This window comes from Methylophaga thalassica (assembly GCF_030159795.1).
GTDB classification, from domain to species: domain Bacteria; phylum Pseudomonadota; class Gammaproteobacteria; order Nitrosococcales; family Methylophagaceae; genus Methylophaga; species Methylophaga thalassica.
Window position 1 is genome coordinate 230,687 of sequence record NZ_BSND01000004.1, and the last position, 57,671, is coordinate 288,357.

55 protein-coding genes (2 of these 55 running past the window's edge) are annotated in these 57,671 nt (G+C 42.6%); 15 read left to right on the top strand and 40 right to left on the bottom strand.

Annotated elements, in window-relative coordinates; translation table 11 throughout:
- Positions 1 to 3,179, top strand: partial view of an ATP-dependent RNA helicase HrpA gene (gene hrpA, locus QQL60_RS05960; protein ID WP_431356897.1) — the 3' portion only. The gene continues 664 nt to the left of window position 1, outside the view; the window shows 3,179 of its 3,843 coding nt (coding positions 665-3,843); the start codon falls outside the window, past its left edge; it ends in the stop codon at positions 3,177 to 3,179.
- 7 nt (positions 3,180 to 3,186) lie between these two features.
- Here the strand turns inward: hrpA and QQL60_RS05965 are convergent, their stop codons facing one another.
- Positions 3,187 to 5,526, bottom strand: coding sequence for a putative bifunctional diguanylate cyclase/phosphodiesterase (locus QQL60_RS05965; RefSeq protein ID WP_284722738.1), 2,340 nt, complete (start codon positions 5,524 to 5,526; stop codon positions 3,187 to 3,189).
- A 494-nt stretch (positions 5,527 to 6,020) separates the two neighbouring features.
- Between QQL60_RS05965 and QQL60_RS05970 the strand changes: the two genes are divergently transcribed.
- From QQL60_RS05970 to QQL60_RS05985, 4 genes are all read left to right on the top strand, one after another.
- Positions 6,021 to 6,413 (top strand): c-type cytochrome, encoded by a 393-nt coding sequence (locus tag QQL60_RS05970; RefSeq protein WP_007144999.1) that lies wholly within the window; start codon positions 6,021 to 6,023, stop codon positions 6,411 to 6,413.
- 78 nt (positions 6,414 to 6,491) lie between these two features.
- Positions 6,492 to 6,782: a PepSY domain-containing protein gene (locus QQL60_RS05975; RefSeq protein ID WP_007144998.1), complete on the top strand. Its 291-nt coding sequence runs from the start codon at positions 6,492 to 6,494 to the stop codon at positions 6,780 to 6,782.
- 6 nt (positions 6,783 to 6,788) lie between these two features.
- Positions 6,789 to 7,472, top strand: a complete 684-nt coding sequence (locus QQL60_RS05980) for a response regulator transcription factor (protein ID WP_007144997.1) — start codon at positions 6,789 to 6,791, stop codon at positions 7,470 to 7,472.
- The gene (locus QQL60_RS05985; protein ID WP_273180515.1) at positions 7,429 to 8,811 is read left to right on the top strand and encodes an ATP-binding protein; all 1,383 of its coding nucleotides are present in this window, start codon (positions 7,429 to 7,431) and stop codon (positions 8,809 to 8,811) included. Before QQL60_RS05980 ends, QQL60_RS05985 begins: the two co-directional genes overlap by 44 nt.
- On the opposite strand, the gene yjgA is transcribed toward QQL60_RS05985, so the two are convergent.
- Genes yjgA through QQL60_RS06010 form a run of 5 tightly spaced genes read right to left on the bottom strand, consistent with a single transcriptional unit; the run spans position 8,808 to position 13,620 of the window.
- On the bottom strand, positions 8,808 to 9,332 hold the full coding sequence (yjgA, locus tag QQL60_RS05990; RefSeq protein WP_007144995.1) for a ribosome biogenesis factor YjgA: 525 nt from the start codon (positions 9,330 to 9,332) through the stop codon (positions 8,808 to 8,810). The two genes, QQL60_RS05985 and yjgA, sit on opposite strands and share 4 nt — an antisense overlap.
- 5 nt (positions 9,333 to 9,337) lie before the next feature.
- Positions 9,338 to 9,754, bottom strand: coding sequence for a secondary thiamine-phosphate synthase enzyme YjbQ (locus tag QQL60_RS05995; protein ID WP_007144994.1), 417 nt, complete (start codon positions 9,752 to 9,754; stop codon positions 9,338 to 9,340).
- Entirely contained in the window at positions 9,754 to 10,797 is a 1,044-nt protein-coding gene (locus QQL60_RS06000; RefSeq protein WP_284722739.1) for an anthranilate phosphoribosyltransferase, read from the bottom strand. Before QQL60_RS06000 ends, QQL60_RS05995 begins: the two co-directional genes overlap by 1 nt.
- A gap of 2 nt (positions 10,798 to 10,799) precedes the next feature.
- Positions 10,800 to 12,818 (bottom strand): NAD-dependent DNA ligase LigA, encoded by a 2,019-nt coding sequence (ligA, locus tag QQL60_RS06005; RefSeq protein ID WP_284722740.1) that lies wholly within the window; start codon positions 12,816 to 12,818, stop codon positions 10,800 to 10,802.
- Complete coding sequence (locus tag QQL60_RS06010; protein WP_273180520.1) at positions 12,802 to 13,620, bottom strand: cell division protein ZipA; 819 nt, start codon at positions 13,618 to 13,620, stop codon at positions 12,802 to 12,804. Before QQL60_RS06010 ends, ligA begins: the two co-directional genes overlap by 17 nt.
- Before the next feature lie 62 nt (positions 13,621 to 13,682).
- On the opposite strand from QQL60_RS06010, the gene queF reads away from it, so the two are divergent.
- Positions 13,683 to 14,072, top strand: coding sequence for a preQ(1) synthase (gene queF, locus QQL60_RS06015; RefSeq protein ID WP_007144990.1), 390 nt, complete (start codon positions 13,683 to 13,685; stop codon positions 14,070 to 14,072).
- 97 nt (positions 14,073 to 14,169) lie between these two features.
- Entirely contained in the window at positions 14,170 to 14,901 is a 732-nt protein-coding gene (gene cysZ, locus QQL60_RS06020; RefSeq protein WP_284722741.1) for a sulfate transporter CysZ, read from the top strand.
- Here cysZ and QQL60_RS06025 read toward each other — a convergent pair whose 3' ends face one another.
- The 5 genes from QQL60_RS06025 to QQL60_RS06045 form a co-directional block, all read right to left on the bottom strand.
- A complete protein-coding gene (locus QQL60_RS06025) occupies positions 14,902 to 15,105 on the bottom strand; it encodes a (2Fe-2S)-binding protein (protein ID WP_284722742.1) in 204 nt (67 codons plus the stop codon).
- Between the two features lie 15 nt (positions 15,106 to 15,120).
- On the bottom strand, positions 15,121 to 15,741 hold the full coding sequence (locus QQL60_RS06030) for a LysE family translocator (protein WP_284722743.1): 621 nt from the start codon (positions 15,739 to 15,741) through the stop codon (positions 15,121 to 15,123).
- A gap of 78 nt (positions 15,742 to 15,819) precedes the next feature.
- A complete protein-coding gene (locus tag QQL60_RS06035) occupies positions 15,820 to 15,969 on the bottom strand; it encodes a DUF3096 domain-containing protein (RefSeq protein WP_007144986.1) in 150 nt (49 codons plus the stop codon).
- A gap of 44 nt (positions 15,970 to 16,013) precedes the next feature.
- Complete coding sequence (locus QQL60_RS06040) at positions 16,014 to 16,619, bottom strand: HD domain-containing protein (protein WP_284722744.1); 606 nt, start codon at positions 16,617 to 16,619, stop codon at positions 16,014 to 16,016.
- Positions 16,620 to 16,658: 39 nt separating this feature from the next.
- On the bottom strand, positions 16,659 to 20,102 hold the full coding sequence (locus QQL60_RS06045) for an acyl-[ACP]--phospholipid O-acyltransferase (RefSeq protein WP_284722745.1): 3,444 nt from the start codon (positions 20,100 to 20,102) through the stop codon (positions 16,659 to 16,661).
- A gap of 810 nt (positions 20,103 to 20,912) precedes the next feature.
- On the opposite strand from QQL60_RS06045, the gene QQL60_RS06050 reads away from it, so the two are divergent.
- Positions 20,913 to 22,184: a cation:proton antiporter gene (locus tag QQL60_RS06050; protein WP_284722746.1), complete on the top strand. Its 1,272-nt coding sequence runs from the start codon at positions 20,913 to 20,915 to the stop codon at positions 22,182 to 22,184.
- 54 nt (positions 22,185 to 22,238) lie between these two features.
- Here QQL60_RS06050 and QQL60_RS06055 read toward each other — a convergent pair whose 3' ends face one another.
- Positions 22,239 to 23,126 carry a LysR family transcriptional regulator gene (locus QQL60_RS06055; RefSeq protein WP_007144979.1) on the bottom strand — a complete coding sequence of 296 codons (888 nt, stop codon included), beginning with the start codon at positions 23,124 to 23,126 and terminating at the stop codon, positions 22,239 to 22,241.
- 101 nt (positions 23,127 to 23,227) lie between these two features.
- Here QQL60_RS06055 and QQL60_RS06060 point away from each other — a divergent pair, with 101 nt between their 5' ends.
- Positions 23,228 to 24,157, top strand: a complete 930-nt coding sequence (locus tag QQL60_RS06060) for a DMT family transporter (protein ID WP_284722747.1) — start codon at positions 23,228 to 23,230, stop codon at positions 24,155 to 24,157.
- Here the strand turns inward: QQL60_RS06060 and QQL60_RS06065 are convergent.
- The 5 genes from QQL60_RS06065 to QQL60_RS06085 form a co-directional block, all read right to left on the bottom strand.
- Positions 24,154 to 24,465 (bottom strand): DUF3861 family protein, encoded by a 312-nt coding sequence (locus tag QQL60_RS06065; RefSeq protein ID WP_284722748.1) that lies wholly within the window; start codon positions 24,463 to 24,465, stop codon positions 24,154 to 24,156. The genes QQL60_RS06060 and QQL60_RS06065 overlap by 4 nt on opposite strands.
- A 195-nt stretch (positions 24,466 to 24,660) precedes the next feature.
- A complete protein-coding gene (locus QQL60_RS06070) occupies positions 24,661 to 25,125 on the bottom strand; it encodes a DUF2059 domain-containing protein (protein ID WP_007144976.1) in 465 nt (154 codons plus the stop codon).
- 35 nt (positions 25,126 to 25,160) lie between these two features.
- Positions 25,161 to 25,790, bottom strand: a complete 630-nt coding sequence (locus QQL60_RS06075; protein ID WP_284722749.1) for an NUDIX hydrolase — start codon at positions 25,788 to 25,790, stop codon at positions 25,161 to 25,163.
- Positions 25,791 to 25,841: 51 nt separating this feature from the next.
- Positions 25,842 to 27,053, bottom strand: a complete 1,212-nt coding sequence (locus QQL60_RS06080; protein WP_273180536.1) for a hypothetical protein — start codon at positions 27,051 to 27,053, stop codon at positions 25,842 to 25,844.
- The gene (locus QQL60_RS06085) at positions 27,054 to 27,449 is read right to left on the bottom strand and encodes a GFA family protein (protein WP_273180538.1); all 396 of its coding nucleotides are present in this window, start codon (positions 27,447 to 27,449) and stop codon (positions 27,054 to 27,056) included.
- 208 nt (positions 27,450 to 27,657) lie between these two features.
- On the opposite strand from QQL60_RS06085, the gene QQL60_RS06090 reads away from it, so the two are divergent.
- Positions 27,658 to 29,346, top strand: a complete 1,689-nt coding sequence (locus tag QQL60_RS06090) for a glycoside hydrolase family 76 protein (protein ID WP_284722750.1) — start codon at positions 27,658 to 27,660, stop codon at positions 29,344 to 29,346.
- Positions 29,347 to 29,453: 107 nt separating this feature from the next.
- On the opposite strand, the gene QQL60_RS06095 is transcribed toward QQL60_RS06090, so the two are convergent.
- The 5 genes from QQL60_RS06095 to QQL60_RS06115 all read right to left on the bottom strand — a co-directional run bounded on the left by QQL60_RS06095 (position 29,454) and on the right by QQL60_RS06115 (position 34,377).
- A complete protein-coding gene (locus QQL60_RS06095; RefSeq protein ID WP_284722751.1) occupies positions 29,454 to 31,103 on the bottom strand; it encodes an OpgD/OpgG family glucan biosynthesis protein in 1,650 nt (549 codons plus the stop codon).
- 61 nt (positions 31,104 to 31,164) lie between these two features.
- Entirely contained in the window at positions 31,165 to 31,560 is a 396-nt protein-coding gene (locus QQL60_RS06100) for a VOC family protein (RefSeq protein WP_284722752.1), read from the bottom strand.
- A 77-nt stretch (positions 31,561 to 31,637) separates the two neighbouring features.
- Positions 31,638 to 32,072, bottom strand: coding sequence for an OsmC family peroxiredoxin (locus QQL60_RS06105; protein WP_007144969.1), 435 nt, complete (start codon positions 32,070 to 32,072; stop codon positions 31,638 to 31,640).
- 123 nt (positions 32,073 to 32,195) lie between these two features.
- The gene (locus QQL60_RS06110) at positions 32,196 to 33,842 is read right to left on the bottom strand and encodes a GGDEF domain-containing protein (RefSeq protein ID WP_284722753.1); all 1,647 of its coding nucleotides are present in this window, start codon (positions 33,840 to 33,842) and stop codon (positions 32,196 to 32,198) included.
- Between the two features lie 82 nt (positions 33,843 to 33,924).
- The gene (locus tag QQL60_RS06115; RefSeq protein ID WP_284722754.1) at positions 33,925 to 34,377 is read right to left on the bottom strand and encodes a DUF2127 domain-containing protein; all 453 of its coding nucleotides are present in this window, start codon (positions 34,375 to 34,377) and stop codon (positions 33,925 to 33,927) included.
- 119 nt (positions 34,378 to 34,496) lie between these two features.
- Between QQL60_RS06115 and QQL60_RS06120 the strand changes: the two genes are divergently transcribed.
- Both QQL60_RS06120 and QQL60_RS06125 read left to right on the top strand, forming a co-directional pair.
- Positions 34,497 to 35,516 carry a TIGR03790 family protein gene (locus QQL60_RS06120; RefSeq protein WP_284722899.1) on the top strand — a complete coding sequence of 340 codons (1,020 nt, stop codon included), beginning with the start codon at positions 34,497 to 34,499 and terminating at the stop codon, positions 35,514 to 35,516.
- Positions 35,517 to 35,867: 351 nt separating this feature from the next.
- Complete coding sequence (locus tag QQL60_RS06125) at positions 35,868 to 36,926, top strand: 3-deoxy-7-phosphoheptulonate synthase (protein WP_284451237.1); 1,059 nt, start codon at positions 35,868 to 35,870, stop codon at positions 36,924 to 36,926.
- 19 nt (positions 36,927 to 36,945) lie between these two features.
- Here QQL60_RS06125 and QQL60_RS06130 read toward each other — a convergent pair whose 3' ends face one another.
- From QQL60_RS06130 to QQL60_RS06140, 3 genes are read right to left on the bottom strand one after another with little or no spacing between them, the layout of a single operon-like run.
- The gene (locus tag QQL60_RS06130; protein WP_284722755.1) at positions 36,946 to 37,443 is read right to left on the bottom strand and encodes a GDYXXLXY domain-containing protein; all 498 of its coding nucleotides are present in this window, start codon (positions 37,441 to 37,443) and stop codon (positions 36,946 to 36,948) included.
- A complete protein-coding gene (locus QQL60_RS06135; RefSeq protein ID WP_284722756.1) occupies positions 37,430 to 38,485 on the bottom strand; it encodes a DUF4401 domain-containing protein in 1,056 nt (351 codons plus the stop codon). The genes QQL60_RS06130 and QQL60_RS06135 overlap by 14 nt, the downstream gene beginning before the upstream one ends.
- The gene (locus QQL60_RS06140) at positions 38,482 to 39,456 is read right to left on the bottom strand and encodes a DUF2157 domain-containing protein (RefSeq protein ID WP_284722757.1); all 975 of its coding nucleotides are present in this window, start codon (positions 39,454 to 39,456) and stop codon (positions 38,482 to 38,484) included. Before QQL60_RS06140 ends, QQL60_RS06135 begins: the two co-directional genes overlap by 4 nt.
- Before the next feature lie 635 nt (positions 39,457 to 40,091).
- Between QQL60_RS06140 and rnk the strand changes: the two genes are divergently transcribed.
- Positions 40,092 to 40,508 carry a nucleoside diphosphate kinase regulator gene (gene rnk, locus QQL60_RS06145; RefSeq protein WP_273180558.1) on the top strand — a complete coding sequence of 139 codons (417 nt, stop codon included), beginning with the start codon at positions 40,092 to 40,094 and terminating at the stop codon, positions 40,506 to 40,508.
- Between the two features lie 41 nt (positions 40,509 to 40,549).
- Here rnk and QQL60_RS06150 read toward each other — a convergent pair whose 3' ends face one another.
- Positions 40,550 to 41,173 carry an esterase/lipase family protein gene (locus QQL60_RS06150; protein WP_284722758.1) on the bottom strand — a complete coding sequence of 208 codons (624 nt, stop codon included), beginning with the start codon at positions 41,171 to 41,173 and terminating at the stop codon, positions 40,550 to 40,552.
- A 36-nt stretch (positions 41,174 to 41,209) separates the two neighbouring features.
- The gene (locus QQL60_RS06155) at positions 41,210 to 41,464 is read right to left on the bottom strand and encodes a hypothetical protein (RefSeq protein ID WP_273180562.1); all 255 of its coding nucleotides are present in this window, start codon (positions 41,462 to 41,464) and stop codon (positions 41,210 to 41,212) included.
- Between the two features lie 150 nt (positions 41,465 to 41,614).
- On the opposite strand from QQL60_RS06155, the gene QQL60_RS06160 reads away from it, so the two are divergent.
- Positions 41,615 to 42,985, top strand: coding sequence for a GGDEF domain-containing protein (locus tag QQL60_RS06160; RefSeq protein ID WP_284722759.1), 1,371 nt, complete (start codon positions 41,615 to 41,617; stop codon positions 42,983 to 42,985).
- Between the two features lie 40 nt (positions 42,986 to 43,025).
- Here the strand turns inward: QQL60_RS06160 and QQL60_RS06165 are convergent, their stop codons facing one another.
- The 12 genes from QQL60_RS06165 to QQL60_RS06220 form a co-directional block, all read right to left on the bottom strand.
- Positions 43,026 to 43,829 carry a potassium channel family protein gene (locus QQL60_RS06165; RefSeq protein ID WP_284451245.1) on the bottom strand — a complete coding sequence of 268 codons (804 nt, stop codon included), beginning with the start codon at positions 43,827 to 43,829 and terminating at the stop codon, positions 43,026 to 43,028.
- Positions 43,830 to 43,897: 68 nt separating this feature from the next.
- Positions 43,898 to 44,932 carry a mechanosensitive ion channel family protein gene (locus tag QQL60_RS06170; RefSeq protein WP_284722760.1) on the bottom strand — a complete coding sequence of 345 codons (1,035 nt, stop codon included), beginning with the start codon at positions 44,930 to 44,932 and terminating at the stop codon, positions 43,898 to 43,900.
- A gap of 109 nt (positions 44,933 to 45,041) precedes the next feature.
- Positions 45,042 to 45,509: a DUF2721 domain-containing protein gene (locus tag QQL60_RS06175; protein ID WP_007144953.1), complete on the bottom strand. Its 468-nt coding sequence runs from the start codon at positions 45,507 to 45,509 to the stop codon at positions 45,042 to 45,044.
- Between the two features lie 163 nt (positions 45,510 to 45,672).
- Positions 45,673 to 46,437, bottom strand: a complete 765-nt coding sequence (locus QQL60_RS06180) for an EAL domain-containing protein (RefSeq protein WP_284451247.1) — start codon at positions 46,435 to 46,437, stop codon at positions 45,673 to 45,675.
- A 203-nt stretch (positions 46,438 to 46,640) separates the two neighbouring features.
- A complete protein-coding gene (locus QQL60_RS06185) occupies positions 46,641 to 47,762 on the bottom strand; it encodes an ABC transporter permease (RefSeq protein WP_007144951.1) in 1,122 nt (373 codons plus the stop codon).
- Position 47,763: 1 nt separating this feature from the next.
- On the bottom strand, positions 47,764 to 50,487 hold the full coding sequence (rbbA, locus tag QQL60_RS06190; protein WP_284722761.1) for a ribosome-associated ATPase/putative transporter RbbA: 2,724 nt from the start codon (positions 50,485 to 50,487) through the stop codon (positions 47,764 to 47,766).
- Between the two features lie 7 nt (positions 50,488 to 50,494).
- Positions 50,495 to 51,475 carry an HlyD family secretion protein gene (locus tag QQL60_RS06195; protein ID WP_284722762.1) on the bottom strand — a complete coding sequence of 327 codons (981 nt, stop codon included), beginning with the start codon at positions 51,473 to 51,475 and terminating at the stop codon, positions 50,495 to 50,497.
- Between the two features lie 88 nt (positions 51,476 to 51,563).
- On the bottom strand, positions 51,564 to 52,250 hold the full coding sequence (locus QQL60_RS06200; protein WP_284722763.1) for a phosphatase PAP2 family protein: 687 nt from the start codon (positions 52,248 to 52,250) through the stop codon (positions 51,564 to 51,566).
- A 7-nt stretch (positions 52,251 to 52,257) separates the two neighbouring features.
- Complete coding sequence (locus tag QQL60_RS06205) at positions 52,258 to 53,880, bottom strand: phosphoethanolamine transferase (protein WP_284722764.1); 1,623 nt, start codon at positions 53,878 to 53,880, stop codon at positions 52,258 to 52,260.
- Between the two features lie 115 nt (positions 53,881 to 53,995).
- On the bottom strand, positions 53,996 to 54,838 hold the full coding sequence (locus QQL60_RS06210) for a pirin family protein (protein WP_007144946.1): 843 nt from the start codon (positions 54,836 to 54,838) through the stop codon (positions 53,996 to 53,998).
- A 19-nt stretch (positions 54,839 to 54,857) separates the two neighbouring features.
- Positions 54,858 to 55,436, bottom strand: a complete 579-nt coding sequence (locus QQL60_RS06215) for an FMN-dependent NADH-azoreductase (RefSeq protein ID WP_284722765.1) — start codon at positions 55,434 to 55,436, stop codon at positions 54,858 to 54,860.
- A 25-nt stretch (positions 55,437 to 55,461) separates the two neighbouring features.
- Positions 55,462 to 55,845 (bottom strand): DoxX family protein, encoded by a 384-nt coding sequence (locus tag QQL60_RS06220; protein ID WP_284722766.1) that lies wholly within the window; start codon positions 55,843 to 55,845, stop codon positions 55,462 to 55,464.
- Positions 55,846 to 55,956: 111 nt separating this feature from the next.
- Here QQL60_RS06220 and QQL60_RS06225 point away from each other — a divergent pair, with 111 nt between their 5' ends.
- Positions 55,957 to 56,871, top strand: coding sequence for a LysR family transcriptional regulator (locus QQL60_RS06225; protein WP_284722767.1), 915 nt, complete (start codon positions 55,957 to 55,959; stop codon positions 56,869 to 56,871).
- Here QQL60_RS06225 and QQL60_RS06230 read toward each other — a convergent pair whose 3' ends face one another.
- Positions 56,872 to 57,671 carry the 3' portion of a patatin-like phospholipase family protein gene (locus QQL60_RS06230; RefSeq protein ID WP_284722768.1) on the bottom strand. It continues 133 nt past the right edge of the window, so only the last 800 of its 933 coding nucleotides appear in the window; its start codon lies off the right edge, out of view — the gene reads right to left on this strand; its stop codon occupies positions 56,872 to 56,874.

Below are 57,671 nucleotides of genomic sequence, written 5' to 3' on the forward strand. Positions count from 1 at the left end.
ATGCGCCGGTCATCGAAGTCAGTGGTCGCACCTATCCGGTAGAAGTGCGTTATCGCCCTCTTCTCACCACCGATGAAGACTCACCTGATTACGATATGGTGTCAGGTATTGTTGCCGCCGTAGATGAACTTTGTCGTGAAGGCCCTGGTGATATTCTGATTTTCCTCGCCGGTGAACGGGATATACGAGATGTGTCCGAAGCATTACGCAAGCACCATCCGCCTCAAACGGAAATTCTGCCTCTATTTGCCAGACAGTCAGCCGCAGAGCAAAATCGTGTGTTTAAAACGGGTGGTCAACGACGCATTATTTTGTCTACCAATGTCGCGGAAACATCATTGACCGTGCCCGGCATACGCTATGTGGTTGATCCGGGCAATGCCCGCATCAGTCGCTATAGTGTGCGTAACAAAGTGCAGCGACTGCCAATAGAAAAAATTTCTCAGTCCAGCGCTAATCAGCGTTCAGGTCGCTGTGGTCGAGTTGCGGCGGGTATTTGTATTCGTCTATATGACGAAGATGATTTTAATAATCGTCCGGCCTTTACCGATCCTGAAGTGTTGAGGACCAACCTCGCCTCCGTCATTTTACAGATGTCGGCCCTGAAATTAGGTAATCCGGCGAAATTCCCCTTCATTAATCCACCGCCACAAAAAATGATTAATGATGGTTACCGCCTGTTAGATGAACTCGGTGCTGTTGATAAACAACGCAATATTACTGAGGTGGGTAGACAGCTATCCAAACTTCCGATTGATCCTAAAATTGCCAGAATGTTACTGGCTGGTGCAGAGCAAAACAGTCTCACCGAAGTACTGATTATTGCCAGTGCTTTAAGTATTCAGGATCCACGTGAAAGACCGATGGATAAACAGCAGGCGGCTGATGAGGCACATTCTAAATATAAAGATGAACGTTCTGATTTTATTGCCTTTATTAAGCTATGGAATCATTATCACGATAAGAAAAAACACCTCAGTCAGAATAAGCTGAGAAAGTATTGCAAAGAACAGTTTCTATCATTTTTAAGGTTACGTGAATGGCATGACATTCATCAGCAGTTACATGTTCAACTCGCTGAGCTTGGTCTCAAGTTTAACCAGCAGGAAGCCAGCTATGACAGTATCCATCGTGCGCTGCTTGCTGGTTTGCTGAGTCATGTAGCAACAAAAACCGATAAGTTTGAATATACCGGTGGTCGCAATTTAAAGTTACAAATATTCCCAGGTTCAGCCTTACATAAAAAAGGACCAAAATGGATTATGGCGGCTGAGTTGGTTGAAACCGGTAAGCTCTACGCCAGGATTGTGGCCAAAATAGAACCGGAATGGATTGAACCTATTGCTGGGGACTTAGTTAGACGACAATATTCAGATCCGCACTGGGAGAAAAAGCCTGCCCAAGTTGTTGCTTTCGAATCAGTCTCTCTCAATGGCCTGCCAATTGTCAGCCGTCGCCGTATTCATTACGGCCCTATCGATCCGCCTGTAGCCAATGAGATTTTTATTCGCTCGGCGCTAGTGGAAGGTGACTGGCACTGTCAGGCGAAGTTTTTCCAGCATAACCGTCGTCTGATTGAAGAAATTGAGCTGCTTGAACAAAAATCGCGACGCCGTGACGTACTGGTCGATGACGATACGTTGTTTGATTTTTATCGAAAAAAAGTACCCGATAACATTGTTAACGGTGCCAGTTTCGAGAAATGGCGGAAACAGTCAGAAAAGAAAGATCCCAATTTATTGATGCTCAGCAAAGAAGTGCTTATGCAGCATCAGGCCGAGCAAGTTACTGCGGATCAGTTCCCTGATCAAATATTAATCAACAGAGTCCCGCTGCCGCTTGAGTATCATTTTGAGCCGGGAAAAGCTGAAGACGGCATAACACAAACCATTCCATTATCACTACTGAATCAAACCAGCAGTGAACGTTATGAATGGTTAGTGCCGGGATTATTACGCGAAAAAGTCATTTTCCTGATTAAAGCTTTACCGAAATCATTACGTCGTCATTTTATTCCAGTGCCTCAGTATGCTGATCAATGCATAAAAGCCATGTCGAGTACATCTGGGGCTTTATTACCTGCCCTGAGTGAACAATTACGAAAACTCACTGGCGTTGAAATTGATATGTCAGACTGGCGGACAGAAGAACTACCGCTTTATCTACAAATGAATTTTAAGCTGGTGGATGATCAGGGAGAGTTGCTCGATGAAAGTCGTGATCTGGATAAGCTGAAGGAAAACTGGGCTCGTGAAGCCGCAGCCAGTTTCAGACAAATTCCAGATAGTGACTATGAAAAGAGAGGACTCACGTCATGGTCATTTGATACGTTACCAGAGCAAATCACACTGGAACAGAATGGTTTAGAAGTTACAGCCTATCCGGCGCTTGTCGACAAAAAAGAGTGTGTCGATTTAACCTTGATGGATACAAAAGCGCAGGCTGCAGAACTAACACGTTATGGGCTGCGTCGTCTGTTTATGCTGAACCAGGCTGATGCCGTTAAGTATTTACATAAAAACCTGCCTGACATCAAACAGATGTGCCTGCATTATGCCAATGTGCCGCCTTCACCCTACGCTGATAATAAGCAGACAGATATTAGTCCTTGCGAGCAGCTGAAAAGCGATCTGATTCATGTGGCGTTTGACCGCTGTTTTATTCTTGATCAGCCCACCATCACTGATAAAACAGTATTTGAAAAGCGCATTACAGAAAGAAAAAGTGATCTGATTAACTTGGCTGCCAAACTGGCTCAGAATATTGCCAAACCACTTGCCGAATATCATGCCATTGCCAAACGTTTAACAGGGAATATTCCACTGGCAGCTATCAATTCTGTAAACGATATAAAACAACAACTGGGCTTTCTGATTTATCAAGGCTTTGTTCACGATACGCCAGATGAGGCGTTAAAACGTTTGCCTGTATATTGCCAAGCCGCCGGTATCAGACTGGATCGTTTATTAACCGATCCAAATAAAGACAAACAACGTATGGCTGAAGTCATGCCACATTGGCAAAAGTTTATTAATAAGGTCAATAAAATCGAAACGGTTGATTTTAAAGAGTACCGCTGGATGCTTGAGGAATTTCGTATTTCCGTCTTTGCTCAGGAACTCAAAACGGCCTACCCCATTTCAGCTAAGCGTTTGGAAAAACAATGGCAACAATGCTGATGTGTGCCTAAACCACCCAGGCTTCAGGGCGACCAATGTTATATCCTTGCACAAAATCAACGCCTATATGTTGTAAGCTGATTAGTGTCACATCATCTTCAACAAACTCAGCCACGGTTTTGAGTCCCAACACCTGACCGATGCCATTGATAGAGTTAACAATTTCAAGGTTCACTGAATTTTCCACACAGTCTTTGACAAACATTCCGTCAATCTTGAGAAAGTCAATCGGCAGTTGCTTCAAATAAGCAAATGAAGACAGACCACTACCAAAATCATCCAGTGCAAATAAGCAGCCGACTTTTCTCAGCTCATTAATAAAGTAAAGCGCGCTATGCATATTCGAGATGGCTGCTGTTTCAGTAATTTCGAAACAAATAACGGCACCTGAATCAACTAAATCAGCGGAGATAATTAGCTTGATGATTTTGTCATAAAATCGGGTATCCCCAAGCGATTGACCGGATAAATTGATCCCATATACACCACTGATATCACGCCCGGCTTTTCTCGCCTCTTCCAGACGTGACAACACATGGCTAACTGTCCACATATCAATAGAAGCAGCAAGGTTATACCGCTCTGCTGCGGGCAGAAAATGACCTGGAGGAATAATTGAGCCATCTTCATCCAACATTCTTATCAGTAGTTCACAATGCGGTTTCGTACTGTTTTTCTTATGTGTAGCCACAATAGGCTGGCTGAACAAAACCAGTTTGTTATTACTCAGTGCTTGCTGAATTCTAGATACCCAACGCATTTCGCCACTGCGCTGTACAAGTTCTTCATCGCTGTCACTAAACACATGCAGTCGATCCCTGCCTGATTCTTTTGCTGCGTAACAGGCATTGTCCGCCTGTTTAAAAATCTCAGTCATCGTACTTTCTGGTCTGATATTGACCATGCCAACACTGATAGACGAGGTAAACAGTAAATCATTATCAATAAACTCGAAACGTCTGATCTTCTCCATCACACGGTTGAGTTTTTCTTTAGCCTGCTCAGAAGTAGTATCAATTAATACAGCAGCAAACTCGTCACCACTTAACCTGGCCAGAATATCCGATGGTTGTAGCTCACACTTGATAATGTTTGCTATCTGAGTAAGTAGTTTATCCCCTGCTTTATGACCGCAGGTATCATTGATAACCTTAAACTGGTCAACATCGATATAACAAAAAACATGGTTAAGAGAATTTGTCTCCTGAAGTAATAACTGTAAGTGCTTTTCAATGGCGAATCTATTAGGAAGCCCGGTCAGCGTATCATGTAAAGTGAGATGTTGAAGATCTTCCGAAAGTGACTTTTGCTCTGTAATATCTTGTGCATGAATGACAAAATAATCGACTTTGTTATTCGTATTTCTAACCGCAGAAACTGTCCCTGTTAACCACAGAGGTCGTTTATCACGACTCAAGCATTTTCTTGTAATCTGATATTGCTGCAAATCACCATCAATAAGTCTATAAAAGTCGCGACTCGCTTCACCGCATTCATCTTCATGCAATAGCAATAACATATTCATGCCTTTGAATTCTGTCTTACTGTAACCGAATAGCTTACATCCGGCTTTGTTTGCATCTAATATGACCATGTCTGCCGTCATTAAAAAGATGGGAAAACCAGCATTTTCGAAGGTTTGTGTCAGAAAAATCTCTTTCTTTTGTAATGTTTCAACTAACTTTGTTTGTGAAGCATTGACACTCGTTAAATGACGCACCAAGTGCCGGTTTTCCTGACGTAATCGCAAACTTTCGGTGACTCTCTCATGCAGGTTTCTGAATAGCATCGTGCAGGCAATCATATATGTGACAAGTGTCAGTGCTTCAACCTTAAGATCGACATAGAACATCGCCAGGATAACGGAAATGAGCATCGGATAAACATAAGAAATAAAGCTTATAAAGCTGCTCAACATCGAATAAATGGCACCTGAGCATAACCCAGCAACCACGAGTGGAATAATCAGCTGATGATTGAATTGCGTCTCAGCATCAAACGCAAAACCCAGACTGCCCCAAGCCAGACCAGATAGAAATACACCAGCGGCATAGATTTTTTCACAACGTGAAACAACGCTGGGATCATCAGGACGTTGAGAAAAATACACGTTGAGATATTTGACTATCAAAAGTCGAAGCACAATAGTCAGAAAGATAGTTGCGCCCCATAGATGCAATAACTTTAAGTCATTGTAAGAATACAGTGCGATAAGGGTTAATAGCAGAATAACAATATTTGTTATGCAAGCGATAACACCTTGCTGTAACAAAATGCCTATACGCATTTTGTTTATCTCAAATTGCTGAACGCCAGGTTCTACATCACTTTGACTAACCGTTTTCAACACGATTCCTGAGTTTTAAAAGTTATTTAAATATTTGAACTACATCACACGACGGCACAGTAAAACACACTTTATGAGATATGCCTGTGAGATAGTTCACGAGAATACGAAAAATTGATATCTGAGATTAGACAATTCATTCAGGAGTAGTTCAGTTTCACTTTGCTATGGTTTATCTATTAAATAGATAGGAAGAATCAGCGCTTAGTAAAACGGCTACTTCATTAATATTAATCTCAGTAAATGAATTAAATTTTGACTATTAATGACATTAATTCTGTTTCAAAGCATTGCCGTTAGGGCATTATAAAACATCAATATAATTAAAAATGACCTAAATCATGGCATGCAAGTAAAGCTTAGTGGATCATATTGGTGCTGATGCTTAGCATATAATGAATTGAGAGAGAAATATGCAAAGAAAAATAATCAACCTTCAGGTTAGACGAACCTCTCTAGCAGTGCTGACAATGAAGATTAGCCTAAGATATATCATGGCATCGGTCGCTGTTATATGTTCATTTACTTCTGCACTTTTTATCCCGTTGCCAGTGCTTGCCGATGGAAGACCTTATACAGTCAAACAAAATAATAAAGTAGATTCAGATACGTTTATCGGTTACAAGGTATACAGAACATGGTGCGCTCGTTGTCATGGCACTTTTGGTCAAGGGCTCGCAGCCAGTGACCTTACTAATACATTAAAAAACACGGATCGTGATGATTTCTTTAAGATCGTTGCCAGAGGGAAAAAAGGCCGTATGGGCGAAATGCCAGCCTGGCAGTCAAATGATAATGTAATGAAAAACAGAGACAGAATTTATAGCTACCTGAGAGCCAGAGCAGATGGTGCTCTAGGAGCCGTTACACCCGAGTTAATCGACTAATGCAAGTATTTAAAAAAGGACATTTCAGCCCGCTGAACCCGCTATATTCAAATATCATAGAGATAGTAAGGCACAGCCATGTATAAAGTCATGTTACTGCTATTCGTTGCCAGTTTATGCCTACCTGCCTGGGCAGATGACCACCTCCCCTACGAACAAGAACCAGGTAATAATATAAATGAAATAACGTTACCACTATCGGACCACACTGCAGCAGAACTGGCTAAAGTGGAGACCGGCGGAAAAGTACTTTCTGTAGACGAAGAACACTACGGCAATAAAATTATTTTTCGTGTTAAAGTGCTGCATAACGACGGTAAAGTGAAAATACATCGCTTTGATCGTGACTCTGGCCACTCCGTTCCATGAGGTTGCATGCGCGTACTATTAGTGGAAGATGAAAAGCATCTTCGCGAACAAATTACCCAACAATTAAAGCAGCATAATCTTACTGTCGATGCAGTAGCTGATGGTGATGAAGGTCTGTTTATGGGCTCTGAATATCCTTATGATGTCGCCATTATCGATTTAGGATTGCCTAAACTTTCAGGTATTGAACTTATTCAATCCTTGCGTAAACAAGGTTTTGATTACCCTATCCTGATATTAACCGCCCGTAGTCGTTGGCAGGACAAAGTGGAAGGGCTTGAATCTGGCGCAGATGACTATCTTGTCAAGCCATTTCATTTTGAAGAGTTGATTGCCCGTATTAATGCGCTTAGTCGTCGAGCTTCCGGCTGGTCAAACCCAACACTAAGTTGTGGCCCCATTACACTGAATCCGGCCACACAAGAAGTCACTAAACATGACGAACTTGTTGAATTAACGGCTTATGAATACCGCCTGCTTCATTATTTATTACTGCACGCCGGTGAAGTGATTTCCAAAACAGAACTGACCGACCACATCTATGAACAGGATCAGGATCGTGACAGTAATGTCATTGAAGTATTTGTAAAACGCTTACGTAGTAAACTGGATCCAGACAAACAGCTAAATCCGATAGAGACACTACGTGGTCGTGGTTACAGGCTTAACCTGCCCCGTGAAAGTCATTAATTTTTCTTTATCCAACCGGGTTCTTGTTGCTGTCAGTCTTGTTTTAACTGCGTTTCTTGGACTATCTGCGATCAGTCTTAATAATGCATTTAAAAGCAGCGCGGAGCTGGAACAGAAGAAACGTTTAAAGAACTACGTTTACACGCTGCTTACCGCAGCAGAAATTAATGATAAAGGTGAGTTAAAAATGACTCACGATCTGGCAGAACCTAAATTTTCTATTCCCAATTCCGGCTTGTATGCACAAATAACCAGTAGTGGGAAAATTGTCTGGCAATCCCCGTCCGCCATTGGCCATTTCTTGTCATTACCCTTTCAACCCGGACCATCCAATGAACATTACACCGTGGTGGATGTTGACGGAGGCATGAAATTGCAAAATCTGGCCTTTGGTATTGTCTGGGAAACCGAGACAGGTAAAGAACTGGACTACACCATTAATGTGGCTGAAGACATGTCGACGATAAAAGAGACAACAGCCAGTTTCCAACGTAGTTTATGGTACTGGTTAGGCGGTACGGGTCTCATGCTATTACTTGCACAATGGTTGATATTGAAGTGGAGCTTACGGCCATTACACGATGTTGCTAAGGATCTACATGCAATTGAAACCGGTGAACATCATCGTTTAAATGATGAATATCCACGTGAGCTAAAACAACTCACCAACAATATCAACGCGCTTTTAGATCACGAACAATCACGTCGTCAACGCTACAAAAATTCTCTTGCTGATTTGGCACACAGCCTTAAAACGCCTCTTTCCGTTTTTCGTGGTGAACTGGCCAATAATCATGATTTGCAGAGTCTTAAAAGCACGGGGTATGAACAACTGGACAGGATAAGTACCCTTGTCGATTACCAACTTCAACGTGCCTCTACCGAAGGTAAAAGTAGTTTACTCGCCCCTGTATCACTCGGTGAGATTATCCATAAAATTATCGGAAGTTTAGACAAAGTCTATAAAAACAAGGCTATACGTCATCAATGTGAGATTGAGCGTGATGCCTATATTCATGCTGATGAAGGTGATATGTATGAGCTTTTAGGCAATTTGCTGGAAAATGCATACAAATATTGCAAACATCAGGTGCATGTTATTGCCACAAGCTCAGGAAATATGGTCAAAATCCGTGTAGAAGATGATGGTGCTGGTATTCCGACACGTGCTGAAAGCTACATTATCAAACGCGGACACCGCATTGATACCCAAGCAGAGGGGCAAGGTATCGGCCTTGCCATTGTCAGCGATATTATTATGGCTTACGAAGGTAATATCCACCTTGAACGGGGCCGTTTAGGTGGCGCAAGTTTTATTGTGGAATTACCCCGAATTTAAGCTTGTTGCTGTGATTGTAAGTACTGGAATAATTGTCGTGCTGACTTCGGTGGTTTTTCTTGTTTCGCTTCACGTTGTGCATTTCTGACCAGCTGTCTGACATGCTGAACATCAAAGTCATCAAACTCAGCGATTAATTCAGCATAGACCTCATTTTCACCTGCCAGCAATCTATCTCGCCATTGCTCGATTTGATGAAACTGTTTTACCTGGCCCTGATGCGGCTGTTTTAACTGCTGTAACTTCTGACTTATCGCTTCATGGTCGCTATCAGCTATCAGACCACCGATATACCCAACCTGACGTTTCAAAGCACCTTTACTCATTGATTGTGCGCTGATAATTGCATCATAAAGATCTTCAGATAAGTCTAATTTTTGCAAATCTTTAGCTGACAGCTCTATTAATGAACGACCAAGATCTTTTAACGCATTAAGCTCTTGTTTTACCTGTGTTTTACTTTTTTCAAATTCCCAATCAGCTGGCCACTCTGCATCCTGATCATATTCAAACTCTGACATAAATGTTATTCACCTATTATCGTCACAATAATGCGACGGCGTTGTTGATGGGTACGATGTTCCCACAAATAAATTCCTTGCCAAATGCCTAAATCACACTGTGCCCCACTTATCGGAACAGTTAGATCTGGATTGGTTAAAACCGTACGAATATGGGCACTCATATCATCCGGTCCCTCATCCTGATGCCTGAACATCGGATCGCCATCTGGCACCAAATGCTGCATAAAGGTTTCAAGATCGTGACGCACATCTGGATCAGCGTTTTCACAGAGCATTAATGAAGCACTGGTGTGTTGAACAAAGACATGACAAGTACCTGTAGACACACCAGACTCTGCAACAAGTTCTTGTATATCAGGGGTGATATTAGTGGTACCTCGTCCGGGACTTTTAAATGTTAATGTGCGCTGAAAAACCATTAGCCGAGACCTGCTTCAAAGTGCATTTTCGCTTTACCATTATCAATAATGCTCCTGACATAATCTGCGGCTTCACGCTGAGACACCATGACGCCACAATGCCAAAGTATGATGGCAGCGCCATAGACAAGACTATCGTATGCAGGACCTTTTACGCCTGATAAAGCTTGCTGACCTTCATCAAGTGTGCGTTGGGCAGTGACATCATCATCCGTTTTAACACCTCTGGTATCTTGTTCAATACCAAACTCTTCAGGATCCAGTGTGCAAGCCTGTAATTTACCGTTTAACAAACGATGATTATTTGACGGCTCACGTAATGTCGGTACTAAACCTCCCTCAAGGCCTCTGGCGATAAAAGCGGAATTATAACCAAATGCCTCAGCTAACCAGCCCAGAATGTCCGGATATTCTTTATGCACAAAACCAATACCCAAATGTGTCTGTTTTTTTGCTTTTAATGGCATAATCATTTTTTCTAATGTCGCCAGACTCGGACGTTTAATCATTTGCGTGCGTAGTGTTTGTAATGCAAATAAGGCAGGACTTGCCTGAGCCTGATCTAAATAGGCCCAGCCAATCTGATTATTCATCACGGCGTCAGCCGCCTCGGCCGTCGATTTTTCAATATTGTAGCCAGCCAGTGATAAGACCTGAGCATGTGTAACACCAAACTTAGGGCCCATCTCGAACACCCCTTGTGACATGGTTGGTAAATCACAGGCAGCCAGAACGGCTGGCAAAAATGCAGTCATTGGGCAATGACGATTAAAGCCATTAAACGGGTCAGAAAAAATAAATAATTGGTCGACATCCACCGACTGGCACATAGTCATTGACTGGCATGCTCTGAGAATACCTAAGTTTTCTTCATTGGTCTCACGCTTCATTCGCATGGCAATGAAGAATATCGCGGCTCGAACAGGATCTGCATTGCCTGACAAAATCTCCATCATCACATCAAACGCTTCTTGCTCAGTCAGGTCTTTACTGAGATGAGGTCCGGTAGCGACTTTTTTAATAGCGTCTGCAAGTGCTGTCATCATTATTCCTGTATTAACCACTGTTGTAATGTTGCTTCATCAACCACTTCAATACCAAGTGATTCTGCTTTTGTCAGCTTTGAACCAGCGTCAGCGCCAGCAACCACATAATCTGTTTTTTTCGACACACTGCCAGCGACTTTTGCGCCAAGTGCCAACAACTTTTCTTTCGCTTCACTGCGGGATAAGGTCTGTAGCGTTCCGGTTAAAACAATTGTCTTACCACTTAGCGCAGTATTGGTTTGTTTTTTCTCTTCCGTTGGCCAGTGAATACCTACGCTCAACAGACGCTCAATCACCTCACGATTATGTGATTGCTGAAAAAATGTCTCAATATGATGGGCAACTACTGGCCCTACATCTTCAATCTCCATCAAACTTTCTGAAGACGCCTGCATCAGTTCTTCCAGCGACGAGTAATGTAATGCTAGAGCGCGTGCTGTGGCTTCACCGACTTCCCGAATGCCTAATGCATAAAGAAAGCGCTGGAATCGTGTTGCTTTAGCCGCATTCAGCGCATTAACCAGGTTTTCAGCAGATTTTTGTCCCATGCGTTCCAGACTGGCGATAGTATCGACATCCAGTAAAAACAAATCTGCCACATCCTTGATATGGCCTGAATCCACAAGTTGCTCAACCAACTTATCACCCAGACCATCAATATCTAATGCTTTTCTTGAGGCAAAATGTTTAATCGCTTCTTTACGCTGTGCCGCACAAAACAAACCACCGCTACAACGAGATACCGCTTCACCCTCTTCCCGCTCCACATCCGAGCCACAAATAGGACAAGCCGTTGGCATAACAAACTCACGTGCATCATCAGGGCGCTTACTGATAATTACTTTCACGACCTCAGGAATCACATCGCCGGCTCGTCGCACAATAACGGTATCACCGATGCGGACATCTTTACGGCGTATTTCATCTTCATTGTGAAGTGTCGCATTGGACACCGTAACACCACCGACAAACACCGGTTTCAATCGAGCTACAGGCGTTAATGCCCCTGTGCGACCGACCTGAATTTCAATATCTTCAACCGTGGTCATCTCTTCCTGTGCAGGAAATTTATAGGCAATAGCCCACCGTGGCGCCCGCGACACAAAACCAAGTCGTTCCTGCAATGCGGTGTCATCAACTTTAAACACCACACCATCGATATCATATTCAAGGTTATCCCGACGCAAGGCCAGGTCATCAATATATCGCTGGCAGGCTTCTAAGCCTTCTAGCACTTTTAGTTCAGGAGAAATACGACATCCCCAACCAGCAATCAATGTCATCGCTTCAGAATGACTGTTGGGGCGAGGCATACCTTCAATCACGCCGATACCATAGCAGTAAATTTCCAGCGGTCTGGATGCGGTAATCTTGGAATCCAGTTGTCTTAATGATCCGGCAGCTGCATTGCGAGGGTTCACGAACGGTTTTTTATTATTTGCCAACTGAGACTGGTTCAACTTTTCAAAGCCGGCCTTGGGCATAAAAATCTCGCCACGAATCTCAACAACCGCTGGAATATGCTCGCCTTGCAGCTTTAATGGCACCGAATTGATGGTGCGAACATTGGCCGTCACATCCTCTCCAGTTGTGCCATCACCGCGGGTTGCCGCCTGAACTAAAATACCGTTCTCATAACGAATACTGATAGCCAGGCCATCGAGTTTAGGCTCTGCTGCGTAAGTTTGGGCTTTATCAGTATTTAACCAGTCACGAACACGTTTATCAAAAGCACTTAGCTCTTGCTGGTCAAAGACATTATCTAAAGACAACATCGGAATCGAATGCTGAACTTCATCAAACTTATCCAGCGCCTGCCCCCCCACGCGCTGTGTGGGCGAATCAGCAGATAATAGCTGCGGATATTCGCTCTCTATCGCTTGTAGTTCACGAAATAAACGATCATATTCAGCATCCGGTACTTCGGGATTATCTAAAACGTAATACTGATAGCTGTAATGATTAAGAAGCTCACGTAACTCAGCAGCTCGCTGGGTAATATCAATTGAAGTAGTCATTCGACAGGTGATCACTTTCGGCTTGGACGGACATTTGGTATTCAAATATTTTGGTTCGCATCGCTTCTACGGCATCTTCACTCACCGGCTGACGGGTTTCGTCACAGAGAATGCCGCCCAGTGACTGGGTCATATTTCTTGCTGTGTCCAGTAGATCATCAAATAAAGCTAAACCATTTACTGGTGCCGGTAACCGTGCAAAGATCAATAAGCCTGGTGTCGACATAGAAACAAATTTATCAGGCAAAAGTGTGCCAGGATCGATGATATTGGCGACACTGAATAAAGACTGCTTTCGTGAACCTTGAGTGAAACGGTGATAGATCTGCATATCACCAAAATGTAAGTCCTGTGCTTCTAGAGCGGCTTTTACCGCTTTGCCAGAAAACATCGTGCTTGACTCAGCCATAATCGTGAATGCAATAACCATATCCCAGTCTTGTGCTGGCGCAGGTTCTGGTTTAGCTTTCTTAGCTGGTTTTTCTTGTTGTTCAGTCTGGCTTAGTGGCTCTGATACCACATTATCTTCTTCTGTCAGCGCTAATGGCTCATCAAATAAATCAATGTCTATTTCGCTTGATTCTGTTTCACTAAACGATGACGTGGAAGATGGTGACTGCTCATGCAACTCTTGCTCAAAAAGCGCGTCAAAGCGTTCTTTGAACTCTTCATCTTCGTCGTTATGAAGATCCAGTTCACGCTCGAATTCACTGGCACGTTGTTGACTTTTATGATGGGCATACCAACTAGCAGCGGCAAACGCGATAAGGATAACAATGATCAGGATAATTATTTCAGACACTTAATATAATCTTTCAGTTAAGAGATAATAGTCGTTTTATTTTATTACTTCAGAGAGCAACCATGTCTACACAGCCAAGCAAACAATTAGAAACTTTCGATAATGCAACACCGGACCGCGATTATACCATTCACATCGAAACATCTGAATTTACCTGTCTGTGTCCTAAGACAGGACAACCTGATTTTGCCACAATCAAACTCGACTATGTTCCAGATGAAAAATGTGTTGAATTAAAGGCTTTCAAACTTTATATGTGGTCATACCGCGATCAGGGCGCATTCCACGAGAAAGTGACCAACACTATCCTGGATGATCTGGTGGCAGTATGTCAGCCCAGATTTATGCGTATAACAGGTATATTCAACGTGCGTGGTGGTGTCTATACCACAGTGGTCGCGGAGTATCGTAAAGAAGGCTGGGTAGCACCAGAGCCTGTCACCCTCCCTTAAATTATTATCCAGCGGCATCGGTATTGACTGATGCCGCTTTCTTAATCATCAAGCTATTTATGGTTAAGCCACTACTGCAACACTGAATGAGGCACTTATGCTAAAAATGATCCAAGGCGCACGTTACTTAATTCAGGGCTTCAGTTTAATTAATCAGCCCGGTATCAGACGCTTTGCTTATTTACCAATGCTGATAAATACCTTGTTATTCAGTGGCGCTATCTGGTTTGGTTTATCTCATTTCGAAGGCTGGCTTGAGGCACTGATGCCAAACTGGTTACCGGCATGGTTAGAAAGTGCGCTGACCTGGATCATCTGGCCACTTTTTGTGATCTTATTGGCCTTAATTGTATTTTTTACGTTTTCTATTATCGCCAATATACTCGCGGCACCGTTCAACGGTATTCTGGCAGAGATGGTTGAAAAGCAGGTTTCAGGGGCAAGCCCGCCAGATATGCCATGGACACAGGTCATTAAAGACACGCCTAAAATGGTGATGAATGAACTGCGTAAAACGGCTTATTTATTGCGTTGGATGTTGCCTTTATTATTACTCTCGTGGATTCCAGGCTTGAACCTTATCGCGCCGGTTTTATGGTTTTTCTTATCAAGCTGGACATTGGCGCTGGATTATCATGATTATCCGATGGGCAATCATTTATTGGGTTTTAAAGAACAGCGCGAAAAACTTCGTCAGCATCGCAGTCTGGCACTGGGATTTGGTTTTGCCACGCTAATCGCTACTATGATTCCTATTGTTAACTTTTTAGTCATTCCCGCAGCAGTTGCTGGCGCTACAATGTTGTATGTGGAAAACCTGAAAACCTGATCAGGAAAGTCGCTGAACCAGCTCATCCAGCAAGGCTTCAATATCCCACTCACATGAGCCACAGCCTGAGACAGCGCCTGTTTTGCGTGAGATTGTATCGATATCGATAATACCCTGCTCAAACAGACTTTCTATCTTCGCCCTCGTGGTGCCACTGCAATCACAAATGATGTCATCCGGACGAGTTTGGCTATCATCCACCATTTTTTACCCTTAAATTTATATAAATTTCACTATCAGATTAATCATTAACCACAACGCTGTCAGCAGCAGCATGACGGACATGATTTGATGACCTTTTTGTAATGGCAAAAAATGCTGCTGCACAAGATTGGCAAGATAAACATAAGTTAATTTTACCGAAGCTACTGATACAGCAGTAGTAATTAACAATATCAGTGATGAAGATAATGTGATTTCGTTGTTATTGATAAAAACCGGTAGAATGCCAAGATAAAAAACAATAGCCTTATAATCGACCGCGGTTAACGTAAACCCTGCAACAAAACTCGCCCATGTGCTGTGTTTATTATGTGCTGACGAGAGAGTATCAAGTTTGCCTGCTCGCCAAAGCTGATAGCTGAATATCAGTAATATCAGCGCTGCCATTATTTGTACTAACGGCCAATATTGTTCTAACCACATTGCCACCACGGCCAGTCCAAAAATAGCTAATAACAAATACAGCAAATCTGCCAGAACGATGCCAAAACTCAACATTACACCGTGTTTCGCGCCACACGATAATGTTCTGGATACAACCAACATAACACTGGCACTCGGCAAGGCTGCCATGACAGCGAGCATTAAAAATAAGACGATAACATCAGATAAGGTCATTAGCTGATTACACTTCTATAAAAAAGCCCCGACTATTTTGTCGAGGCTTATTCATCATTCACGTTTAATTATGCTGGTTCATGGTGTCAGATTGATATGCGTACCAAACAAACCAACTAAGCCAATAATAATCAGGTAAATGGCAACAATATAATTCAGCAGACGTGGTACCAGTAGAATTAAAATGCCGGCAATCAGTGAAATCAGTGGGGTTAAAGCTAATGTCATTTGTCTCTCCTTGTCATTGGAACAATGGAGTATGCCTGTAGAGTCTATTTACTGGCAACTTCAGACTTATCATCCGCTAATAACCAGCCCTGCTCTGTTGCAAATGCAATCTTCTCACTAATCCATTGATGCAGTTCAGGAAATGTCGCTGCAATAAAGGCATGAGCAGTGTGTACTTGCGAGGCCTTTATTTGATGTAATTTCCAGGTTTTACCTTCAGCAGCAATATTCAATAAAAAAGGCAAAAGCCGATCCACCGCCTTCATCAATTTTGCTTCAGTGCTATCACCAAACTCCTGCTCATCCCAGACGGTAAGCAGGTCTTGGATACCATTACCTTGATGCTTGGCAAAGCGTTCCACACACTGTCGTTCCGCCTGATTTGCCGTATCTCTTTGCGCCGAATACAGAAACGTATCGCCGGCATCAACTTCACCTAAATCATGAACCAGCGCATATTGCAGTAATTTCGCCATATCTATATCTAACTGAAAATGCGCAGCCAAGCTCCAGCACGCCATGGCCAGATGCCAGGAATGCTCTGCAGAGTTTTCAAGACGTTCACCACCGGTAATATAACTACGACGATTAATATGCTTTAGCGCATCCAGCTCCATTAAAAAATCGGTCATCTGCTGCGTATCTGTCATATCTCTCTTCCAAGCCAACACGGTTTCATTGTTCTAGACTCACTCAACAGCATCTGCAGCCAATTTTTTTGCTGCATTTAAATCAGTTTTGCCTGTACCCAGTTTGGGGATCTCCTCTACATAGAACAGTTTGCTGGGCTGCATTAACGGTGATAATTGTTCACTGATCGCCTGTTTTATCTCAGACTCCGCTTGTTCCTGGGTGTATAGCAACACGACTTTTTCACCTTTTTTATCATCGGCGACCGTGGTGGCTAGTATTTCCACCTCTTCGTTGATATATGACTTTAGTGCTGATTCGATGGCGCCAAGGCTAATCATTTCTCCACCGACCTTAGCGAAACGAGAATAACGATCCACAATCACCAGGAAACCATCTTCATCAAGATGCCCTTTATCACCAGTGTGATACCAACGTACGCCATCCTGCTCAGTAATCACTGCTTCAGTCTTTTCAGGATCATTAAGATAAGCCATCATCACTTGATTACCGCCAATCAGAATTAAACCATCTTCACCCGCTGCTAAATCTTCAAATGTATCAGGATTAACAATTCTGAAACGTGTACCAGGCAGAGGCATGCCGACGGTACCCAACTTACTGCCCACCTGTGTTGTTAGAGTATCAGGCGCCAGCTTATCTGGAATATTCACACTTGCCACGGGTGTAGTTTCCGTTGCACCGTAACCTTCGTAGATGGTTTTATTAAATTTAATTTTAAAGCTGTCACGCACATCTGGATTCAGTTTTTCGGCACCGGAGACAACAATACGTAAAGACTCCAACATTAACGGTTCCACTTTACGGTTACGCACATACATACGAAGAAATGTTGATGTACCACACAGAATCGTGCCACGGAAAGTCGCGATGCCTTTGGCAATATTTCTGACATCGGTTGGGTCCGGGTGACAAATCACTGGTAGTGACTCGACCAGTGGTAATAAGGTGGTCACGGTTAAGCCAAAAGCATGAAACAGCGGCAAAACAGACATAACCACATCATCACGTTCTGTATTAAGAACATCCGCTACCTGTTTGATATTACTGATAACATTTCGGTGCGACAGTAAGACACCTTTCGGCGACCCTTCACTGCCGGATGAAAATAGAATCACCGCAGGATCTTCTGCTTTTACCGCGGTCATATAACGCGCTTTGATAACTTCCAGCGGCATTAAACGGACAAAAATCATCATGCTGATGAAGTCACGCTTTTTAATATTCTGACGTAAATCTTCCATATAGAGCAGATTTTTCGCCTTATCTATAAGGCTCGCATCAAACCCTTTATTACTGAGTTTTTCCACAAATTTTCTGGAAGTAATAATCGTGTTGATATCGGCTTTTTCGATGGCTGCAGCCAGCGCCTCAGCAGATGCGGTAAAGTTGAGATTGACCAGCGTTTTTCCCTTCAACAAACTGGCAATATTGGCAATAACACCCGCACTGGAGCTTGGCATTAAAATGCCGATATTTTGGTGGCAGTCAGCAGGAATCTGTTTAGAAAATAAAATCGACGCACTCAGCATTCTGTGACCACTCATCGTAGAGCCTATGATGTCTGCGGCGGCCATTTCACTGCCCTGACGTTTTAAACCTTTGATAATGGCTTCAGGTAATGGCTCCAAGGTTTCGGTATAACTCGTCCATGCATCTACCGAAAGTTGTAAAACGGCTTGTTTGACCGCAAACCGATCTGAATTTATGGCGAGTGGTTCGCCAAAAGCCACAATTAAATCTGAAAAAGACTGTTTACTACGCAGTGTTTTTAAACGATCACTTGAGCGGGAAAAACGACTTCCCCATAAACCACGAAGATAAAAAGGCACAATTACCGCATTGGCGTCTGCTGCAGCGACTTCAAAGCCACGCTGAAACTCGCCCAAATGACCATTACGACTGATCGCACCTTCCGGGAATAAACACACGACTTCACCGTTATTTAAACTTTCCCGTACCGCATCAAGTGCTTGTTTACTGCCCCCTGTACCAACAGGAATAATATTAAAGAACTCAAAGATAAAACGCAGATACCAGCGTTCATATATCGATTTTGCCATGACAAAGCGAAGCGGACGTGGGCTTGCCATTTGTACAATCGCCCAGTCGATCCAGCTGATATGGTTACCCAGCATCAATACACCACCACTGGCGGGAATACGTTCCATATTGAGTACTGTCAGACGGTAACGTAATGAAAACACCAATGAGACAACAAGACGTGCCAGTGACTGAGGTAATTGCGTAATAGTGTAGACAGCACCAATTAGAGCCACCGCCAACAAAATGGCAAAAATGCCCAGACTGTTCATACCCGCATAAGCAGCTAGCATCGTCAGGATCAGAAATAACAACATGGCAATGTTTTGCACAAAGTTATTCCCTGCCAGGATACGGCCCATCTGACCCGCTTTGGCATGATATTGAATCAAAGCATTCAGTGGCACCAGATAAAGTCCACCAAATACCCCGAGTAAAAAGAAGTTAATGGCCTGTAAAAATGGCGTGATAGCAAAGCTGACAAAGGCGACTGTTAATGCAACCCCCATTGCACCCACTGGAATAAGCCCGGTTTCAATATAATTTGACGATACTTTACCGGCCATAAATGCCCCAATCACAATCCCGATACCGGCAAAAGCCATCGTGCCTTGAATAATAATGGTGTTGTCAATGCCAGCAATATCTTTAGCAAAAGCCGGAAAGGTAGCCAGCATAACCTGACATAAAGACCAGAACACAGCCAGACCAATCACCGATCGAAAGATCACCTGGTTACTGGACAACTCTTTCATAATAGTAATGGCGGAACGACCACTAAGATAAGCTTTAGTATCGAATTCATGCTCTTTTCTGATGCTAGATTTTTGCTCGAGCTTTAATGTCGCGAACCACTCTATTGTGGATAAAAGCACTAAAATCCAGCCCAGCGATGCAATCAACGGCAAAATATCCTGAGGCTGACGATAATAATGATTGCTCAATAAAGACTCGAAGCCAAAACTAAATGCCAGTGTCCCCAGCAAAATTGCTGTTGTCGTCACCGCCTGAATCACACCATTGCCTGAGGCAAGCTGTTTTACACCGACCAGTTCTTTTATATAGCCATACTTGGCTGGAGAATAAATCGCACTTTGAATAGACAATGCCAGTGTCATTAAAAAGGCAGCCCAGAACCAGCCTAGATAATAAAAAATCGTAATCAAAACAGTGGCAACGATGGCGGATAAGGCGCTGTATTGCATCACTTTATTTTTAGGATATTTATCAGAAAGAAACGATGATGGGGTCATCATCAGTATAAACGGTAACAGGATTAAGGCATTGACCAATGCTGAGAGCATGATTTGCACATCACCGTCATAGGTTTTAAAAATAGTGTTTTGTATCAGTATTTTATGCCCAAGATCGACAAAGGCATTCAAAAAAGCAATCAAACTGAATAACAAGAATCCCTTGATAGCAAATAGCGCTCGCATGCATAGTCCTTTTGGTGAATCATCAATGACAGGCAACACGATACAACAGCCATTTACTATTAGGGAAGTGCAGCAGTTAGATCCTGCCACTAGATAAACGATAGTTAGCTGAGAGAGTATCGTTTATCACTTTATTGAAAAACTGATTGAAAAAACACAAAGCGGCGGAGAAAAAATGACCGAACTCAAGACCTTTGTTTATCGTGATAAACGCCATATCTTTTTGTTATTAATTATCTGTTTTGCTGCCTGGGGCGTGGCTGCCCGCTAGTTAAAGTGTTCAGCAAAGTCTATGTCATGAGTCAGGAGAACCGGCTTTGGTCTTGTTTGCGTATCATGGCACCTACTTTTGTCTCGCCTTCCCCACTGGGTGTTTTTTAATTGTCGCCACCTATGGTTATTTTGATCTTAAAAGTCCGCGTAGATAAAACAAACCAACTCCGTTGCTAATACTAAATTAACCATTTTCATAGCGACCGTTAAAACTGACAAAATTAGTTTTTACAGGCCGATGGAATAGCATTAAACTTGTCGCGCTTGTCTGAACGATGGCTGAAATGTTCAAAGCAGAAGTAGTAAGGTCCCACATCTCGATTTGTCTATTAGCAAATTCCAATTTTGGCATCACTTCTGTGATAACAATGCTGTCTCACAGCGATCATATTTTGTGGCTATGTGATCGGGAACAAATTGCCTGACTTTAGCTCTACACACCATTGATTCAGTCAATATTTAAGTACTGTTCTCACAGTAGCGCTAATGCGTTTGCTCTGAAAACAGATCTTAAAATTTAAAAATTTGGAGCAACCCATGAACGCTTGGTATTTCCTCTGCTTTTTATCGGCGGTGTCGGTATTTATTGCTTTTGCTAATCAATATCTACTGAGGTTGCAAACGACTATTGCTATCACCACTGGCTCAGTAGCCATGTCACTTCTGTTGATGGCATTAATTAAATTTGGTGGTAATGATCTGGCTGCATCCATCAGCGAAGCGTTTCAGGGATTAAACTTTAACCTTTTGTTATTAAAAGGGATGTTAGGCTTTCTTCTATTTGCTGGCGCCCTGGAAATTGACTTACATCTGCTTCGTCAGCAACGCTGGGAAATCACCATCATGGCGTTGTTCTCCACCCTACTTTCTACCGTACTGATTGGTTATGCCAGTTTCTGGGTATTAGGTCTGTTAGGTTGGAACCTGCCACTAATTTATTGCATGTTATTCGGCGCATTAATCAGCCCGACCGATCCGATAGCCGTACTGGCGATTATCAAAAAGATGAACGCACCGGAAAAAATATCCGTGCAGGTAGAAGGTGAATCGCTGTTTAACGACGGTGTCGGTCTGGTCGTTTTTACCACTATCTTTGCTTTAGCGTTCTCAGGTGCTGAACCTACCTTTTCTGGGGTAGCAGAGCTGTTTTTGGTGGATGCGGTTGGCGGTATCGTATTTGGCGCTGTGCTGGCCTTTGTAGCTCACTGGTGTATCTGTCGTAGTAATGATTCCAGTATTGAACTGCTAATTACTTTATGTATTCCAAGTGCAGGTTATGCATTAGCCAATGTGATTGATGTCTCAGGACCTCTAGCCATGGTGGTGAGTGGTATTGTTATCGGCAATATCACCCGTACCGTCGGTTTCTCGGAACATAGTCAGTTTACCTTGTCACACTTCTGGCACACGGTAGATGCATTCCTAAATGCGCTTCTTTTTCTGTTAATCGGCCTGATGTTAGTAATTCTGCCAGTTAGCTGGACAGAAATCGGCCTGGGACTGGTGATGATTCCTTTGGTTCTTCTGGCCCGTTTTGCTAGCGTCGCTATACCTTATATTGGTTTTAAACGCTTCAGAACCTACGACGCACACGCTATTAAAATCCTGACTTGGGGAGGCTTGCGTGGCGGTCTGGCACTGGCCATGGCAGCCTCTATTCCAAAAGAAGTTTTATTTGTGAATGGTGTCGATTACCACACCCTCTTATTGATGATGACCTATGTTGTGGTGATTTTCTCAATCGTTGTTCAGGGTTCAACCATTGCACCACTGATTAAACGTAGTATTGAAGCTCAGAAATCAGCATAGAGAAATAAACGGCATGGCTAACATGTCATGTCGTTTTTTCTGACTGCAGCCATCTCATTTTTTCTGACACCATGCTTTCATATAATCAATAAATGCCCGGGCTTTGCTCGATAAATACATAGTGGGCAAATACATCGCATAGATATTTGCCCCCGGCGTTTCATACTCTTCTAGCACCGCTTCTAACTGTCCTGATGCGATAGCTTTATCGACGGTATAGGACGTCAACATAATGACCCCCATGCCACCAATAGCGGCTTCCAACATCGCATCGGTGTTATTGACATTAAACCGCCCTTTGACCTCAACCGTTTCTATTTCCGTGTTTTTTTCAAAAATCCAATGGTTATAAGTTGGATTGGGGGTATAAACAATGGCTTGATGCGCTGCCAAATCTGCCGGTACCTTTGGTTTGCCAAACTTCTGCCAATACGCGGGTGATGCACAAACAACGCGATGTGTTGTGCTAAGGAGTTTAGCCACATACAGTGGCGGCGGCTCTCGAGTTAAACGAATAGCAATATCGTAACCTTCATCGGCCAAATCAACCGTTCTGTCACTAACATCCATTTCAACAGACACTTCAGGATATTCATCTAGAAAACCTGGAATCGCTTCAGCCACCTGATGTGATCCAAAGGTAACCGGTGCTGTAATGCGTAATAAACCACGGGGCGTATCGTTTAAATACGTCACTGCCGCCTCAGCTTCATGAGCTACCGATATTACTTTACGGCAATGGTGATAAAAAATACGGCCTTCTTCAGTCAAACTTAACCGGCGTGTTGATCGGAATAACAGTCTTGCCCCAAGTTCTTTTTCCAATGCTGTAATTCTTTTGCTTACTACAGGTGTTGAAATACCTAGTTGTTTTGCTGCAGCAGTAAATCCACCTGCATCAATTACAGCGCCAAAGATCACCATATCATCCAGCGATTGCATAACCATTCCTAAATATTCAGAAACAATAATTTTCTAAAAACAGCAATTATAGATTTATAGGAAAAAGTTACAATAACACCACGGTAAAAAAGGATCGAGTGATGGATACAAAAAATATGAGCTGGGGGATTGTGATGCTGCTTGCTGCCACACTTTCATGGGGTGGAATGTTTCCTATCGCTAAGCCTGCTTTAGAGATTATTGATCCCTACTACATCACGCTGATTCGTTATGGAATTGCTGCTGTGCTTTTTGTCGTCATCTTATGGTGTGTTGAAGGCAAACAAGCATTTCGGCTTCATAACAGATTATTACCATTACTTTTTCTCGGTACATTAGGGTTTGCAGGATTCAATCTGCTGGCGTTTACCGGACTCACACACTCTAAACCAGAACATGGCGCCGTCATTATTGCCATGATGCCGATGATAACGGTTTTACTTAGCTGGTTTCTAAAAGGCCATAAACCCCATACGTTTACCTTAGTGACAATTATGGCTGCATTTCTAGGTGTGTTTTTGGTGATAACCAGTGGTCACCCACAACAAGCCTTTGCTGGGGGTAAGTTGGAATGGGATTTGTTATTCCTCAGCGGAGCTATCTGCTGGGTCGCTTACACGATGGGAGCAGAACGCTTCCCAGACTGGTCTCCGCTTCGTTACACCACCATTACCTGTGTATTGGGTGCCATTGCCATCGGTATCATCACGTTTGTACTAACCATGAATCATGATATTCATACACCCACCTTGGCAACACTTGGTGAGCTTCATTGGACAATCGCTTATTTGGTCATTATGGGGGCATTAATTGCCGTCTTAAGCTGGAATGCGGGCATTAAATTACTCGGTCCAGTAAATGGTGTTTTATTTATTAATTTTGTCCCTATTACCGCATTTACCATTGGGGTAATCAATGGTCGCTCATTTAGTCATGCAGAAATACTTGGAGCAGCCATCGTGATAACGGCATTAATTTCAAACAATCTGTTTTTACGCTACAGGCAACAAATGACACTCGTTAAGAGTTAGCCATATCGAGTTAGCATCTCCTGTTGATAAGACTGTTTGAGCAGATCCATGAAGTGTTTAAAAAATGGTTGAAAATCAGAAAATATGGCTTTGTTTTTGTTTTCAGCCATCGCATCACTGAGTAACTTCAAGCCCAGTGCAAATGACGCCGCAGACTCTGTAGTAAAGTCTCCCCGCTTTTGCAGGCATTCAGCCATCATCAATAACTCATCCTGACTATCGATATGAAATGACAGCGGTGAGGCAACATAGATATTTGTTTCTTGATTCGTCACAGATTGTAATGTGACCCTCATCGGCTTTTTCATTAGCAATGACTCCTCTTGGCCAAAATGGATAACGACGAGCCAGTTACAGTCAGCATTGAAGGCGTCTCATCGTTGCCAAAGAGTATTACTGATATAGAGTTAAAGCTGAGTTAATGAGCGTGTAAAACTATGCAAAGATATGACAATGAAATTCAACCCAGTCGCATACGCAGCTACCGGGTTGAATTATTAAACTTATTTTGCTTCTTTTTTAAGGCGTTCCGCTTCAGCTTTAATCATCGCCTCTAACTCACCGATATGAGCTTGTACTCGTTTAGCACCGATTTCACCGCCTTGGCGCATCAGCTGAGGCATCAATTTAATCGCTTTTTGCCCTGTTTTACTGCCATAAAAATCACGGATATCTTTTAACTCTTGTGCGGTAAACGCGTCGGCATAAATTCGAATAATGTCAGGCTTTAAGCTTTCATAACTCATATACTTTTTGAAAAACGTCAACATCACCGAACGAAATGGCGCCAATGATGGGTTATTGTTAATTTGCACATCCAGCATCTGTTCCATTGACTGCTCTAATGCTGACTTCATGCCGACCGCTTCCATCAGTTCAGCCGCTTCTTTTTCTGATGCCGTATCAGCGAGGGTTATCTGACTGGCAGCTAACAGTAATGCCAGAGCAAAAAATTGAATAAATTTCATTTCATCTCCATAGGGTATTAAAAGTAAATGTTGGTCTAATCAAATAAGGTAGGTCGATCAGGATTACACACAAACTCCCAAGCATGATGAATATCAGTGGCAATCACTCTACCTTTGGATAAGGGTGGCAAATCATCAATCGAAAAATAGCCCACATCAGCCGTTTCCATCCCAGCTTTTATTTCTTGCTCCGGCAGCGCTTCACATAAGAAAAAAAGCTTGTAAAAATCACGGATGTCCGGTGTATATTCACCTTTAGCTTTATGTCTGACTGCATATAAATGTGACGCTTTGACAATAATTCCGGCCTCTTCAAACACTTCTTTTTCGGTATTCTCAGCTGCCGATAGACCTAAATCAGCATAACCACCGGGTAAACTCCACAAACCGTCAATCTTTTCTTTCACTAGTAATACACGTTTATCTTTGAATACGACGCCTCTAACATCAATTTTTGGTGTAATGTAACCGCCATCATCGACATCAGGGCGAAATAAATTTTCAATCGCGGTTAAGGGTGTATTAGCTAATGAAGCCAACAGTTGCTGAGCTAGTGTTGAAATATCCTGATAGCGTTCAAGATCATATTCGTTATGACTAAATTCACGTCCTGTCTCTGCAATAGCATGTATGCGCTTTACCGCTTGCAGCCAAATGTTTTCCATTTTTTCTTCCTCGCATCATAAGAGTTTAACGTCGATACGACTCATTTCTTTTTAGCCACCAGAAGGTATACCAAAAACAAATACGCTAAAACACATTATCGAAATCAACGCAAAAAAACGACTTTGCCAGGTCTGTTTTTGCTGATGCGCAACAATAGAAGCCACCAGACTTTGCAGAAAATAAAATAATGCAAACGCACGAGAAGCATAAGCAATGATTTCATTCACATTGGTTGCCCAGGTAAGCATGATCGTGACAACCATAATAATCAGATAAACATATCGAATAGATAGCTTGTGCTGCACAATATCCTGCAGCAAACCACCGGCACCTGAGGTATCGGCAACCGCGGCGCTGAACTGACTACCCACAGCAGCAATAGAAATTAATATTGGCAAAACCACAGCAACAGGTAGCATGATGTTAGTGATAGCTGTCACATCGGCATCCAGTCCGGAGTGGAATAGCACGGTCGACAGACTGATAAACAACACATAAATCACGGCAGAGATAATTTGAGCCCTACGCATGGTTTGAATTCTTTCATCTGCTGAATGCTCATCTTGCAAATAACGTGAAGTTTCGAAGCCCTGAACCACGATCAATAAGCCCAGTAATACCCGAAAGTCATGCAGATTTATCTCTGAGGACATATCAGGTAACCGCCACTCGCCGCCCAGAAGTAAATGTATATTGTATGCACATAATGCAAACAGAAGCCCGACAATCATTCCCAGGTTTAGACTCACAGCATAGGTTTCGATTTTCTCCAACTCGTCTAACCCACGCCACATGCCAATACCGCCAATCGCTACTAACAGAGCCGTGGTAATGATATTGGCATAAACATCACCACTTACACCAACAGCATTTAATACAAAAGCAGCAAGCAACTGTAAATAATAAGTCACGGAAATAAAGTAGGCGACAGCCAGTACAATTCTCGACAAAAAAGCAACGTTTTGTGCGGTTCCCTGCTGATGTTCTATCGGTTCAAAGTGACGAATATTAAAACGAATAGCATGTCCAACGGCACAAGCTATAAGCAATAATGCCACAATACATAAGACAGCATAGTTGCCTACCGTATTTGCCAGTAGTGGTGCGCTAATAAGGAAACCACTCCCCATGATGGATGCCAGCGGCGTGACTGTTGCTTTCCATGATGAGGACTGCTTTAAGCGTTTAGAAAAAGCCAGATAAGCTGCTACAGCTAAGGCAATAACAATAATGACAGTATTCAAAACTACTGAAGACTGCATTTATGGGCGTTCAGCAAACTGAGGGACGTCATCACAAATTTGATGCCAAGATGCTTTTGAACTCACAAAGATATGGGCTTGTGGTTTGATATCGACTGCCGTATCGAGTGTGCCTAAACGTAACCGTATAATTTCAGGCATGGTGCTACGTTTACTATAAAGCTGTGAACCACAGAGCTGACAAAACACCCGGAAAACACCCGGTGAAGATTCATATTCGGCTATCGCCTTTTCGCCAGTGTTAAGGTGAAACTTGTTACTCTCTACAGCCGCATTAATCGCATAAGCAGAGCCACTGGCTTTTCGACAATTTTGGCAATGACAGATCATCGTGGGTCCGAGTTCACTATCAATCTCATACTGAACAGACTGACACAAACAACTGCCTTTCAACATACCTACCTCATAACAAATGTGAATAATGGCAACTATAATTTCACGTTAACCATGAATGACTGTGGTCATTCTGGAGAAAGCTTACACGATCATCCCCTTTTTCTGAATGCGCGATTTTCAATAATTCTTAATTGGTATGGATATATTTCGTATTTCATTACTCCAACACACAATCCTTCTTACTTTATGGTTTCAAAAGGAGATATGTATGATGAGATTGATTGTCACCTTATGTGTGACTGTTTTGTTTATGCCTCTGGTGCAAGCCGATGTCGCAGAAACACAGTTAGAGAACGAGGCATTACAGATAGATCATCAAACCTTCAGGCAAGAAGTGGTTCGTTATGTGCGTAGCATAGCCATCAAAAATGAAGATAATTCAACCAAAACAGCACTCACTCAATTAGAAAAAGAATGGAATAACCATTATCAGCAAACGCATTGGCGTGTTCACATTGTCAGTTATCACGAAGGTAACGTGTTTGGTGAAGGCAGTGCATCGGGAGTCTCACTGACAGAAGCACTGCAGCAAGCCACACAAGCATCGTTATCCAATACGGTTATCACGTCTAAAACCGATCTGAATGACTATTATTTCAAAGTGAGTTTCGACTATCACCCAGATCACGTTTATGCCATGGTAAATAATGAAGACAACGCTTATGAGATCCAGGGTGATCGTGTCATCGTTCGTCATGTAGATAGAGAACGCATTGAGAATCAAATAAAGCAAAGTAAAGCGTATTTATTACGTGCAATCAATAATGACTATTCCGGTATCTTCAAGTTTTATGACGCCGAGCATGATACATCTGAGAAACTGCTGCGAACCACCTACTCAGCGACAACGTTAAATACCTTAATACGTCTAAATCAACACCAGAAAGATATCGAATTGCAATCCTACTTTGAAGGCATGGCACAGTTTCTACTCGACAGACAGTTAACATCCGGCCCCAATGCAGGGGGATTTGATTATGGTGTCGATCCTGAAACTAATGAAGAAACCTGTCGTATTGTTGTTGGTACCACATCTAAAACGATCTTCACCCTGTTGTTGCTCCACAATATGACACCTGATGAAGAGAAATACCTGCAATCCGCGCAATCGGCTGGCAATTGGCTACTAAAGATGATCAATGATGACGGCACTGTGACACCGGTTGCTCAATGCGAAGATGATAAGTGGAGCTACAACAACAAACAGTCCATTCTTTATTCCGGTCAGGTGGTATCTGCCCTCTCTCGTCTCTACGCCATAACTAAGGACCAACGCTATTTAGAGGGTGCCAAACAAGTGGCCAGCCAGTTAATTCGTGAGGTCGGCCTGCATGGCGCACTGGTCGGCGATGAATATCGTCCGGCTAATTCCATATCATCCAGTTGGATAATGATGGCTTTAATCGATCTGGCTAAAGTTGATCCCACGCCCGTTTACATAAAAACTATTTTACAAATTGGCGACGTACTATTACAGCGACAGATCAACCAGCCTGACGATGCCTATAATCATGGTCGCTACCTCGATGCCATGACAACCAGCGGTAATGGCTGGATCAATGAAGTCATGGGAGAAATGGTACCTTTCTGTGAACAACAGAAATTAGGTGACTGTGATCAGTATCGTGATGCTATGCGTAAATCCAGTCGCTGGTTATTACAAAACACCTATAACGAAAACAATACCTACAATATTACTAATCCCAAACAGGCTATAGGTGGTTTTATCAATAACTTCAGTAGCCAGAAAGTAAGAACGGACGCCGTTTGCCATGGCTTAAACGGCTTATTAAGTATGTTGGACAACGAGCCTGATGATAAAGATGTTTTTATCGGTTTACCTGAACGTCCACTAACAGAACTGTTACCGTTATTACGCGCTGGTGAATATAATTAATGGGCCAATAGCCTGCGCAGGTCAATCAAATACTGGCCGCCTTTATATAACTATCCCACTATGTCACACATAAAAAAAGCAGATGTTAAACATCTGCTTTTTTATTGTTAAGGATTATGTAAATCCCGCTCATTTTGCGGTGGCGGAGTCCATTGATAAATCCAGGTTTCCGTTAGAGGCTGACCTCCGGCTTCAAGGTAAACTCGCAGATTGATGGGATCTGTACTGTTATCGGGTGGCACCACATCAAACATGGCCCGGTATCCATCAATTGCATGCTGAGGCCGAGCTGAGGTAATTTCCACTTTACCCGCAGAAGTCGTAATGACAGGTTTCACTTGGGCATCATCAGCTAACATTGGCAAACTGCCACCGGCAAAATCGATGACAAATCGTTTACTGTAATACTCACGATGTTGACCTATTACGCCACCAATGCCGGTAAACGTATCTACCACTTTGGCACGTTCAGGTTCAACTGGCGGCACACCACCCCAATACATTTTATAGCTATAAAGTAATTCTTCACCTGGTTTCACCGGTTTGTCTGGGTTCCAGAAAGCCACAATATTATCGAAGGTTTCATCCAGAGTCGGGATCTCAACTAACTGCACTGAACCTTTCCCCCAATTGCCTTCCGGCTCAATCCATAGACTGGGTCTGCGGTCATAAAACACCCCATCATCCTGATAGTGATCAAATTTGCGATCACGTTGCATCAGGCCAAATCCTTTTGGATTATTGTCGGCATAGGCATTAAATCTCAGATTACGTGGATTTGTCAGCGGACGCCAAATCCACTCGCCATTGCCCATATGAATGGATAAGCCATCGGAGTCATGAATTTCAGGTCGCCAGTCCCAGTCAGTACGTTTATCGTTCTCACCGATCATGTACATACTGGTTAACGGTGCGATACCTAAACGTTCAATTGCTTTACGCGGATAAAGCGCGGCATCCACTTTCACCTTCAGCCGATCACCTGGTTGAATATCAAAACGATAGGCCCCTGTCACACTTTCAGAATCCAGAAGTGCGTAGACAGTGGTGATATCACTGCCCGGCTTTGGCTGCTCCAACCAAAAATGGGTAAACATCGGAAATTCTTCAGGTCGAGGCATCGCCGTATCCACCGCCAGTCCACGTGCAGATAAACCGTACTGCATTTCTTTACCCACGGCACGAAAGTAGCTGGCCCCCAGAAAAGCAATCACGTCCCGTTTCCAGTCAGTATGAAATTGCATTCTAAATCCGGCGTAACCTAAGTCTTCAGGTAATTTCTTACCATCAATCCCTGTTTTGCCATAATCAAACATTTTAGATGAGTACTCAATCGGCGTTGTTTTGCCATCTTTTAGTTCTGAGATATGTACTGGCGTATCAAAATACAGACCTAAATGAAAAAGCTCCGCACGAAACTCACTATCATCATTTCGCCAAAGTGCCTTATCTTTTTTAAACTGTAATTGCTGATAATCATCCCAGCTCATACCTTTAATGCTTTTGGGTAACTCGCCTTTGTGGCTGATATAGGCTTTTTCAGATAATGCTCTGGCATAGCCTTTTAACCAGGCATAGCTGAATTTCTCACCTGCCGGTGGCGACACAGGATCAGTAATGGCATAACTGAGCTGACTGGTGGCCAGGCCGATAGCGAATGCACAACCAATAGCAATATGCCTTAGCAAGCTAGATGATGTACTGACATGACTCAAACTAGGTTTATCATTTTTCTTAAGGATTAGGTTCAATTCCATAAACTCACTCTGATTAAAATACTTGCTGACAAACATGCAAATTGATTGCTGTTGACTATTTTTACCGAGCCGAAGGCTCTATATAGTTAGATAATTCAATAAGGTTGCCATCTGGATCATAAAGATAAACAGATTCAATAGCGCCCTGAGCACCTGTCCTCATCACCGGACCATCAATAATTTTTACCTGTTTATGATTAAGTTCAGCAATAACACTGGTTAAGGGTGTTTCTACGATGAAACATAAGTCAGCACTTCCAGTCCTGACATATTGTGCTTTGGGTTCGAACTCTTTACCACGCTCATGCAGATTAATTTTTTGACTACCAAATAATAACGCAACACGATTCTCTGCAAAGACGATTTTTTCCATTCCTAAAATATGACAATAGAAATCAATCGTGTCGTTAATCGAGTTAACCGTTAAAACAAGGTGGTCCAGTGACTTAATATGCATAATTGGTATCCATAAAAATGGCCTCACATAATCAAATACTATTTATTATGTGAGGCCAATAGTTCTATTGAACGCTTTTATGCGGCGTTGAGCGTATATTCCAACTCGATATCGGCATTAAATAACTTACTAACAGGGCAACCTAATTTAGTTTCATGAGCTATACGATCAAATTCTTTTTCATCGATACCTTTCACCTTCGCGGTAAGAGATAATTTTGATCGGCTAATACGAAAGCCATCACCGTCTTCATCGAGAAAGATAGATACGTCGGTTTTTAAATCACCGTCTTTGTAGCCTTCTCCTTCCAATGCAAAAGAGAGCGCCATGGTAAAGCAGGCCGCATGGGCTGCTGCAAGGAGTTCTTCAGGATTGGTGCCTTTGCCACCCTCAAATCGACTAGTAAAACCATAAGGATGATCCTTGAGTGCCGGCGTTTCAGTGCTGACGCTGGCTTCTCCTTTTTTGCCGAGGCTTTTATAGATGGCCGAACCAGTCTTCACAATACTCATACTGTCTCCTTTTTGAGTTCAAAAAATAAGGATTAACCTTAACGATATTCAAACGACTTCACGTTGTCTTAATTGAATATCTGTATTAGTTGACAGTCATACTGCTGTGAATAGTTCCTGAATTTACTTTCTTTCGATCTGACAATTATTTCGACCCTGCCCTTTCGCTTCATACAAAGCTTTATCGGCACGGGTAAAAACATCCTCAATGGTGTCGCCTTTTTCAAAGGTCGCTAAACCGGCGGATGTTGTTATCGGAACAGAGATACCATTGTGTTGGAATTGCGTGTTTTCGATTGTCTGACGAATTTTATTCGCCATCTCCAACCCTTGCTCTAAATTAATTTCGGGAAACAAACCAACAAATTCTTCCCCCCCAAAGCGCGCAATAAAATCAGCCTGGCGTGTGGAATCTTTAAAAATGCGAGCAATGGTTTTTAGAACTACATCACCGGCACTATGGCCAAATTTGTCATTTACCGCTTTAAAGTAGTCAACATCCCACACCACCATGGTTAAGGGTTTTTGGTAGCGAGCCCAGCGGCTATATTCCGTCTGTAACACTTCAGTTAAAGCCTGACGGTTCCATATTCCGGTTAAGGGATCTTTCATTGCCAACGCGCGGGCTTTGCTGGTAGCCAGTCGTAGTTCGTTAGCTTCAGACTCCATTTCATGCAGACGCTGTGTTAACGCTTCAATCTGCTTTTGAGACTCTGCAAAGCGGGTATTATCGGCTTGCTGATAATTAGTAATCTGCTCATTGAGATGATCCAGACGTTCACTAAGAACAGACTTTATTTCGACAAAATCAGCCGCACCTTCCACATCCGTCCTTAACTCAACCATGGTCTGCTCAACATCACCGGCCAATTTGTGCCTTTGCTCAAAAGCAGAGAGGTCTTGCTTAACCACTTCATACAGATATTTATCCAGCGAGGTAATTTTCTTTGTTAAGTCTCGCAGAAATTTTTCATATTCTTTTTTTTCTGCCATGGCAGATGAGCTGAGCTCACTGACCAGATCCGCTATGGAAGATATGGTTTCAGGCACATCTTCCGTTTTGAGGCCATCATGTATTTTTAATCTTAATTGTGACGCTTTTGAACTCAACTCTGTCGGTAGTGATAGCCTCTCCAGTAATACGCTCAGTAATATCTGTGGAGTAAAGTCATCTTTTCGTGATTCATGAATAAAATCTGGCTTATCGTCATCATTGCTTTCCTGCTCTGATAAGTCAGTCTCTACAACAGTGTAAGAGGACTTTGTCTGTTTCAGCGGTAAAAACTGTGAAAAAAAACCATTCCGGTCTTTTGCTTTTTTTGCTGAAAAACTTTCTTCGATTAGATGGGCGATTTCATCAAGAATCTCTGATAATTGTTTATCAGAACTTTTTTCAGCACGTTTGCGGAGTTTATCAAACTGTTTTTTTTGCGTTTTCGGCCAACTGATTTTATCGATCAACGCTATAAGCAGTTGAGCAATATCCGATTTAGATGCTTTTTTGGCATCCATCGCCGTGATTGCAGATTCAATCTCCGCAAGAATTTTTTCCACCTCTGCTTTATCGGTGACAGAGGCACGAAGATTTTTTCTAAGTGCATCAAGGTGCGGATCAAGACAACCATCAATGCCATTGGCAGCCAATGCTAAACGGGAAAGACCACGTTCCAATAACTGTTCGTATAACTTTTGCTGCTCAAGTTCATGGCTAAGTTCGATGAATTGCTCACGCCACTTTTCCGCTGTCTTGGGACTAGACTTATCACTCATCAAAAAGACCTTTACCTAATTTGTAGGCTATTTACCCATACTAATCACAGCTTAACTTGTACACAAGCATAATAATATTACTTTATGTTCTGGCTTTGTTTAGAACAGTGGCTAGATATATGACAACCAAGGTATTGATCATCAATAACAGTGAGCTTAATAAAGTAACTTTTTGGTAGAGTTCGTAAAGCTCAAAAGGTAAATATACAACACTGCTGACTAAAGCCAGCCACTCCGTCCAGCGATACTGATGCCATAAACCATAAGCTTCAACAAAGCGGATAACACTATAAAGCAACGCTGCGATTGTCACTATAATCAATTTCGTATTGTTTATATCCGCCAGTGCCTGTAACAGATGACCCGGATAATAACTGGCTGGGTTAAGATGAAGATGATCAATAAGCTTTTCAGCCAATTGCTGAAGATTTTGGCCCATTAACTCATGTAGTCCGAGGCTTATCAATAAGGCTATCGTCCCCTTTGATGCCTCCATTATCGCTATTAAACGTAAGCCAGCTGGTGACCTATTCATTCATTTTCCTTTCATTGATTTAGGCTTTTTACTTGCTTAGACTAACTACTCACCGCAATGAGTAATGTCACTTGTCATCAATATTAAAACTTCTCTTTCTTACAGTTTCAGTTTTTGTGATGGTTCTACCCTGTTCTGCTGACCAGGTAAAACAACTCACAGGGAAAAATGTGCTTGTTTTATTCAAACAACATGATTCTCTGTCGAAAAAGATTGCTGATTATTATCTCCAAAAGCGTGCTGTACCGAAGTCACAACTTGTCGGCATAAAACTAAGCACAGCAAACAATAGCACGATAAGTCCCAGCCAATTCGCCGATATTCAACAACAAATTAAACCGTATTTAACTGACCAGATAAAAGTGTTACTGCTGACCTGGCATGCTCCGTATCGTGTTGGCTGTATGTCTATCACCAGTGCATTTAGCTTAGGCTTTGACGAAAAATATTGCAGTCACAATAAAAGCCACATATCAGGTTGCCATATGACAGCTAACAGTCCTTTTTTTAATGCAAAGTCTCATCAACTGTGGCAAAGCGATACCATTCGATTGACTATGATGTTGAGTGGTCGTCGATTTGACGAAGTTAAAGAACTGATCGACAGAGGGGTGAAAGCTGACAATAGCCAGCCACATGGAGATGCCTATTTAGTTCGAACTCAGGATGTTCAACGAAGCACGCGCTGGCGGATGTTCAAGAAAATTGCTGATATCTGGCCAGAACAAAACGGGTTACAAATTCATTATGTTGATGATCATCTTCGATCACAGGGCACCAGTATTAAGAATAAAAACAATATTTTGTTTTATCTGACCGGCTACACACAGGTACCTGATATCAAAAGCAATCATTATCTCCCGGGCGCTATTGCTGATCATCTTACTTCTACCGGCGGGGCTGGCATTAGCAGTCAAGGTCAGATGAAAGCCTTTCGCTGGCTTGAGGCAGGAGCGACAGGGAGCTATGGCACTGTTATTGAACCTTGCAACTACCCACAAAAATTTCCTAATGCACAAATTCTCATCCCGAGCTATGTTGGTGGTGATAGCTTAGTAGAAGCCTATTGGAAATCCGTTCAGCAACCTGGAGAAGGCCTTTTTATCGGTGAACCTCTTGCCTGTCCGTGGTGTCATTAAACTCACAGTCAATGATTAATAAGGACAAGAGGTTTTCAAAATCGATTTGATAGCCTAGAATTCAACTCATGAACTCACAAACAACCTTTGCTTCAAATCAAATTCGGCAATATCTGCCTCTGGTAGATAGCGTTGTTATGTTTTGGTGGTTTGCTTATGGCTATTTTTTTAGCCAGAAGCCGGCTCACCTATAGTACTTAATTAATAGTTCAAGGTAGTCCGGCATTCGCTGACTACCATAAGAACCCCGAATGGTCAGTCAGTCCACCGGGGTTTTTTTTATATGTAGAGAGTATTTGCTATGCCTATTCTGACTCAGTCCGGTCTCCACTGTTTAAGGAGCCACATCTCATGACCTCAACCATTCAGCGTCAACAACATCAGTTAGCTTCAGATGAGTTGAAATTGCCTACCCCCAGGCAACTCAGAGACACTTTGCCATTAAGCACTCAGTTATCATCACAAATCCAGCAACAACGGATGCAGATCGTTAGGCTATTAAATGGTCATGATAATCGCTTCATGGTTATTGTTGGTCCATGCTCGATTGATGATGAAGCGGCTGCTTTAGATTATGGAAAACGACTGGCAAAACTTGCCAGGCAAGTGGATGATAAGTTGCTGATTGTGATGCGAGCTTACGTGGAAAAGCCACGAACAACCCATGGTTGGAAGGGACTTGCCTACGATTCGTTAAGAGACGGTCGTGGCAACATGGCTTTAGGTTTACACCGTTCAAGACAGGTATTACTGCAATTGTCAGCGTTAGGCTTACCACTGGCTAGCGAAGCACTGCATCCTCTGGTGATGAGTTACCTGGATGACCTTATCAGCTGGGCAGCAATAGGTGCACGTACATCAGAGTCTCAACCCCATCGTGAACTAGTTAGTCATCTGCCCTGCCCGGTAGGTATCAAAAACAGCACCGATGGCCGGATAAGCAGTGCGATCAATGCCATGCATGCTTCATCGCGCGGACACCATACACTTGGTATCGATGATGACGGACAAATCAGTATTATTAATACCCGAGGCAACCCTGACACCCACCTTATCTTGCGTGGAGGACAAGGGCTGACAAATTATGACGCTGACTCAATACATCATGCGCTTAGTCAACTGTCAGCCAATGACTGTCACGAAAAAGTACTGATTGACTGTAGCCATGACAACTCACTAAAACAATATGAACGCCAAATGGAAATAGCCCACCATGTGGTTGATCAACATCTTGCTGGTAACAGCGGCATATTAGGGCTAATGCTGGAAAGCTATATTGAAGCGGGTAAACAAAATGATTCAGATCAACCTATATATGGTCAATCTATCACCGATGCCTGCCTGGGCTGGAACGACACCGAAGCCTTGTTAACAGCGCTGTATCAGAAATTACGTAAACACGATGTCTAGCAAAAATGGTGGTGGTAACTTACTGCTTTAAATCAACGAGAAGCAAGTTACCATCATCCCCTACCCTGAACTCACCAAACTCGGCGTTTTCGTATTCTGATGCTTTGCCTTCCTGGAAAAAAAAGGCATTGGTAGCAAACTTAACCATGCCGTGTCTAACTCGAAAAAATAAACACAACTCGTTTTCTGCTAAGGCTTCGCCATGATCAATTCTGACAAACTCAGCCTCATTTTGCTGGTTGCGTTTCACCACCACATAGCCCTCTTGTGGCTCTAATTTATATGGCGTTTGCGAGTCAGCGTTTTGATGAAGAAGTGCTGATCGAATTTGATTAGCTATCTCAAAACGCAGTGCCATGTAATCCCCTTGCATCAATGAGCGAGGATCCACCGGAGCTAATTTCAATAAAACTGTTTTACCTTGTGTTAAAACCTGCTCCTGTTTATAAATTGACCAGTTCACAGCAAGCAATATCAGCAATAACCCCAGCACAGCGACTATCCTAGTTAGCTTCATGTTTACCTCCAAACAATTTAGGTAAACACCAATATAAGCCGATTAAAACTATCCCCAACACCAATAAACTGATGGATTTCATTAATAGCGTCGTATTCAAAGCGTAATAATAATGGCTAATACAAAACAGCAAAAAAACAATACCTGAACCTATTAACAGGCGGTGCCCACTGGCAAAGCCCAATACCATAATCATCACGGCAATATACAAACCAGCGATATTAAATGCCAACGCAGCAAATATAACCGCCAATACAAGAATATAAATAGAAGATGAATTTGTTAAAGACTGATGCTGTTTAATTAACATCACCGTAACGTACAGAATAACAGCGGCCGCTAACACCGAAGTCCAGGAAAAACGGATGTACTGCTCAAGCAGATGCCCATCCATCAACAACGTCATTCCAGAATCAAATAACTGCGTGGTTTGAATGACGAGCAAAGCCAGTATAGAGCCATAACCCATCGCTGTAATATGTCCATGCCAGCGAACAGAAACAAACTCATGTAACCAACACCAGGCGCACAACAGCATAACAACAGGGATAGCAAGCGAATAAAGACCCAACTCTGTCATCACTCCTGCCTGGCAGATACAGACAAAAAAAGCAGAAATAACCCGATGCACAAAGTGCGGCATTAATATCACTAGCCCAATGTTTAAACACAATGCAGCCAGCCAGCTTGTCAGGTATGTCGTGCTTTGCCACTGAATAACGGCAAAAATAAACAGTGCCTGACCTGCCAGACTCATCGCTAAACCTAAATGCTCAACAAAATCAGAATGCTGTTTTAAAAGTAAGTGGTAAGCTAAAAAGATCATCCCACTACCCAGAATAATATCTGCAACGACTGACTCTAATAATTGGTTAAACATTAAGCCAAGAAAAGACAATATAAAGAGCGATGCTAACCAGCCGGCAATCGCCAATAAGGTTTTAATGTACCAAGGTATTCTGGGAGTCAATCCCTGAGGTTTCTCCCCAGTTACCAGCTCAGCTTGTTTCAGGGTATTCCAAACAATGCTGTGTTGATTCATGATTCAATCTCCTTGTGAACCTGTTTCAACCAGTAGGTCGCGCCGGATCCCATTGCAATAATAAGGACTGACAAAAACAGCAGAGCCCCTTCCTCACCGGTCTCCATAATTTGCATCGCCAACCGGGTTATCACCACAACAATCAACGATAAGCAGCCACCCGCCAACATAAATAAATCAGTACAGCGTCGACGATATACCCACATAAACAGGCATATCCAAACTAACCATGTAATAGATGGGGAAAACGCATTTTCAGATTCTTCCACAATGGCATAAATCACTAGTGTGGTGATTGCCCAGCCACTTATCACCGCAAGTATTCGCTGTGGCCACCGCTCTGTGAGTGCGACCATTTTCTGGCTGAACATCTCCCAAATAATTAATGCCAGTGTATTAAACCAAAACAGACACCAGAACAGACTATTGTTTGAATCAGAGAACAGGCCGAATACTGAATGAAAAATATCAAAATAGAGTACGAGTGACAGATTCAACAGTGACAACCAAACTAACCACAATGTAGAAAACTGAGAAATGACAACCCAAGGTGTGATGAATAAAGCCCAGTAAAAGAATAACTGCCAGGTATCAGCTCCGGTTTGATATGTTTGCCCGAAAAAAGCCATTAATGCGCCGACCAGCAAGCTGGCAAGCAGTAAGGCTAAGCGGCCTGCTAATCCTTTTTGTGCCAATCGCCAATACAAAATAACGGAGAAAACAATGCTGCTTTCCAATAAGGTAAATTTGCTAAGACGGCTCATATCCGCCCAGTTATAGGCAATAAAAAAGATGACTGAAAATGCAATGGCACAACTACCAAAGCAAAGTAATAACATTTGAAAAATCTTTAACCAACCGTCTTTGTCTGGTTTTAACCCTAATAATGTCAATACAGCAGGCATTTTCTGGCTAGAAATCGCCCCCGCCTCAAACAAAGCAATAACTGATGATCGTTTTTGGATAGTCAATTTCTCTTCCTTGTTTAATGAACTTAATTTCAGTCGTTATATAAAATTGATGATTTAGCCTCTCGGATAAGAGCTGAATACGTATTTTTCACCGGAAAAGGTTTTAAATAGACAAAGGCACTGATGGCAGTCAATCAACCCTTTTTGTTCAATTTATACAAGACTGTTTAAAAACCATCAATTCTGGTCAATCATCCGCGTAACCTAACCAACAACTCACTCTCAGTTCTCATTAATTGTCGTTGTATTAGTATTGTCACCGTAATTACTGTTGTTGGCCGCCTTTATGGCAACATTGTTTGAGAATAAAAATACTGTCAGTCATTATCGATATCAGTTTAATTATTAGTGCCGTTCTTTTCATTATTTTGTGGCAGTTTTACTTATCTAATCATTATTAACCGCTAAGCTAAACTCAGCCTAACTCATATGCAATATCCTTCGTCCTTATTTACACTGGATGTCATTGTCACAAGGCAACCTGTTGAAAAAGAGAATATGACTTACCACTTTCATACCTTTATGGCATGATAGCGCTCAGAACAGTTTATGTTCCTCGCCTATTTTTATTTCCCTTTTTTATCTATCGCAAGTGTTCGCAGCATAGCTACATCTTGCAATTGAGAGGTTATTAAATGAATGTTTCACAACCTAATATTATTGTTTCAGCACTGGACTTAAGCCGCTTAGAACAGATTCTGGATACTTTACCGTCCAATGAAGTAGAACGAACAAGCTATCTTGAAGCTGAACTTGAACGTGCAGATATCGTTGAACCAACTGCGATTCCACCCAATGTGGTTACGATGAATTCAACGGTCAGATTTTCAGTTTCATCATCAAATCAAACATTTTGTCTGACCTTGGTTTATCCAAAAGATATGACAGACGATGGCAAAACCATTTCCATTCTGGCACCTGCCGGTAGCGCCATGCTAGGCCTGGTGGAAGGTGATGAAATTGATTGGCCTGGGCGTGATGGCAAAACCATTCAGGTTCGTGTTGATGAAATTCTGTATCAACCGGAACGTGCTGGCCAATACCATCGCTAAAAAGAAGATGGCTCAGGATAGTTTTACCCTGAGCCAGTCTATTAACTCAATAAGCCGAGTTTCTTTATAATCAGATTCGATACTTGCCTGCTGGATGGTAAAAAGCTATGCATCACGGGTAGCTGAATTTGCTCTGTCATCCAGTCAGCACTGACCTCCGACAAAGACACCACCGCATCATTTAACTCACTCTTAAATGGGCTGTTTTTTCCGTTTATGCCTTTAACGCCAACAACAGCCGTTGTTGGGCAATAACTAGCAGGAATCGCCTGCATCCGTTCACTCGTTGCCAATAGTTTACCGCAGTCTTTTGTTAACAAACGAAAAAGCCAATAGCGTTGAAAGAACATAGCTAATCGTGATGTTCGAACTGGCGAACCCAGTAAAAATAAACGTTCTGGCAAACGAACCTTGTCATCCATATTGGCCAATGCCGATCGAATTAACACGCCACCAAGTGAATGACCAATCAGCACATATTCACCTTGATTAGCTATATCCCGGATTCGTTTTGCCAGTCTAAACTGAATCAACTCAGACGATTGTGACGACACGAAATAGCTAAATGTCGATGTTTTAATGCCCTGTTTTCTTAGCTGTCTAAGCAGCGGCCAGGCTGACAAAGGAGATCGGCCCATACCATGTACAAATAATACTTGTATCATCAGTGGGTCGCATCAAAACGACTTATTATTAGATCGCTAATGACAATGATAAGGGCTCTCCCCTTCTAATTCCTTGCCTGTATCTAGGTCGATAATTCTTAGCGTCGCCCCTGGATAAGAATGGCACACAGAGTTACGTAAGGAATAAATTCCAGAACCACTGGCGGTAAGGATTAAATTTTCATTAAGCTGATTACCCTCTGTATCAAACACAAAAGCTTGATAATCGCCTGATAAGGTCACACACGCCGGCAAAAAAATCACAGCTAGCACCAAGATGATATTTTTCATTTTTATCTTCCTTAATTTTTTTCACTTGCCCTCTTCCCTGGGGCATAGACATTAAATCATGTCACTAACATAAATTAAATAAGGATTTAAAACACTGATGTATAAGCAGCATATTGCTAAACTGTACGCTTGGATTCAGGAGCAATTTTAATGTTACGTTGGGTAAACTCATCAATCAGCAGAAAGATCGGTGGACTTTCAATTATCTTATTGTCCTTTTTAATCATTATGATCATCTATTCAATGATAGGACTGCAGCAAATTCGGTCTGAGATGATTGAGCTGGCTGAGGTAGATACCCCATTAACTGAGGTCGTTTCAGAAATTGAACTGCTTCAGCTTCGGCAACATATTCTGATTGAATTATTTCGTCAAACCAATCATAAACCATCCAATAACAACATCAATCCTGCTGACATACACCAACAACTGGAGAGTTATAATCAGCATCTCTCTGAGCAAATGTATAAAGCATCAGCCATTATCGAAAGTGGGATTGAAAAAGGTCGCATTCGCTTTAAACAAGAACAACATCAACTGTTGCTGACTTCAATGAACAAACTTCATCAGGTCAGACTGGCATTTGAAAACAGTTTTATGGCTAGTATTCAAGCCATGCTCACTGGAGAATCAATTAACTGGGAGCATCTCGAACAACAAGATCAACAACTGGATGATGAGCTTGGAAAATTACTCAATCACCTGAACGCATTAACCGTCAGCACCGCTATTTATACTGAAAAGCATGAATCAAACTTCATGATTATGACCAGCATTTTAGGTGTGTGTGCATTCATTATTGGTTTGTATTTAACGCAATATACCATCCAGTATTTTCGTCAACGAATTACCCAAACACGTGACACAATACATTTATTCAGAAATGCTATTGAACATAGGGAGGTTATCGATTTCGAGGTAGATAACAATATCGCTGACGAACGAGATGAACTTTCTCAATTTGAACATGAATTAAAACTGTTATTAAAACAATTTAGCCATGAAATAATCAGCCGCGATGAAATAGAGAAACAACTGATTGAACTCGCGACTCTGGATAAACTGACAGGCGCTTATAATCGTCACAAATGGGATGAACAGTTAAAAATGCAATTAAATTTGGCATCACGTGGCGCCAAGTTAAGCTTACTTCTGATTGATGCCGATCACTTTAAAAAGGTCAATGATCAATATGGTCATGAGGTGGGTGATGCCGTACTCATTAAGCTTGTTGAACTGTTAAAAAACCGACTTCGGGAAACCGATACTATCTTCCGTATCGGTGGAGAAGAGTTTGCTGTACTGGTAAAACAAACCGAACACGAGCAAGCCCTGGAGATTGCAAAGCTTTTACAGACGAAAATTGATACCTATAGAGACGCATCATTGCCGCACTTCACGGTGAGTATTGGCATAACATCATATCAAGCAGGTGATACGACGACTGACTTTTTTAATCGTGCTGATAATGCCTTATATCTGGCTAAAGCGAATGGGCGTAATCGAGTGGAAGTCATCTAGTCTTCAGCTGACTTTCTACCCATTTATCATATCAGCAGACTTAGTACTCACCTTCCGTAGTGATATGAATCACCTCACCACAATGTTTACAATGCACGGCATCATGGTCATGTCGATTCAGACCACATGACGGACATTCATAACGAATTTTCCCTGGTCGAAAAATAGTCTGAATCAAACGTAAAAATAAAGAGATGCCAAAAATCATAATCAGCACCGCCAGGATATGGCCGTCATGTCCCACCAGTGTGATATCGCCGAACCCAGTAGTGGTTAAGGTGGCAATCGTGAAATACAACGCATCAATATAGTCATTGATATCATCATTGATATGCACCTGGCTGACATAAACGACAGCAGTGATCACAAAGATAAACACGAACAAATTTACCACGCTGAAGATCACATCTTCATGCATTCTCACAAATCGTGACTGCTTTCTAAGATTTCTCAGCATGTGATAAGAACGCAATAAACGAAGTGTTCTTATCACTCTCAGGAAACTGAAATTCTCTGCAAGAGAGGGTGCAAGCAAAGAAATAATCACGATAATATCGGCCAAACCAACAGGATGGAGCAATTCTTGGAATTTTGATTTGCTGATATAGAGCCTGGCCATTAGCTCGAGCAAGTAAATAATCCCAATCGCCTCTTCCAGAATATGGAAATCATCTATGTGGTGATAAAAAGAGGCCAATATAAAATAAACAATGGTAATAGCATCAAATGCTAATAATCCCCAACGAAAGCGTCTGGAACTCGGAGTTGAGCCATTATAAAGATGGTCTATTTTATTATGTAATTTTTGCCAGAAACTTAGGTTTGATGGTGTTACCTGCCCCATTGTGGGCTCCTGTTTATATTGCTTATTTGAGTCTAAAATACCAACATCAAACTCTGTGATGAGTTTGTTTAAATAATATTTTTGCCTTCCTCTGGATCGCGTGCATTTCTCGCTTGATCAATAATATCTTGTGTATCACTGGTAAGTTGTTGTGTGCTCACCTCAGCACTGTCATTCTGGACGGCAGGCTTATCGACCGCCTTTGCCATCATTGACTGTTCCGTATTGACTTGCACGACAGGTATGCCCTGAGGAAAAATAACCTCACGCGCATCATCGGGCATAGTGATACCAGCGGATTCAAGGCGTCGAACAGTTTTATGCATCAAAACCGAAGCCACCTTATTTAGCGCATATTGGTGACCATCCACCCAAAAATTAATCACGATATTGATCGTGGATGAGCCTAATGAGTCAATAAGCACCTGTGGTTCAGGATCTTTTAACACTTCATTTTGTTCATTCAACACAGCCAAAATGGTCTGACGTGATTGTTGAATACTGGCATCATAACCAATCCCAACTATAAAGCTGCCTCTTACCCAGGGATTAGCCGAAAAGTTTTTAATGACATTTTTATAAATAGTCGCGTTGGGAATTTGGATATGATTTCCATCAAAATCGACTAAGGTTGTGCCACGGGCTGTGACTTTGTTTACTACCCCTTTTAGTCCCTGCACTTCAATCACATCGCCGATCAAAAACGGACGTTGCACACTCAGCAGCAAACTCGAAATAAAGTTTTCTGCAATATCCTTAAAAGCAAAACCAATGATAATGCCTAATAGACCCGTTCCACTGACAATGGCAAGTGCAGCCTGCGTCAAGCCAACAATACTCAGAAAAATATACAAACCGATTAAAATAATAAACAGGCTAATAGCGCGCCTGACAACATTCTGTACAAGGTTACTGGTACTGATATAGCCGATGGGATGAACAAGTAAAGCAGAGAATGGCTTTGCCAGAAAAAAGAAGATAAGAAAAACCAGCAAACCAATAACAAAAGAGGGCATCACCCTGATCGTCGCTTGCCATAGTTCAAGTAACTGAGCCGACAATATGTTAAGCGTATCCATTAATCCAAGAGAGTCTGATGCCATAGTGATGCAGTTTCTCGTCAATAAAACAATATATATCGGGGCTGAGAATCAAAAGCAATAATTCTCATATTTTGACTGAATATTATCCGTGCTTGATAAGGCGTCCTGTTCAATGCTTCTTTCTTTGCATTGAGGGAATCATCTTATAACTGTTGCGTGTTGCCAGATGAACTTCTCGAAGGAAAAACGCAAGCCCGAATACCAGTGCCAATGTCGAGCCCATGAATAATGCACCTATTAGCCAGCGTAAATTGAAATCAAGCAGTGCTTCCAGAAACATCACCGACACCACAGAACAAATTAAGAGTGCAGACAGAACGCACATGGTGATCGCATTACTTGCCGCTCGACGACGAAGCCCCAACACAGATATTTCTTGTCGACAAGGCTCAGAAAGCTCAGTTACCGAAGACATTTGATCGGTCAAAACACGTGCTCTGTCTATAATCCGAGCAAGTCGGTTTGCCATTACATTAAGGATTCCCGCCATACCAGTAAGCAAGAATGCAGGCGTTAATGCCAATTGTACGGCATGGGTAACGTCACCAAGATTAGCTAACCAGGTAAACATTGTCATCTGACTCTCTTTTTTTTCTGAATCTGCCTGTCGTTAACCACCTGGAGAGTGATATCAACTGTAGATTATAGGTGATATATGCATCAATGTTTTGTTTGAACCGCATTTACCAGCACAGGAAAACAACAGCATATATCAATTATTCTATGCAAATACGCTATCACTAGCCTGCTTGTGTATATTGTCCATGATTTATGTCGGGCAAACTCTCAAACCCGGGTTTTGCAAAATAATAGCCTTGCATGAGTTCGATCCCCACATCACGTAACCAGACATATTCTTCATATGTTTCAATGCCTTCAGCCAATGTCGTGATATTTAGCTCATTAAACATGGTTAAACAATTCTTGACGATAGATTGACGTACCTTATTCGAATCAATGTTTCTGATGAGCGCCATATCCAATTTAATAATGTCTGTCTGAAAGTCGGCAAGCAGATTCAGTCCTGAATAGCCAGAGCCGAAATCATCCACTGCCGTTTTAAATCCCAGCGACTGGTAATAATCGACGATACGTTTAACGTGCTCGGTATCGTCCATTTTTTCGACCTCAGTGAACTCAAACATAATTCTCTCTGAGGGGAAGTCATACTGTTTAGCTGCTTCAAAGGTAGTGCGGATACAACGCTCCGGCACATAAATCGCATTAGGTAGGAAGTTAATACTCAACATCGAAGTAATATTCAACTTCGATGCAAGTGAAATCGCTTTCACCCGACAGAGCTGATCAAATAAATAACGATTTTTATCATTAACTCTGGATATTACAGAATAGGCAGACTCGTTATTAATGCCTCGAACCAGCGCCTCGTAACCATAAACAGTCTCATTACTGCAATTAATGATAGGTTGAAAAGCCATGGTAAAGTCGAAATCCAAACTATTCTCTTCTGTACAACTCTGGCAGATTTTCTCTTCTAAATTCATGGTCTATTCCCTCCTTACCTTGGCTATTTTTCTTACTTGTCATCTGTCTGCTATGTGCGAAGCTTTGAAAATGACCAATAATGTTATAACCCTATCATTTTATGACTTAATTTTACGGACTTAATTAAAATTCAATCGGCTATCCTCAGATATACTGAAGTACGACATAAAACTTGTCCAACAAATGATGACTTAAGTACTGTTCAAACACTTGCCAGACTTTTTCTGAATAATGCCAGAGCAAATAAAAAAAACACGCTACCAATCGCCACATTGGCTAATAAATCGGGCCAAATGATGGAGAAACCAGCACCACGATAAAGCACCGCCTGGCTAGTACTGACAAAATGCGAGGTCGGTGCAAACTGCATAATGTTTTGCACAATTTCTGGCATGCTATCGAAGGGTGTCATCCCACCAGACAACATCTGTAACGGCAATATCAATAACAGTAATAACAGGCCCAGCTGTGGCATGCTTCGGGCCAGTGTGCCCAATAAAATGCCCAATGATGTAGTAGAGAATAAAAAGCAAGCCGTCCCTAACTGAAACAGCAAAATGGAACCAGCAATCGTCATATTCAGCCAGCCCTGAATGACAACATAAAGTGAAAAAGTACTGGTCATTAATACCACCAGCCCCATCGACCAGATTTTCGCCATCATGATTTGAAAGGGTGTGATGGGCATCACCAGTAAATGTTCTAAGGTGCCGTGTTCACGCTCTCGTATCAACGCGGCTCCCGTCAGAATCACTGACAGCAATGTAATCATATTGATCAGCTCCATCACCCCGCTAAACCAGGCGCTATTGAGGTTTGGATTAAACCGCATTCTTACGATCTGTTTTACTGCCTGGCTGGAAGTCGCATTATTTGTTTCCAATAAATGCTGTACTTCTCTATCAATAATCTCACTGATATAGCCGGCACCAATAAAAGCCTGACTCATCATTGTGGCATCAATCGCTAACTGAATTTCAGGCTGGCGCCCTGCTAATAAATCCTTTTGAAAATCATCAGGGATGTCGAGTACAAAAGTATATGAACCAGTATCAAGTGATTTATTCACATCCTGAAGTGATATTTGCTGCGCCGGTTTAAAATGAGGCTCATAAAACGCTTCTGCAATATTAATGGAAATCGCCGAATGGTCTTCATCCACCACAGCTATCGGCGTGTTCTGCAGCTCTGTCGACACACTTTTGCCTGCTGAGTACACCATTAAGGTGAATGCCACCAAAATCACAATCACCATGACCGGATCTTGTACCAAAGTGCGAAGTTCTTTAATACCAAGGTTAATAATATTTTTCAGGCTGCTCATCTTATTTATCCTGCTTTTTGAGTAGCAACCAACTCAGACACATCAAAACAACAATAGCCAGCGCCATGGGCCAATAAAACGCGTTTAATTCATCAAAACCTAAGCCCTTAGTAAAGGCACCGCGACAAATCAACAGATAATAAGAAGCTGGGTAGATATGCCCCACCACATAGCCTGCCCCTTCTAATGAATTAATAGGATTAATCAGTCCGGCGTAATTCACACAAGGCACAATACTGGTGATCATGGTTAGAAAAATGGCGGCAATCTGTGTTTTAGTAAAAGCAGAGATAAACTGTCCCATACAGGTAGCGACAACGATATAAAGAAATGTCCCGACCAGTAATGCCCAAAAACTGCCGGTTAATGGCACATCAAAGACCATATAAACCAGCCACATCAGCATCAGAAAATTCATCATGCCAATCACAATATAGGGCAACTGTTTGCCCATCAGAAATTCAAGCCGATTAACGGGAGTGGCATAAAAGTTAGTGATGGACCCTAATTCCTTTTCACGCACAATCGATAATGCCGTCAGCATCGAAGTAATCATCAACAATAATATCGGCAAGACACCTGGCACCATTGAAATCAGACTTTCGACCTGAGGATTGTAGCGATAGCGTGAGACAAGCTGATAGCTGGGTGACACTTTTATGCCAAACTGGCGGAGACTCAATTCGGATAGATAACTGAGGTGAAAGCCCTGAATATAACCTTTTATGGTTTCAGCGCGATAAGGCATCGAACCATCCACCCAAACACTGACACTGGGTTGTTGTCCATGGCGCATATCTTTGCCATAGTCGGGTGGAATTTCTATCGCCATACTGATATCACCGCTTCGCATCCGTTCATCCATCTCAGCATCTGACAAAATAGGCGTTTTTTCGTCAAAGTAACGCGAGCCGGCAAGGCTTTGAATATAGTCCCGACTTTCAGGTGACTGATCACGATCCATCACCGCAAACGCGATATCTTCGACATCAAGACTGATGCCATAGCCGAGCACAAACATCAAAATCACTGTCCCTAAAAAGGCAAACACCAGACGAACCGGATCACGGCCAATCTCTAATGTCTCCCGCAAGCTATAAGCCAGTAGACGAGTCAACGAAAAACGGTTTTGCTTTTTTTTATGTTGTGATTCGGAAAGTGTATTTTCTGCCAGTAGCTGACTATTATCCCCATCGTCTGCTTGTTGTTCCGTGAGATAGGCAATGAAGGTTTCCTCTAAAGTCTCAAACCCTTTTGTTTTGCATAAGGCAGCTGGTGAGTCAGTAGCGAGCACTTTACCTGCATGCATTAATGAAATCCGATCACAACGCTGGGCTTCGTTCATAAAGTGAGTGGAAACAAAAATAGTGACACCTTGCTCACGGGATAAGCCAATCAATAGCTCCCAGAACCCATCACGTGCCACGGGATCAACACCCGATGTCGGTTCATCCAGAATCAGGATTTCTGGTTCATGGATAATCGCCACTGCCAGCGATAAACGTTGCCGAATCCCCAAGGGTAAATCCTTTGCTGACTGCTTCTGATAACGCTCGAGTTCAAATTCTTTCAATAATGTCTCAACACGCTGGTGTTGATAATCCTGGGCTAAGTTAAATAAGCGGGCGTGCAAAAATAGATTTTGACTGACAGAAAGTTCTTCATACAAAGAAAAGCTTTGTGACATAAACCCTACGCGGCGGCGAGTCGCCATATCATTGGCATCCACCTGTTCGCCAAATAAAAGCGCCTCACCAGAACTTGTCGGTAATAATCCCGTTAACATCTTCATGGTAGTGGTTTTACCGCAGCCGTTAGAGCCAAGGAAACCAAAAATTTCACCGCGCTCTATTTCAAAGTTAACGTTATCAACCGCAGTAAAGTTACCAAATGTCTTGGATAAGTTTCTCGCTGAAATAGCAATCTTCTCTGACTGTTGTCGTGGTGGAACAGTGACGGCCTTATGCCCCTGGCGTTTATCTTCAGGTAATAGCGCAATAAACGCTTGATCGAGATTGTCTTGTCCCGTCTGTTCAATAAGTGCTTCTGGTGTGCCTGTAGCCATGACCACACCCTCATCCATGGCAATGAGAAAATCAAAGCCAGCCGCTTCATCCATATACGCAGTCGCAATTAACACACTCATCTGTGGACGCTGAGCACGAATCCGGTCGATAAGTGTCCAGAACTGACGCCGCGATAAGGGATCCACACCGGTGGTCGGCTCATCAAGAATCAACAGGTCGGGGTTATGAATTAAAGCACAACATAACCCGAGTTTCTGTTTCATACCGCCCGATAACTGGCCAGCTGGACGATCACGAAACTCACTCAGACCAGTACTTTTTAATAACAGCTGGATACGTTGTTCGCGCTCATAAGCAGGTAAATTAAATAAGCGAGCAAAAAATAATAGATTTTCATGTACCGACAAGGTCATATACAGGTTCTTACCTAAACCTTGCGGCATGTAAGCAATTCTTGAACACATCTCTGTTCGTTGCTTATTATTCTGGATGTCAGTGCCCATAACCAGACACTGACCACTCTGACCTTTTTTTACCCCAGCAATAAGACCTAATAAGGTTGACTTGCCAACACCATCAGGTCCAATAAAACCAACGCGTTGTCCGCAAGGAATCTCTAGTGACACATTTTTTAATGCCTGAGTATCACCATACTGGTGACTGACGTCTGTTAAGCTGACTACTGTTTCTGCAGACATTGACAGATCAGTATGTGATAAGTGGTGGCACTTTTTCTGGCCACTGCGCATTCTCATCTAACTTGATGTACGCCACACCAGGCACCCCAGTTTTAACTTGTTCTGCGTATTTTTTTAATACACTTTCTTCAATTTTCACTTTTACCCGAAACATGAGCTTTTGGCGCTCTTCTTCGGTTTCGACTGATTTCGGCGTGAACTGAGCCTGAGGCGCCACAAAAGACACATGGGCAGGAATAGAAAAATCAGGATAAGCATCAACGACAATACGAGCTTCTGCACCAACCCGCGTTTGCCCCGCCTGGTCCGTCGGTAAAAACAGATACATATAGACATCACTGACATCTATTAATGTCACCACTTTTCCACCAGCAGCTAATACCTCACCTGGCTCAGCTAAGCGGTATAAAACACGGCCATTACGCTGCGTCGTTAACTGACTATCCGCAATCACCACCTGTGCTTTTGTCACCTCAGCTTTGGCTGCTTCAATGGCGGCTTGAGCTTCAGCCACTTGCACTGATGCCGCTTGCATGGCTGCCTGAGCCGTCGCCTTTTGTGTCTCTTTTTGGTCCATCACTTCCTGACTAAGGTGGCCTTTTTTTACCAAGGCTTGCGTGCGTTCAAGCTCTTTTTTTGCCAGGGTAACTTCACTGCGCCGCTGTGCCAGAATGGCCTGGGCATATTTTTTGGATTCATTCGCTTTATTCAGATTAGCATTGGCTACCGCCAGATTGGCCTTGGCTTGTTCGGTATCCATAACCGCCAGCACCTGACCTTGGGTGACCCAGTCGCCTTCATTCACCGTAATTTGTTCCACTTTACCTGCCGTTTTTGTCGCCACATCGACTTCAGTGGCTTCAATACGGCTGTTACCTGCGGCAAAACCACTCGGTAATGTCAGCTCTTGTTCAGATTTCCAGTAATAACTCGCCGCGGCCACGGCAATCACTATCAGTAACAAAATTAAATTTCGTAATCGCAGCATGTGTTGTCTTCTGTGTTGAGGCGTTATCGGAATGAATGCTAAACCTAATAATACACAATAGCGAAATAACTGAAATGACGTGGATCATCTATTCGTGAATAACTTCCTGTTTCAATTTTTGAATTGGCCAGTAACGCCATAATAACCAGGATACTGTCCAGCATATAAATGCTGAGGTGAGATCATGGCTGATGAAGTGCGCCCCCCGTAACTGCTGAGCTACCCCGAAAATAACGCCTAATACGATGATGCCATACAACACGTTTCTGGCATGCTGAGGGAAAAGTTGCTTGCTGACAAAATACACCCCAAAAAACATATAGGCTGAACTTGCATGACCAGCTGGAAAACAATGATCTGCGCCTTCCAATGGCGACCATAAACTATGCAACCAGAACTGATAAGGCCTGTCTCCACCAAATTCGATCACAGACCAGGGACAGTCGACCTCGGTTAGTCTTTTTATCGCACTCACTGTCAGTGTCGATAGTGGAATACTCATACTTAGATAAGCTAAAACATGACGATATGGTGATAAATATCGCGTCAAAACACTGATGACATAGCTAAGTAATACAAGAATAAACAGGATGACTGCCAGGTCATGACCGCCATCATGTAACCAGGTTTGTGTCAGCCAATAATGCTTCAATTGCCATTGGCCGCCTTCAAGTTGATACCAGATGTTGGCGACTAATTTATCCAGCTCTGTGACAGCAATAAAACTGATCAGAATAAAATACAGGCCCCATAGTCGTACCAGATGATTTTGCATAGTTGATTTAGCTATGCTGACAGCTGGCAAAGATATCTAAAGCAGGATCATATTTCCCTGGCAGTAAGACATTGTTCATGCCTAACAATGAATGGAAAATATTGTCATGGCTGAAAGCTTTACCGGTTTCATTTTTCATACACAGCGGATTAATGTGATAGTCACGTTCATAGTTATCTGACAGCCACACCACCATAGGTACATGGGTTTGCTGGCTAGGTGCTGCAAAATAAGGTGTGCCGTGCAGATACAGATTATGTTCACCTAAGGACTCACCATGATCAGACACATAAATCATGGCGGTATCAATCGATTGAGAAGATAAGTTATCCAGATACTGAATCAGCTGAGCGAGCACATGGTCGGTGTATAAAATCGTATTGTCATACGCATTTCTCAGTTCCTCATTAGAGCATTTTTGTAACTCTGAGGTTTGGCACACCGGTTTATACTTTTCAAAGGCTACTGGTACACGTTTGAAATAGGCCGGACCATGGCTGCCTTTCTGATGTAACACAATCAACTGATCACCGTCAGACTTCGCGACCAGCGCTTTCAGATTAGTGAGTAACACTTCGTCATAACACTCACCATCAGGGCATAACTCTGCCAGATTAACGTCTGTCACTTTCTGGTGCTCAACGCGATCACATACACCTTTACAGCCGCTGTTATTATCCAGCCAGCTGACCTTCACACCGGCAGCAGAAATAGCGTCCAGAACACTTTCATAACCATGGCCTTTTTCATCATCATAATCATCACGAGAAAACTGTGAGAACATGCATGGCACTGAAGTAGCTGTCGCCGTACCGCAAGACGAAACGTTATTAAAATACAGACTATTGGTTTTCTCTAACTCTGGGGTTGTTTCACGCTCATAACCATTCAGATGAAACGATTCTGCCCTGGCAGTTTCCCCCACCACCATGACTGTTACGGTACGGTGTTTTTTCTCATGCGCGAAGCTGCCGAGCGCGGCATTTTGTGAAATAGGTATCAATGGTTTATCGGCTTCAGCAAACTGTTGTTTGGCAATTTTGGTGACCGCATAGATATAACTGGTGGGATTGATTAAATAACGTAAATCCCGGTGATTGCGGAAGGTAGAAGCGTAGTCCTGATAGAAAAAAGCAGCAACCAAGCCCATGGCTAAAATACTCATGGTGATAGAAAACGAGCTCATCAGTAATTGCTTTGTCCAACGGACATGGGCAATCCGTAGTTTAGCAATTAAAAATGCCGGCAAAATACCCCATAACAGAAAATGAATAATGAAATCTTGACTCAATAATTCTTTTGTTTCTGCGGTATCCGTCTCTAACACATTCTGAATCATCGAACTGTCAATATGCACACCATAACTGTCAATAAAATAGCTGGCGGCGGCGGAACATAACACAATGAAAATCAAAATCGGTTTTATCAAGTATCGGGATGACACCAAATTAAATATTAAATTAAACAGCGCCGTCATAAAGATGGCACATGAACCTAAAAACAACAGATTATGTTGGGTGATTAATTGATTTGCCTGAACGATGCCACCCCACAAACCATTGTTATAAGCAAGCATCAAGAGCACTGAGAACAGTAATACTAGATACTGAGAAGAAATCGCACGACGCATGGTAAACCTCAACCAAATTAATTTTGGCCAAGATTAATCCCTGCAACTTAAAAAATACTTAAACAAAAAAGCCACTGACAAATCAGTGGCTTTTCCTTAGCAAAACAAACAAAACTTAAGCGAACCGACCCTGACGATAATCATCGAAGGCTTGTTCAATCTGTTCCCGCGTGTTCATCACAAACGGTCCTCCCCTGGCGACAGGTTCCTTCAAAGGCTGCCCTGATACCAGTACAAACTCAGTATCACGTTCACTGTAGACACGCACTTTTGATCCGGTCTCCAATACGGCAAGTTGACCAGCATTAAGTAGTCGCTGTTTATCGCCGATCTGTATCTGACCTTTCATCAGATACAAAAACGTGTTGTCCGTTTCCTTCACTGTCTGCTCAAACGTGACTCCCGCAGGTAAAAACACATGCAGGTATAGGGGATTAACAAACGGGTTATTAATCACACCACTCACGCCACTATCTGTCTGACCAGCAATGACCTTGATTTCGGTGCCATTATCCAATTTGGCTACCGGAATCTGCTCAGCATCAAACTCCTGATACTTAGGCTCACTCATCTTTTCTTTTGCCGGCAGGTTAACCCACAACTGGAACCCCGCTAAGCGTCCTTCTTTCTGCTCTGGCATTTCCGAATGAATAATCCCTTTGCCTGCCGTCATCCATTGCACACCACCGGTTTCAATTACCCCGGCATTGCCTGCACTGTCTTCATGACGCATACGACCTTCTAACATGTAGGTCACCGTCTCAAAGCCACGATGAGGATGTGGAGGAAAGCCAGCAATATAGTCCTGAGGCTTATCTGAACCAAAGGCATCAAACATCAGAAAAGGGTCAAGCATATTGAGATGTGGTGAGCCGATAATACGCGTCAGCTGAACACCTGCGCCATCTGAGACCCGGTCTCCGTTGATGATTTGTCTTAACTCCCTTGTCTGAGTCATCACATTCTCCCGATAGATATTAGCTGACAATATCAGCAATTTTTTGTGTGAGTGTTTCTGTTTCTTGAATCAGACTGCCTGCATCCACCACAGTGATATCCTGAATTCCAAGAAAATTCATGACCTGCTTCAGGTAAGTAGAAGCGTAATCGACTTCACTACCCAGAGGCACGCCGCCAGAAGCCATCACCAGATACGCTTTTTTCGCCTTCAATAAACCTTCTGGGCCATTTTCAGTGTAACGAAATGTGACTCTTGCTCTCGCCACCTGATCGATCCAGGCTTTTAATACGGCTGGTACGCTAAAGTTGTAGATAGGCGATGCAATGACCAATATCTCGGCCGCTTGTAACTCTTCTACCAGTTGGTCCGAGGTAGCTAAAGCCTGTCTATTTTGCTCAGTACGTTGCTCGGGATCGGTAAAATTGGCATGGATCCAATCTTCGTTAATAAACGGAATACCCTTCGCTAGATCACGAGATTTAATAGCTAGTCCAGACTGCTTTTGTAGTTGCGAGACCAGTTCAGCAGATACCTGGCGTGTCACAGAGTCCTGAATACGTTCACTACTATTGATATGTAAAATCGTGTTATTCATGTTTATTCTCCTGTTTTCGATAACATTATTTAATATTGTCGATAGCTAAATTACCCGCACCATTAGCCACCAGTAACAACAAACCACCGGCAATGGCTAAATCCTTCATAAACAAAATGCTCTGCATTTGATCAGCAAAATTATTGTGGAAGATGGCGGCTGCGATGACGGTAAACCCAGCTAATAAGAAAGCAGCGATACGCGTTTTAAAACCAAATAAAATCGCCAAACCACCTAAAATTTCTGTTGCAATCACCAAAGGCAACAGTGATGTCGGTACTCCCATCATGCTCATATAGCCTTGTGTCGCTTCGTAACCTGCACCAAGTTTTCCAATGCCGGCTGAAATGAACATCAGACTCAATAAAAAACGACCTGTGACTGTTGATAATCCTGTTACTGTGTTCATGTTTTTTTCCTTTTTGTTGTGTTGTTGAGATGGTTCACAGTCTATCGTTTCCATATTTTTATAAAACAGTGTATTAATGAACTTATTGTTATCAATTAGAGAACAATAGTCATGAGTCAGTTAGAAGAAATGCAGTGTTTTGTGCGTGTGGTTGAAGCTGGCAGCATCACTAAGGCTGCAGAGCAAATGAACACGGTAAAGTCAGCGATCAGTAAACGCTTAACCGATTTAGAGCGGCGGCTGGGTGTAAGCTTGCTCAAAAGAACAACGCGTAAACAAACGCTCACCGATGCTGGTCGCAGTTACTATCAGCATTGCGTCCGTATTCTTGATGATATTTATGAGGTTGAACATGCTTTAGGTAATGAGCAAACATCGCTGTCTGGACGTATCAGGCTCTCTGCACCCATTAGTTTTGGTTTGATGCATTTAAGTCCAGCTTTACGTGAATTTAATCTGATCCATCCGGAAATCATTTTTGATATCGACTTTAGCGACAGACACCAAGATTTGGTCGCTGAGGGTTTAGATTTAGCCATTCGTATATCGAACTTAACTGACTCCAGTCTAATCGCTCGTAAACTGGCTTCAACACGATTACAAATCTGTGGCAGCCCGGATTACTTTGCTCGAAATGGCTTACCAGAAAAAACAGAAGATCTTCTCTACGGTCATGTGAAGCTGCACTATTCCCACGTCAGTAGCAGTTGGTCATTACTGGATTATCAGGGCCAAGCCATTTCTGTGAATTTACCAACCGTGCTTTCATCAAACAATGGCGAATACCTGCGAGATGTCTGTATAACTGGAAAAGGCTTAATCTTGACGCCGGATTTTATTTCCTACCCGGCAATCAAGTCCGGCAAACTCATTACCGTACTGGATAATGCCTTGGTCCAGAAGGATGTCGGGATTTATGCCATCTACCCACAAACACGCTTTTTATCTCACCGGGTCAGAATATTAATCGATTTCTTACGTGACTACTTTGCCAAACTGAAAAACTGGGAGTGTCCTGCCAGATAATCATTTATCGATTGGCAAATAATAACCTAGCTCTGTTTGCTGACGTTTGACACAGGCAATACCCTCTTCTATGGCTTCACCAGCACGATAAAACTCCAGAATCCCTATATGGGAGAGACGTGGGTTTAAAATAATTTCTGGTGGATCACCCGCCATCCGACTTCGGGTGATACGATCCTGCGTAATATTAATCGATGCCGCAATGGCGTCTAATAATGCAGGTGCTTCTTCTTTTTCTTCACGTCGTTTGGGAAATAAGTTATTGGTGTAATCCGCCACCATATGACTGACCTTACCAGTCCAACTGGTAGGGAGATCGAGAGTTGCTTCGGGCTCGCTATCATCAATATCCGTTCTAAAATGTTTACCCACGATGCCACTGTTGAGGTTAACAGCTATCACCACATCGGCGCCCAAAGCACGGCATAAAGAGACGGGTACAGGATTGACCAAGCCACCATCTATTAGCCAACGGTTATTGTGTTTAATCGCTGGAAATAATCCAGGTAAGGACATGGATGACCAGACCGCATCCATTATATTGCCCCGTGTGTTCCATATCTCACGACCACTATATAAATCTGTCGCCACAGTAGCAAAACGCGTTTGTACATCTTCGATGGCAACATCCTGTTCCACCACGTATTCATTAAGAAAACTGCGTAAACGGTTTTTATTAACGAAGCCTTGCAGTGAGCGATTAATCGCAAAATACTGAGCAGTTTTCAATTTATCCAACCGCAGTACCCAATCGTTCAATTTGTCGATATTATTCGCTACGTAAGCTGCACCAACCAATG

Excerpts from the sequence above, each read along its gene's own strand:
- QQL60_RS06195 (WP_284722762.1), bottom strand. The coding sequence starts at position 51,475 with ATGCTGCGATTACGAAATTTAATTTTGTTACTGATAGTGATTGCCGTG.
- QQL60_RS06060 (WP_284722747.1), top strand. The coding sequence starts at position 23,228 with ATGGATACAAAAAATATGAGCTGGGGGATTGTGATGCTGCTTGCTGCC.
- QQL60_RS06170 (WP_284722760.1), bottom strand. The coding sequence starts at position 44,932 with ATGGCATCAGACTCTCTTGGATTAATGGATACGCTTAACATATTGTCG.
- QQL60_RS06040 (WP_284722744.1), bottom strand. The coding sequence starts at position 16,619 with ATGACAGATACGCAGCAGATGACCGATTTTTTAATGGAGCTGGATGCG.
- QQL60_RS06000 (WP_284722739.1), bottom strand. The coding sequence starts at position 10,797 with ATGACAGCACTTGCAGACGCTATTAAAAAAGTCGCTACCGGACCTCAT.
- QQL60_RS06080 (WP_273180536.1), bottom strand. The coding sequence starts at position 27,053 with ATGCAGTCTTCAGTAGTTTTGAATACTGTCATTATTGTTATTGCCTTA.
- QQL60_RS06105 (WP_007144969.1), bottom strand. The coding sequence starts at position 32,072 with ATGAGTATTGTGAAGACTGGTTCGGCCATCTATAAAAGCCTCGGCAAA.
- QQL60_RS06065 (WP_284722748.1), bottom strand. The coding sequence starts at position 24,465 with ATGAAAAAGCCGATGAGGGTCACATTACAATCTGTGACGAATCAAGAA.
- QQL60_RS05980 (WP_007144997.1), top strand. The coding sequence starts at position 6,789 with ATGCGCGTACTATTAGTGGAAGATGAAAAGCATCTTCGCGAACAAATT.
- QQL60_RS06100 (WP_284722752.1), bottom strand. The coding sequence starts at position 31,560 with ATGCATATTAAGTCACTGGACCACCTTGTTTTAACGGTTAACTCGATT.
- QQL60_RS06160 (WP_284722759.1), top strand. The coding sequence starts at position 41,615 with ATGTTACGTTGGGTAAACTCATCAATCAGCAGAAAGATCGGTGGACTT.
- QQL60_RS06070 (WP_007144976.1), bottom strand. The coding sequence starts at position 25,125 with ATGAAATTTATTCAATTTTTTGCTCTGGCATTACTGTTAGCTGCCAGT.
- QQL60_RS06025 (WP_284722742.1), bottom strand. The coding sequence starts at position 15,105 with ATGGTGGATGATAGCCAAACTCGTCCGGATGACATCATTTGTGATTGC.
- QQL60_RS06045 (WP_284722745.1), bottom strand. The coding sequence starts at position 20,102 with ATGCGAGCGCTATTTGCTATCAAGGGATTCTTGTTATTCAGTTTGATT.
- yjgA (WP_007144995.1), bottom strand. The coding sequence starts at position 9,332 with ATGTCAGAGTTTGAATATGATCAGGATGCAGAGTGGCCAGCTGATTGG.
- QQL60_RS06110 (WP_284722753.1), bottom strand. The coding sequence starts at position 33,842 with ATGAGTGATAAGTCTAGTCCCAAGACAGCGGAAAAGTGGCGTGAGCAA.
- QQL60_RS05995 (WP_007144994.1), bottom strand. The coding sequence starts at position 9,754 with ATGGTTTTTCAGCGCACATTAACATTTAAAAGTCCCGGACGAGGTACC.
- QQL60_RS06085 (WP_273180538.1), bottom strand. The coding sequence starts at position 27,449 with ATGTTGAAAGGCAGTTGTTTGTGTCAGTCTGTTCAGTATGAGATTGAT.
- QQL60_RS06090 (WP_284722750.1), top strand. The coding sequence starts at position 27,658 with ATGATGAGATTGATTGTCACCTTATGTGTGACTGTTTTGTTTATGCCT.
- QQL60_RS06035 (WP_007144986.1), bottom strand. The coding sequence starts at position 15,969 with ATGACATTAGCTTTAACCCCACTGATTTCACTGATTGCCGGCATTTTA.
- QQL60_RS06165 (WP_284451245.1), bottom strand. The coding sequence starts at position 43,829 with ATGGGGCAGGTAACACCATCAAACCTAAGTTTCTGGCAAAAATTACAT.
- QQL60_RS05975 (WP_007144998.1), top strand. The coding sequence starts at position 6,492 with ATGTATAAAGTCATGTTACTGCTATTCGTTGCCAGTTTATGCCTACCT.
- QQL60_RS06055 (WP_007144979.1), bottom strand. The coding sequence starts at position 23,126 with ATGCAATCGCTGGATGATATGGTGATCTTTGGCGCTGTAATTGATGCA.
- QQL60_RS05970 (WP_007144999.1), top strand. The coding sequence starts at position 6,021 with ATGGCATCGGTCGCTGTTATATGTTCATTTACTTCTGCACTTTTTATC.
- QQL60_RS06150 (WP_284722758.1), bottom strand. The coding sequence starts at position 41,173 with ATGATACAAGTATTATTTGTACATGGTATGGGCCGATCTCCTTTGTCA.
- QQL60_RS06135 (WP_284722756.1), bottom strand. The coding sequence starts at position 38,485 with ATGAATCAACACAGCATTGTTTGGAATACCCTGAAACAAGCTGAGCTG.
- QQL60_RS06205 (WP_284722764.1), bottom strand. The coding sequence starts at position 53,880 with ATGCGTCGTGCGATTTCTTCTCAGTATCTAGTATTACTGTTCTCAGTG.
- QQL60_RS06225 (WP_284722767.1), top strand. The coding sequence starts at position 55,957 with ATGAGTCAGTTAGAAGAAATGCAGTGTTTTGTGCGTGTGGTTGAAGCT.
- ligA (WP_284722740.1), bottom strand. The coding sequence starts at position 12,818 with ATGACTACTTCAATTGATATTACCCAGCGAGCTGCTGAGTTACGTGAG.
- QQL60_RS06155 (WP_273180562.1), bottom strand. The coding sequence starts at position 41,464 with ATGAAAAATATCATCTTGGTGCTAGCTGTGATTTTTTTGCCGGCGTGT.
- QQL60_RS06130 (WP_284722755.1), bottom strand. The coding sequence starts at position 37,443 with ATGAAGCTAACTAGGATAGTCGCTGTGCTGGGGTTATTGCTGATATTG.
- QQL60_RS06030 (WP_284722743.1), bottom strand. The coding sequence starts at position 15,741 with ATGACCTTATCTGATGTTATCGTCTTATTTTTAATGCTCGCTGTCATG.
- rnk (WP_273180558.1), top strand. The coding sequence starts at position 40,092 with ATGAATGTTTCACAACCTAATATTATTGTTTCAGCACTGGACTTAAGC.
- QQL60_RS06215 (WP_284722765.1), bottom strand. The coding sequence starts at position 55,436 with ATGAATAACACGATTTTACATATCAATAGTAGTGAACGTATTCAGGAC.
- QQL60_RS06075 (WP_284722749.1), bottom strand. The coding sequence starts at position 25,790 with ATGGAAAACATTTGGCTGCAAGCGGTAAAGCGCATACATGCTATTGCA.
- QQL60_RS06220 (WP_284722766.1), bottom strand. The coding sequence starts at position 55,845 with ATGAACACAGTAACAGGATTATCAACAGTCACAGGTCGTTTTTTATTG.
- QQL60_RS06185 (WP_007144951.1), bottom strand. The coding sequence starts at position 47,762 with ATGAGCAGCCTGAAAAATATTATTAACCTTGGTATTAAAGAACTTCGC.
- QQL60_RS06125 (WP_284451237.1), top strand. The coding sequence starts at position 35,868 with ATGACCTCAACCATTCAGCGTCAACAACATCAGTTAGCTTCAGATGAG.
- QQL60_RS06210 (WP_007144946.1), bottom strand. The coding sequence starts at position 54,838 with ATGACTCAGACAAGGGAGTTAAGACAAATCATCAACGGAGACCGGGTC.
- QQL60_RS06115 (WP_284722754.1), bottom strand. The coding sequence starts at position 34,377 with ATGAATAGGTCACCAGCTGGCTTACGTTTAATAGCGATAATGGAGGCA.
- QQL60_RS06180 (WP_284451247.1), bottom strand. The coding sequence starts at position 46,437 with ATGAATTTAGAAGAGAAAATCTGCCAGAGTTGTACAGAAGAGAATAGT.
- QQL60_RS06095 (WP_284722751.1), bottom strand. The coding sequence starts at position 31,103 with ATGGAATTGAACCTAATCCTTAAGAAAAATGATAAACCTAGTTTGAGT.
- QQL60_RS06120 (WP_284722899.1), top strand. The coding sequence starts at position 34,497 with ATGGTTCTACCCTGTTCTGCTGACCAGGTAAAACAACTCACAGGGAAA.
- rbbA (WP_284722761.1), bottom strand. The coding sequence starts at position 50,487 with ATGTCTGCAGAAACAGTAGTCAGCTTAACAGACGTCAGTCACCAGTAT.
- QQL60_RS06175 (WP_007144953.1), bottom strand. The coding sequence starts at position 45,509 with ATGACAATGTTTACCTGGTTAGCTAATCTTGGTGACGTTACCCATGCC.
- QQL60_RS06200 (WP_284722763.1), bottom strand. The coding sequence starts at position 52,250 with ATGCAAAATCATCTGGTACGACTATGGGGCCTGTATTTTATTCTGATC.
- queF (WP_007144990.1), top strand. The coding sequence starts at position 13,683 with ATGTCTACACAGCCAAGCAAACAATTAGAAACTTTCGATAATGCAACA.
- cysZ (WP_284722741.1), top strand. The coding sequence starts at position 14,170 with ATGCTAAAAATGATCCAAGGCGCACGTTACTTAATTCAGGGCTTCAGT.
- QQL60_RS06050 (WP_284722746.1), top strand. The coding sequence starts at position 20,913 with ATGAACGCTTGGTATTTCCTCTGCTTTTTATCGGCGGTGTCGGTATTT.